Genomic DNA, 51,828 nt, shown 5'->3' with positions numbered 1-51,828 from the left:
CGCCATGGTGCAGCTGCTCGGCCCGCAGGACCGACTCCTGCGCGTGGTCGAGCGTGAACACCCCGACGTGCTCGTCCACGTGCGCGGGAACGAGATCACTCTCTCCGGTGCCGCCGGTGACGTGGCGGCCGCCCGCGCGCTGGTCGAAGAGCTCATCGCGATGGCGCGCGCAGGGCAAGGGCTCGACCCCGCCGACGTCAGTGCCTCCAGCCGCATGATGCGAGCCGACACGGGGACGCGTCCGTCCGAGGTGTTCGGCGAGCCGATCCTCAGCTCGCGAGGTCGTGTCATCCGGCCGAAGACGCTCGGGCAGAAGGCCTACGTCGACGCGATCGAGGAGAACACGATCGTCTTCGGCATCGGCCCGGCCGGTACCGGCAAGACCTACCTCGCCATGGCCAAGGCCGTGCAGGCCCTACAGCGCAAAGAGGTCAGCCGGATCATCTTGAGCCGACCGGCGATCGAAGCGGGGGAGCGGCTCGGTTTCCTCCCCGGCAGCCTCACCGACAAGATCGATCCGTACCTGCGCCCGCTCTACGACGCGCTCAACGAGATGCTCGACCCCGAACTGGTCCCCAAGCTCATGGCGTCGGGCACCATCGAGGTCGCGCCTCTCGCCTACATGCGCGGACGCACGCTCAACGATTCGTTCGTCGTGCTGGACGAGGCCCAGAACACGACGCCCGAGCAGATGAAGATGTTCCTGACCCGCCTCGGTTTCGGAACACGCATGGTCGTCACCGGTGACATCACCCAGATCGACCTTCCGCAGGGCGCATCGGGGCTCCGTCTGGTCACCCGCGTCCTGAAGGACATCGACGACATTCACTTCAGCTACCTCACGAGCGACGACGTGGTCCGCCATACGCTGGTGGGCCGGATCGTCGATGCGTACACCGAATACGACGAGCAGCGCTTGGCCTCACGCCGCGAACGCGAGGAGGCGGCAGAGTTCGCCAACCGGGCCGAGCGCCGCAAGGCCCAGGACCCCCGTGACCCGCGCCGCGCAAAGGGACCGCGCGACCATTTCCCCCCGCGAGGACGCTCATGACGATCGAGATCACCAACGAGTCCGGCGCCGCCGTCGACGAGACCGTCCTTCTCCGGCTGATGGAGAACAACCTCGCCGAGCTCCACGTCAGCCCCGACGCCGACGTCGCCATCCTCCTGGTCGACGAGGGGGCGATGGAGGCCCTCCACGTGCAGTGGATGGACGAGCCCGGGCCGACGGATGTCCTGAGCTTCCCCATGGACGAGCTGCGCCCGGGCACGGAAGAGCAGCCGACGCCCGCGGGCCTCTTGGGAGACATCGTCCTCTGCCCGCAGGTCGCGGAGACGCAGGCCGAGGCGGCGGGGCACACGACGCTCGACGAGCTGATCCTGTTGACCACCCACGGTCTCCTCCATCTGCTGGGCTTCGACCATGCAGAGCCGGAGGAGGAACGTGAGATGTTCGGACTCCAACGCGAACTGATCGCGGCGTTCCACGCTTCCGAGCGTCGACGACGCGCATGACCGAGGCCCTGCTTCTCGTCGCCGCCGTCCTGCTGGTCGGCCTCGGCGGGCTCATGGCGGCACTCGACGCCGCCCTCGGCGTCACCTCGCGGCTCGATCTCGCCGAGCTCTCCCTGACCGGTCGCAACGGTCCGGTGCTCCAGCGCATCGCGGCCGACCCCGAAGCACACGGCAATGCCGTGGTCTTCATCCGAATCCTGGCCGAGACCACCGCGGCCGTGCTCGTGACGGCGGCTTTCACCCTCCTGTTCGACAACATCTGGTGGGCGATGCTGGCCGCGGCGATCCTGATGAGCGCGGTGTCGTTCGTGCTCGTCGGGGCGAGCCCTCGAAGCTTCGGGCGCCAGCACGCCAAGGGCATGCTGCGGGGCTTCGCTCCGATCGTCCGCGCCGCACGCATCGTCCTCGGGCCGCTCGCCCACCTCCTGGTCATCGTCGGCAACCGCGTCACACCCGGTGTGGCGCGCGGCACGTCGTTCGCTTCGGAGGAGCAGTTGCTGAGCATGGTCGACGAGGCCGCCTCGCAAGACCTGATCGAGGAGGATGACCGCGACCTCATCCACTCGGTGTTCGAGTTCACCGACACGTTCGTGCGCGCCGTGATGGTGCCGCGTACCGACATGGTGACGATGGACGCCGCTGCGACCACGCAGGAGGCGATGCAGCTCTTTCTCGACAAGGGCGTCTCCCGCATTCCCGTCGCCGACGACGACGCGGACGACATCGTCGGCGTGGTGTATCTGAAGGATCTCGTTCATTTCGCCTATCGCGACGAGACCGCCTGGCGGGAGGCTCCCGTGAGCCGTATCGCCCGTCCGGCCGTCTTCGTCCCGGAGTCGATGAAGGCGGAGACCCTCCTCCAGCAGATGAAGCGTGACGCCGTGCACGTGTGCCTCGTCGTGGACGAGTACGGGGGAGTCTCCGGGCTCGTGACGCTCGAGGACCTCATCGAAGAGCTCGTCGGCGAGATCGCCGACGAGTACGATCCGCGCTCGTCCGAAGTGGTCGATCTCGGCGACGGGCGCTATCGCGTCAGCACGCGCCTCGGGCTCGACGAGGTCGGCGAGCTGTTCGGCATCGACCTGGAAGACGAGGATGTCGACTCCATCGGCGGGCTGCTCGGCAAGCTGCTGGGGCGGGTGCCGCTGCCCGGATCGACCGCAGAGCACGACGGTCTCCTCATCACCGGCGGCACCTCCCTCGGGCGAGGCCGGGGACTGGCCACCGTCTTCGTCGAGCGCAGCCCCGCCCTCGAGGCGCTTCAGAACGCCTCCGCGGCGCGCGAGGCCGGAGACCCCGAACCCGCTCAGGAGGACTCGTGAGCACGCCACCCGCCCCGCCGTTCCGTTCGGGCTTCGTCACCTTCGTCGGGCGTCCGAACGTCGGCAAGTCGACGCTGACGAACGCCCTCGTGGGCGAGAAGGTGGCCATCACCTCGGACAAGCCGCAGACGACGCGTCGGGCGATCCGGGGCATCCTCACGCGCCCGGCCGGGCAGATCGTCATCGTCGACACCCCCGGCATCCACAAACCCCGCACTCTCCTCGGGCAGCGGCTCAACGACCTCGTCGAGCAGGTCCTCGGAGACGTCGACGTGATCGGCTTCCTGGTGCCCGCCACCGAGAAAGTGGGTCCGGGCGATCGCCGCATTGCCGCCTCCCTCGACGGTTATCCGCGGGCTGCAAAGGTCGCGATCGTCACGAAGGTCGATGCGGCGGGCCGCGACGACGTGACCGAGCGTCTTATGGAGGTGGACAGCCTGCGCGAGGACTGGGCAGCCGTCATCCCCCTCTCCGCCGTCACCGACGTCCAGTTGGATGTCCTCGCCGACGAGATCCTGCGCCTCTTGCCGGAGGGACCCGCCCTCTACCCGGACGACGTCGTGACCGACGAGTCGCTCGAGGACCGCATCGCCGAGATCATCCGCGAGGCGGCGCTGGAGGGCGTGCGCGACGAGTTGCCCCACTCGATCGCGGTCACCATCGAGGAGATCTCTCGGCGTGAGGAGGGGAACCTCACCGACGTGTTCGCCAACGTCGTCGTCGAGCGCGACAGCCAGAAAGCCATCATCATCGGTCACCGAGGGTCGCGACTCCGTGACGTGGGGGCCCGCGCGCGAGCGCAGATCGAGCCCCTCGTCGGAACCAGAGTCTTCCTGAAACTCCACGTGCGGGTGGCCAAGGAGTGGCAGCGCGACCCGAAGCACCTGGGCCGGCTGGGCTTCTGACATGGCCCGCCAATGGATCGCCCATCGGCCGGGAGGCCCTGAGACGTGGGCCTTCGACACGGTGGATACGGCTCCGCCCGCCACCGGTGAGGTGACGATCCGCGTGCGCGCGGCCGGCGTCAATCCGGCCGACGTCAAGCACGTCCAGCACCCGCGTCCCGGGCTGAGCTTCCCCGTGCCGATCGGGTACGAGGTCTCCGGGGAGCTCGTCGCTGTCGGAGACGGCGCCGTCCTCGCTTCGGGGGAGCGCGCCACGGTGGGCGACGAGGTCCTCGCCTTCCGCGTGCAGGGCGGCTACGCCACGGAGATCACGGTGCCGTCGCAGAAGGTGCTGCGAAAGCCCGGGAACCTCTCGCACGCCGAGGCCGCCAATCTCCTCCTCGCCGGCACGACCGCCGCGGAGATGCTCGCCGTCGTCGAGGCGTCCCAGGGCGACACGATCCTCCTGCATGGGGCATCCGGGGCGGTGGGAGTCGCCGCCATCCAGCTGGCGCGGCAGCAGGGGCTCCGGGTCGTCGGCACGGCCTCCCCAGCCTCCTTCGACCGGGTGACACGCTTCGGCGCAGAGGCGGTGGCGTACGGGGACGGTCTCCTGCAGCGCCTCCATGAGCTCGTCGGAGAGACGCGGTTTGCCGCCGCTCTGGACGCCGTGGGCACCGACGAGGCCCTCGATGTCTCCGAGGCCCTCGTCCACGACCGTCGACGCATCGTCACCATCGCGGCACCCGACCGGGCGCGCGCCGACGGATTGCGATGGATCGCCGGTGCCCTGCCGGACAGCGCACGGTTCCGTGACGCCGAGCGCGGCCGGCTCGTCGAGCTCGCCGCCGCCGGTGAGCTCGTCGTCCCCGTCGCGCGGACCTACCCGCTCGCCGCGGCGCCCGATGCCCTCCGCGAGGTCACCGCCGGCCACCCCGGTGGCAAGATCGCGGTCCTGGCCTGAGGGTCACGCAGATCCCTGCGGGGCGTGCTCGCCCTCGTCGGAGATCCCGGCTCCTCACGGGGCGGTGAGCTCCTGGAGCGCCGAGCGGACGATGACCTTCCTCGGACCGAACTCGCCGTCAGCCGCGTCCTGCCACGTGCCGTCGTCCCAGACGACGTCGAGCCAGACCCACCCGTCCCGCTCCTCTGCGGCGAGGAACGACTCTTTCACGCGGCCGCTCACCTCGCGGGAAATCGTCTCCGCCTCGGCGGCCGTCGCCTCGCCGCGCGCGCCTCCGGTGGGGTCGACCGGAGGGAGGGGGTCGTACAACGCGAGCATCATCGGAGGCTGGGTGACGGTCAGACCGACGCCGTCATACGTGCCCTGCACCGCGTAGGCGCCCCACGTGGTGCCCGCGGTCGTCGTGCTTCCGTCGACGCCGTCCCACGTCCAGCCCGTCAGCGGGATCCCCTCGCACTGCGGGGGAGCGGACTCCCGAACCGCACCGAGGCACAACGAGACCGTCGATCCGTCGTCGAGGACCGTCCCTTGCGCACGCACCTCGTTCTGCGGGAGCCCGGGCTGCACGTCGGTCCACCCGACGTCAGGCTCCGATGCGGCCGGCGAGGCGGGGGCCGCACACGCCGCGAGCGGCAGGACGACCAGGGCGAGAGTGGCGACGACGACGGCTCCGCGACGATTCATACTCCCGAAGTGTCGCCGTCGCGCGGATCGTCTCACACGGTCGTCTCCGGCAGACCTCGCTGCGGGTGGGCCAGGCGGCGCGGAGCGATCGGGTGTAGGGTGACTCTCATGCGCGCGAGCGTTCTCCTTCTTCTTAGCCGCCGCGACGAGACCTCGTAACAGGGCCCTCCTCGTCGCGGAGATCGTCGTCGGCCCGTTTCCTCCGCGAAGAGAAGAAGCGACACCATCATGCAGAACAATCAGCAACCGTCGACCATGCCGATCTCGAAGTATCGGCCGTTCCACGAGCAGATCCGCGTAGACCTGCCTGATCGCACGTGGCCCGACAAGCGCATCGAGAAGGCCCCGCGCTGGTGCGCGGTCGACCTGCGCGACGGCAACCAAGCGTTGATCGACCCGATGAGTCCCGAGCGCAAGCGGATCATGTTCGAGCTGCTGGTGCAGATGGGATACAAGGAGATCGAAGTCGGCTTCCCGAGTGCGAGCCAGACCGACTTCGACTTCGTCCGTCAGCTGATCGAGGAAGACCTCATCCCCGCCGACGTGACCATTCAGGTGCTCACCCAGGCGCGCGAGCACCTGATCGAGCGCACGTACGAAGCGATCGCGGGAGCGCGGCAGGCGATCGTGCACCTCTACAACTCCACGAGCGTGCTGCAGCGCGAAGTGGTCTTCCGCACCGATCGTCAGGGCATCATCGACATCGCGCTGGAGGGCGCCCGCCTCTGCCGGAAGTTCGAGACCCGCATCCCCGAGACGAAGGTCTATTACGAGTACTCGCCGGAGTCCTACACCGGTACCGAGCTCGAGTTCGCGGTCGACGTGTGCAACCAGGTGCTCGAGGTCTTCGAGCCGACGCCGGATCGGAAGGTCATCATCAACCTTCCGGCCACGGTCGAGATGGCCACTCCCAATGTCTACGCCGATTCCATCGAGTGGATGAGCCGGCACCTCCATCACCGCGAGAACATCATCCTCTCCCTGCACCCGCACAACGACCGCGGGACGGCCATCGCGGCGGCAGAGCTCGGGTACCTCGCAGGTGCCGACCGGATCGAAGGATGCCTCTTCGGCAACGGGGAGCGCACCGGAAACGTCGACCTGGTGGCGCTCGGCATCAACATGTTCACGCAGGGGGTCGATCCGCAGATCGACTTCAGGGACATCGACCACGTGAAGCGGACGGCCGAGTACTGCAACCAGCTTCCCGTCCATGAGCGCAGCCCTTGGGCCGGCGACCTCGTCTTCACCGCGTTCAGCGGCTCGCACCAGGACGCGATCAAGAAGGGTTTCGAGGCGATGGCGGCGCGCGCGGCAGAGACCGGTGTCTCCGTCGACGACATCGAGTGGGCCGTTCCGTACCTGCCCGTCGATCCCAAGGACCTCGGTCGCTCGTATGAAGCGGTGATCCGGGTGAACTCGCAATCGGGCAAGGGCGGCGTCGCCTATCTGCTCAAGAGCGACCACTCACTCGACCTGCCGCGAAAGCTGCAGATCGAGTTCTCGGGCGTGGTGCAGGCCAAGACCGACGCCGAAGGCGGTGAGGTCTCCAGCCGCCAGATCTGGGACATCTTCACCGACGAATATCTCCCCGCCTCCGACGACGACGCGAAGTGGGGGCGGTTCGAGCTGCTGTCCACCCGGACCGAGAGCGACATGTCCGGCGAGGTCACGCTGGAGGTCACCCTCCGCGACGGCGATGAGGAGATCGCCACTTCGGGAGTGGGCAACGGCCCGGTCTCGGCCTTCCTCGAGGTCGTCCGCGCGCAGGGCTTCGACATCACGCTGTACGACTATGTCGAGCACACCTTGAGCGCCGGCGGCGACGCACAGGCTGCCGCGTACGTCGAGCTACAGGTCGATGGCGAGCGTCTGTGGGGCGTGGGGATCGACGGCGACATCTCGACGGCGTCGTTGAAGGCGATCGTGTCGGCGGTCAACCGCGCGATCCGCACGCGCACGCAGTCCAGCCTCCTCACCGCTGTCTGAGACCCCGTCGACGGCTGCAGGGCACGCCTGCAGCCGATCACGACCTGATGATCGGGATCGCCGAGGTCTCCAGGGCCACCTTGCGGCGGTGGAGCGCCCGCTGCTCGGGCAGTGAGATATCGAAGAGCACCGCCAAGAGGCGGATCACCGTGGTCACCGCCACGCACGTGACCGCCGCCGCCACGAGCGGCGCGCCCAGCGCGTGAGTGGCCGCCAGGACGGCACAACCGACACCGGCGGCCACCGCGTACAGCGATCCCACGTGCATGATCGCGACGGGAAGCCCCATGAACACGTCGCGGAGGATTCCGCCGCCGACGGCCGCGCACACCCCGACGAAGACCGCGGGAACCGCCGGAAGGCCGATCGCGAGCGCCTTGGCCGTGCCGAAGGCGCCGAACAGCCCGATCACGAGCGCGTCGAGCGCGACGATCACGGCGTTCAGGCGCTGGAAGACGTTGGCCAGCAGCATCCCGATCAACGACGCGGCACCGGCGGTGATGAGATACCAGTTGCTCTGCATCGTCGCCAGTTCGACATTCAGCAGCAGGTCTCGGATGAGGCCACCACCCATCCCCATGACGATGCCGATGATCGTCACCCCCAACAGGTCGAGGCGGCGCTGACCCACGAACCCGGAGGCGAAAAGGGCCCCCTGCACACCGCCGAGACCCACGGCGAGGAGGTCAGCCCACAGGGGGATCACGAAGAGCGGCTCTGTCACGCCTCTATTGTCCCCGGTCGCCCGCATAATCGTGGGGTGCGAGAGAATCGATAGATGCCGACATACCGCGACGAGGTCGTGGTCCTGCGCACCCACAAACTCGGTGAGGCGGACCGGATCCTCACCCTTCTGAGTCGCCGACACGGCAAGGTCCGCGCCGTGGCCAAGGGCGTTCGGCGCACGTCCTCGCGCTTCGGCGCCCGGCTGGAGCCGTTCATGGTCGCCGATGTACAGCTGTACCGGGGCCGCAACCTCGACGTCGTGCAACAGGCCTCGTCGATCGGCGCGTACGGCGCCGAGATCGCGGCGCATTACGACCGCTACACGGCCGCCCACGCGATGGTAGAGGCCGCGGACCGGCTCAACGAGGCCGAGGCCACGGCGCAACAGTATCTGCTTCTCGTCGGAGGCCTTCGTGCCCTGGCCCGCGGCGAGCATGCGTCCCGATCGGTGCTGGACTCATACCTTCTTCGCGTCATGGCTCTCTCCGGATGGGCACCGGCGCTCGGCGAGTGCGCCCGATGCTCCGCCGCAGGGCCGCAGGAGTGGTTCGTCGCGCAGCTGGGGGGCACCGTCTGCGGCTCGTGCGCACCGACGGGCGCCGCACGGCTCCACCCCGAGACGAGCTCCCTCCTGCGCGCGCTGATGGCAGGGGAGTGGGACCTCGTCGACGCAGCGACCGATGGTGCCACCGCCGCCGCTTCCGGCCTCATCGCCGCCTACGCGCAGTGGCACCTCGAGCGGGGGATCCGCTCCCTCTCCCATATGGAACAGCACCGATGACGCCCAAGCCCTACACCCACCGCGATGCCGTCCCGTATCGACCGCTCGACTGGACCGGCCAGTACCCGCCCGACTTCCGCGCGGGGAGCGTTCCCGGTCACGTCGCGATCGTCATGGACGGCAACGGCAGATGGGCCAATCGCCGCGGCCTCACGCGGATCGAGGGACATCGCGCGGGCGAAGAGGTGCTTCTCGACGTCGTCGCCGGTGCGGTTCAGGCGGGGGTCCGCCACTTGAGCGTCTATGCCTTCTCGACCGAGAACTGGAACCGCTCACCGGACGAGGTGCGGTTCCTCATGGGCTACAACCGCGACGTGCTCCATCGCCGCCGCGATCAGCTCAACGAATGGGGAGTGCGCGTGCGATGGGCGGGGCGCAAGCCGCGGTTGTGGGGATCGGTCATCAAGGAGCTGCAGTTCGCCGAGCAGCTGACGGCGGACAACGACGTCTTGACCCTCACGATGTGCGTCAACTACGGCGGTCGCGTCGAGATCGTCGACGCGATGCGGGCCATCGCCGCAGAAGTCGCCGCCGGGCGCCTGGCACCGCGTGCCATCACCGAGAAGTCCATCCGCCGGCACCTGTACGTCCCCGACATGCCCGATGTCGACCTGTTCATCCGGTCGTCGGGGGAGCAGCGGACGTCGAACTTCCTGCTCTGGGAGTCCGCCTACGCGGAGATGGTCTTCCTCGACCGGTTGTGGCCGGACTTCTCCCGCACCGACCTGTGGGATGCGATCGCGACCTACGCGCATCGCGACCGACGCTTCGGCGGGGCCGTCGACCGACCGACCACGGCGAACGACGCCGGAGCCTGACTTCCGCGGGTCGGGAATAGTCCGCCATCGTGGAACGGTTGTCTCCAGCGTGACGGATGCCATCAAGATCGACGTGTGGAGCGACATCGCCTGCCCCTGGTGCTACATCGGCAAGCGCAACCTCGAGAAGGGGATCGCCGCGACAGCGGGTGACCAGGACGCCCCCCGTGTCGAGGTCACCTTCCATTCCTACGAGCTCTCTCCCGACACCCCCGTCGACTTCGAGGGCGATGAGATCGACTTCCTCGCAGGCCACAAGGGCATGCCGCGCGAGCAGGTCGTCCAGATGCTCGATCGCGTCACCGGCGTCGCGGCCGACGCCGGCCTGGAGTACCGGTTCGATCTGCTGCAGCACACGAACACGGTGAAAGCCCACGAACTGCTCCACTACGCCAAGGAACAGGGCCGACAGCACGAGGTCGCCGAGCGGCTGATGTCCGCCTACTTCACCGAGGGGCGCCACGTGGGCCGGGTCGACGACCTGGTCGACCTCGCGGCCGAGGTCGGGTTGGACCGCAACGACGTGCGTGCCGCTCTGGAGTCCGGTCGGTACCTCGATGCCGTCCGTGCCGACCAGGCCCAGGCCCAGGCCTACGGCATCCAGGGCGTGCCGTTCTTCGTCATCGACGGACGATACGGCGTCAGCGGCGCCCAGCCCGCCGAGGCCTTCGCACAGATCGCGCGCCAGGTCTGGGACGAGCGGAAGGCCTCGCCGACCACCGCCGCCTGATCAGGCCGACAGGCTCGCCTCGATCGCGGCGACGACCTCTGGGGCATCGGGCTTGGTCTGCGGACGGAACCGGTGCACGTCGCCCGACGGCGTCAGCAGGAACTTCTCGAAGTTCCACATCACGGGTCCTTTTGCGCCCTCGTGGTTGCGGGCCTTCTTGAGCGCCTTGTACAGAGGCGCGGCATGCGAGCCGTTGACCCGGATCTTGTCCATGATCGGGAAGCTCACGCCCCACGTCACGGCACAGTAGTCGAGGATCTCCTCCATCGAGCCGGGCTCTTGACCCATGAACTGGTTGCAGGGGAAGCCGATCACCCGGAGTCCGCGATCGCCGTACTCACGCTGGAGCTGTTCCAGTTGTTCGTACTGGGGAGTCAGCCCGCATTTCGAGGCGACGTTGACGATGAGAACCGGACCATCGCCGAAGTCGGCGAGCGTCTTCTCGGCCCCCTCCGCGTCGTGGAACGGAATCGAACGGATCTCCACAGGTGAACTATCGGCCATATCGACCACGATATGCCCGCCGAGCTGCCGGGGGAGCCCCGCTGTCTGGGAGAATGTCAAGGATGTCCACCACTGTCACTTCGCCCGCCCCGCTGCGCATCGGGCCCATCGCCCTCGACGCGCCGGTGGTGCTGGCACCGATGGCGGGAATCACCAACACCGCGTTCCGCCGACTGTGCCGCGAGTACGGGGCCGGCCTCTACGTCAGCGAGATGATCACGACCCGCGCCTTGGTCGAGCGCAACGCCACCACGATGCGACTCATTCGGCATCACGAGTCCGAGACGCCGCGATCGATCCAGCTCTACGGCGTCGATCCGGCCACCGTGGAGGCGGCCGTCCGCATCATCGTCGACGAGGGCCACGCCGATCACATCGACCTGAACTTCGGCTGCCCGGTGCCCAAGGTCACCCGCAAGGGAGGCGGGGCGGCGCTGCCCTGGAAGCTCGGCCTCTTCCGCGACATCGTCACGCGAGCCGCACGCGCGGCAGGGGACATCCCCCTGACGGTGAAGATGCGCAAGGGCATCGACAGCGATCACCTCACCTACCTCGATGCCGGCCGGATCGCCGAAGACGCTGGGGTCGCGGCCGTCGCCCTCCACGCGCGCACCGCCGCGGAGTTCTACTCGGGCCACGCCGACTGGGACGCTATCGCGCAGCTGAAGCAGGTGGTCAGGAGCGTGCCGGTACTCGGTAACGGCGACATCTGGTCCGCCGACGATGCCGCCCGCATGATGGCCGAGACCGGATGCGACGGCGTGGTCGTGGGTCGCGGCTGCCTCGGCCGGCCCTGGTTGTTCGGCGATCTCGCTCGTGCGCTCGGCGGTCCGCACGCGGCGGCGGGAGAGCCCGTCGATGCGACGTTGGGTTTCGTGTGCCGGGCCTTCCGCCGGCACGCAGAGTTGCTCGTGGAGTTCTTCGAGAGCGAAGACCGCGGCTGTCGTGACATCCGCAAGCACGTTGCGTGGTACTTCAAGGGCTATCCGGTCGGGGGAGACATCCGCGCGCGTCTGGCGACTGTCTCGTCCCTGGCAGAGATCGACGAGATCCTCGCCGAGCTCGACGGCGACGCACCGTATCCGGGCGCGGCAGCCGAGGGGCAGCGCGGCCGGGCGGGCACGCCCAAGCGCCCGGCACTGCCCGACCGCTGGTTGGAGTCGCGAGCCCTCGACGCGGACGAGTCCAGCGCGATCGCCGACGCCGAGCTGGAGCACAGCGGTGGCTGAGGCGGTGGTGCACGCCGGCACCGGCGGGAGCGTGGGCGTCTCCTCCGGCCGCCCTGCCGGATACGACGATCACGACGCAGAGCGCTTCCACCCCGAGACCCACCGATCACAGCGGGACAGCTTCGCCCGCGACCGGGCGCGCGTGCTGCATTCGGCCGCGTTGCGTCGCCTCGCGTCGAAGACACAGGTCCTGAGCCCCGCGAGCCCCGCCGACTTCGCGCGCAATCGACTCACTCACTCCCTCGAGGTGGCCCAGGTCGGGCGCGAGCTCGCGGTCGCCCTGGAACTGTCGCCCGATGTCGTGGACACCGCCTGCCTCAGCCACGACATCGGTCACCCGCCGTTCGGGCACAATGGCGAACGAGCGCTCAACGAATGGGCACACGACATCGGCGGCTTCGAGGGGAACGCCCAGACCCTGCGCATCCTCAGCAGACTGGAGCCGAAGGTCTTGGGCGCAGACGGCGAGAGCTATGGGCTGAACCTCACCCGCGCGAGCCTCGACGCCTCCTGCAAGTACCCGTGGACGGCCGCGCACGCGGTGCCCGATCCCGGGGGACGGCAGAAGTTCGGCGTCTATCCCGAAGACGAGGGTGTCTTCCACTGGATGCGGGCCCATGCTCCGGGGCGCGTGCGCTGCATCGAAGCGGAGGTCATGGACCTCTCCGACGACATCGCGTACTCGGTGCACGATCTCGAGGACGCCATCCTCAACGGATACCTCGACCCGCGTCGACTCGCCGATCCGCGAGAGCGAGAGGCTCTCCTGACCGCCATCCAGTCCTGGGTGGGATACGGCTACACCCGCGACGAACTGGCCGACGCCCTCTACCGCCTCACCCGGCTCCCCGAGTGGCTGAGCGAGTTTGACGGCTCCCGCGGTGCCGTCGCCCGGCTGAAGAACCTCACCTCAGACCTGATCGGCCGCTTCGCCCGCGCTGCGACGGCAGCCACACGTGAGCACTTCGAGTCTCCCGTGCTCACTCGCTATCGAGGAAGAGTCGTCGTCCCTCGCGTGATCGAGGTCGAGATGGCGGTGCTCAAGGGAGTCCTCGGGGCGTTCGTCGTGTCGATCGACGGGCGAAAGGGGCTCTACAAGGAGCAGCGGCGTGTGCTCAAGCGCCTCGCGACGGCGCTCTGGGAGCACCCCGACCAACTCGACACCATCCACGCGGGTGAGTTCGCGCAGGCCGACGACGATGCGGCCAAGCGGCGAGTGGTCGTCGACCAGGTCGCCACGCTCACCGACCGCTTCGCCATCGAGTGGCACTCGCGTCTGATCGGCCCCGTCGATCTGCGGGAGCTCGGCCTCGTCTCGGGCGACGGACGCGCCACGATCTCGCACGCGTTCGCCCTTCCCGAGCCCCTCGAAGGGCTCTGATCGTGGCACGCATCCGGCAGGCCGACGTCGACGAGGTGAAAGCGCGTACCAACATCGCCGACATCATCGGTGAGCGGGTAGCCCTGAAATCGGCCGGCGTGGGCTCGCTCAAGGGTCTGTGTCCCTTTCACGACGAGAAGAGCCCGAGCTTCAATGTCCGCCCACAAGTGGGGTACTACCACTGCTTCGGTTGCGGCGAGTCCGGCGACGTCTACTCCTTCCTGCGCGCGATCGATCATCTGAGCTTCTCCGAGGCCGTCGAGAAGCTCGCCGCCCGCTTGGGGTTCACGCTCCATTACGAAGACGGCGGCCCTGCCCCCGAGACCAGCGGACGCACGCGGCTGTACGCCGTCAACACCGCTGCCGCCGAGTGGTTCCGGGCGCAGCTGGCCACGCCCGAGGCAGAGACCGCGCGGCGGTTCCTGGGGGAGCGGGGCTTCGACGCGGGCGCCGCCGCGCACTTCGGGATCGGGTACGCACCCCGGGGGTGGGACGGAGCACGGGGCGCCCTCCGCTCGCAGGGCTTCACCGACGAAGAGCTGTCCGCGGCGGGAGTCGTCTCACAGGGTCAGCGCGGCGTCTACGACCGGTTCCGGGGCCGGCTCATCTGGCCCATCCGCGACATCACGGGTCAGACCATCGGCTTCGGCGCGCGACGCTTGTACGACGACGATCAGGGGCCCAAGTACCTGAACACCCCCGAGACCTTGATCTACAAGAAGGCTCAGGTCCTCTATGGCCTCGACATCGCGAAAAAGGCGATCAGCCGGGATCACCGCGTCGTGGTCGTGGAGGGCTACACCGACGTCATGGCGTGCCACCTCGCCGGTGTGACGACGGCGATCGCGACGTGCGGCACGGCCTTCGGGTCCGACCACATGAGCGTGGTGGGCAGGGTCGTGGGAGGCGATGCGTCGGGGGAGATCATCTTCACATTCGATCCCGATGCCGCCGGCCAGAAGGCCGCCGTGCGGGCGTTCGCCGAGGCACGTGGATCGTCACTGCGCAGCTATGTGGCTGTCGGCCCCGAGGGCCTCGACCCGTGCGACCTGCGTCTGGAACGCGGCGATGCCGCGGTCCGCTCGATGGTCGACCTCAAGTCGCCGCTCTTCGAGTTCGTGATCGACCGGCGCATCGGTGAGCACGATCTCGAGTCCGTCGAGGGGCGTCTGGCGGCGCTGCGGGCCACCGCGCCGATCGTGGCCGAGATCCGGGACGGCGGCGTGCGCAGCCGATACGAACACCTCCTCTCCAAGCGGTTGGGCGAGGAACTCGCCGAAGTGCATCGTGCCGTGCTGCGGGCCGCTCAGCGCGGGGGCGAGGGCAAGCCCGGCCCCGAGGCCGGGACGGGTTCGCGCAGCCCGGCCCCGAACTCGGCTACGGGGGCGGGGCCGATGGAGGGTGCGGTAGACCCGGCAGCATCGGCCACGCGGGTGACGCTCGCGTCCTTGCCGCGGACAGCCGATGTCGCCCTGGAACGAGACGCGCTGATGGGCGTCCTCCAGTACGGGCACGCGATCGATGCCGCCGAAGTCGACGCCGCACTGAGCCTTCCCCTCCAGCATCCGGCGCTCGATGCGGTGCGTCAGGCCATCGTCACCCGGCTCGCCCAAGACGATCGCACGCGTGCGGGATGGGCCTCGGACGCCGTCGAGTCCGTGCGTGAGCCCTACCGTTCGCTCGCCGTGGAACTGCTCACCGCCGCGTTCCCCGCACTCACCGAGACCGAGGCGGCCGCCTCCGCTCTGGCCATGTGTCGACGACTGCGCATCCGCGCGATCGATGCCCGCAAGCGCGCGCTGTTGTCGGCGATCCAGCGCGTTGCTCCCGACTCCGAAGAGGGGCGCACGGTGCGCATGACCCTCCGGGAGCTCGACGGGCAGCGACGGGCCCTCGCGGAGCTCCAGTAGCCCCATCCGCCCAGACGAGGCAGGATGGGTCGCATGCCACGCAGACCCGACGACGGTGCCGCCGTCCGCGCGAGTGACCTGTCCATCGGGCGGGGAAGTGGCGAGCGCGTCGTCGATGGCGTGACCTTCACTCTCTCGGCAGGGGGCGCTCTGGCCATCATGGGGCCTACGGGCTCCGGCAAATCGACCCTCGCGGCCCTGCTCGCCGGAGCCGACGACGAGCTTCGAGTCCTCGGAGGCGACGCGTCCGTCGCGGGCCTCTCGGTGCGCAAGGCCGGCCGCACGCGCCGGATGCGGACGTACCTGACCGGATACATGGCACAGGCCGCGGGAGCAACGCTCCCTCCCCGCCTGACGGTGTCGGAGGTGATCGCCGCGCCGATCACGTCTCGCGATCGGCGCGTGAACTCCCGCGCCCTGGCGGTCCGCGTCGCGTCGCTGCTCGACGAGTTGGAGCTCCCTCTCGGAGCAGCGGGGAAGTACCCCTATGAGCTCAGCGCCGGTATGCGACAGCGCGTCGCGCTCGCTCGAGCGCTCGTCCTCGATCCTCGCGTCTTCGTCGGCGATGAGCCCTTCGGCAACCTGGACGTCGAGGTACGTGTCGCCGCGCGTGACGCCCTCCTTCGTCGACGGGCGGACTACGGGATGTCCTCGATCGTGGTGATGAACGACACCGAGTCGATCTCCGAGCTCGGCGCCGACGTGCTCGTCCTGAAGGCGGGTCACGTCGTCGGCTACGGCCCGGGCGTGGACGGCCTGCTCTGGACTCCAGACGGGACCACACCGCTCGCCTCATGACGACGCGCCTGTGCCGCACGGTGTCATCGAGAGCCCGCGAGCTTTGCTACGATAGTCGGGTTGCCCACCGCGAGGCGGGCTGATCCTCGGTAGCTCAATTGGCAGAGCAATCGGCTGTTAACCGATAGGTTCTTGGTTCGAGTCCAAGCCGGGGAGCGACGAGCGGAGCGCCATCACAACGCGCTGCTCAGCATCCGAGAGAACGAGACCTCCGCCACCCTGGCGGGGGTCTTCGTCGTTTCCGGGGAACAACACGCGCGGGTTGATGCCGAGCACCGCGGCCACGTCGTCCAGGTCCTGCACGTCGAACGGGACCTCGCCGGTCAGTCGACGAGACATCCACGGCTGGCTACGGCCCATGCGCGCTGCGAGCTGGCGTCCACTGAGGCCGACTCGGGCAGCGTGAGCGCGGATCTCGCCGGCCACGTATCCGACGGTGGTCTCGCGGTTCGGGAGTTTCGCGATGTTGGTCATGGCCTGAGCGTATTACTTATTCGCATTGCAGCGCAACTTTCCGCGTAAAACCGCACAACGACGTTTGATGTGACACGCCGAGCGGATCAGTGATGCTTGACATGGTTCGCTCAGCGGTTCAGTCTGTTGCCCATGACTCGCCCAACGAATAACCCCGACCCGAGGGTGGCTGGATCTGTCCGCGCTGAGATGGCCCGAGCGGGCAAGAACCAGCAGGCGCTGGCCGCCCACCTGCACCTCTCTCAGCCCGCGGTATCCCGGCGCCTGTCCGGCTCGGTGTCGTGGTCGATCGACGAGCTCGTGAGCACCGCCGAGTTCCTCGGCGTCGATGTGACGGTGTTCGTTCCGCAGGGCGTCGTCGAGGCGGTGGCGTGATGGTCGGTGAGGTGATGGTCGCGGCCGGCTTGTTCCTCGCGGCGTTGGATCTCGGTGACGAGCGGCTGGACTGGTGGTGGCTGTCGCTGCTGCTGGTCGTGGTGGGTCTCGTGATCTGGTGGCTGGGGCCGTGGGTGGCTTCGCCGGAGCAGGGTGCTCGGTTCTCCGCGGTCGATCAGGACATCGACGCGGGCAAGGTTCCCGGCGGGGGCGCTGTGGCATCGGGGGATGCCAAGTCGTCTGGGGGCGTTCTCGCCCCCGTCGGGCCGCTCCTGCAGGTCGAGGTCTACAACCACGGCGACCACTGGTCGTGCACGGAACGGCACCTGTGCGAGACGACGGGTTTCTGCGACCGGCTCATCTCGGCCGACGAGGTGCGGGCCTGGGGTAACGCCGAACGACTGCGCCGCTTCCGTGGGGAGGACGGGCGATGACCGTCACGCTGGATGCTGCGCGCGCCGTGCTCGCGTTCGAGGGCGACCACAACTACGGGACCGATGCCGGTCACTTCGCGAACTGCCTGATCCGTGCGATCAAGGCGGCGGACCCGGTGAACCGGGACAAGCTTCGGGCTGAGTTCCCCGAGCTCGTCGCCGCGGTCGAGGAGTTCCGTCGTGGTGGCGTGGAGTCGCTGCGTGGACTGGTGAAGTCGCAGCTGGATCGGTCTGCCGCCGGCCTCGACTTCGGCCGGTTCGCCGGGGTGTCGTCGTGAGGGCGCCGAAGGTCCGGGCCCCGCACCTGGGGGAGCCGCGGCCTGTGCGTGCTCGTCGCGTGGTGGTGGGTGCTGTGCGTCTCGTGTTCGTGCGGGATGAGGCGGAGCATGCCGCGTTCATCGCGGCGACGGTGACCGGGCTGATCGCTGTGGCAGCGCTCGTCGTGGGGCTGGTGGTGTCATGACCCGGTTCATCGGCATCGACTTCTCGACGGTCTCGACGGGCGTCGCGATCCATGACGCGAACGGGTGGACCACCGTGACCGTGAAGTCGAAGGCGCCGCGCGCGGAGACCGATGCGGCGTTCTACGAGCGGATGGTCGCGTTCACCGCCGAGGTGCTCGCGGTGATCGCCCCGCGCGTGGAGGACGTGATCGCGATGGAGTCCACGTTCCGAGGCTCGGGGCGCGCGGAGGCGCGCCTGCACTACGCGTGGCATCGGCTCCGGGAGACCCTGGCGCGCCGGTGGGGCTGCGTCGTCGCGGTCGAGCTCTCGCCGTCGACGGTGAAGAAGCTCGCGACGGGTAACGGAGGCCGCGCGTCGGGGAAGCCGGAGGTGTTGGCGGCAACGCGCGCCCTGCTCGGCCTTGACCTGGGCAAACGCGACGACGAAGCCGACGCGGTGTGGCTCGCGGTCGGCGCGTCCATCCGCCACGGCGAGCCCGTGATCGATCTTCCGGCGGGGCACTTCTCGCCGGGCTGGAAGTCCGCCGCGTAGAGGGCGCGGCGGGGAACAGGGAAGAGGAACCCAATGGCTGACATCAACCCGACGTCGTTCAAGAACGGCGTCCCGAAGGGTGAGCGCAACGCGTTCTTCGGGATCGAGGAGCAGATCATGGCCGCGCCCGGCGACACGATCGTCGCGGTCGTGACGTACGAGGTCGCGAAGATCGTGCACGAGGAGATCGAGGACGTGAAGTACCCGGTCGTCGAGATCAAGCACATCGAGATCCTCGGCGACGAGAAGGCGAAGGCGGCCGCGGTGAAGCTGCGGGACGCGGCGTACAAGGCGCGCACGGGTCAGAACGCGCTGGACCTCGGGGGTGACTTCTGATGCCCACCGGGTACACGGCCCCGCTGTACGAGGGCAAGGACATCACGTTCGAGCAGTTCGCGTTGCGTTGTTCGCGGGCGATGGGCGCCGCGATCATGCAGCGCGACGAGGACCCCGACGTCGAGATCCGGTTGCGGGAGGTCAGCGACCACGAGCAGCGGCGTGTGGATGAGGCGCGCGCGGCTCTGGATGACGCGCAGTCCCGCACCGATGAGGAGTGGGCGGCGCAACAGGCGGCGCGGATCGAGGAGGCGACGAAAGTCGACGACGAGTGGATCGAGCGGACCGACGGCATCCACGAGCGCTACCAGGCGATGCGGCGGAAGGTCGTCGCGTGGGTGCCGCCGACCGAGGAGCACGAAGGCCTGAAGAAGTTCATGCTCGATCAGCTCGACGAGTCGGAGAAGTTCGACGTCGGATCCCCGTTGGAGCGCCGGCGGATGCCGGTGCCGGAGGAGTTGCCGGTTGACGTCTACAAGGCGAACGAGCTGAGTCGCCTCGCGGACCAGTTCGCGCGCGCTGCCCGTGACCTCGCTGAGGAGCACGAGCGGGTGCGTTCGCAGAACGCGTGGGTCACTGCCCTGCGTGACTCGCTGCGCGAACACGCTGAGCGGGAATCCCTCGCGGAACAGATGGGCGTGGACAAGGCGGTCAAGGCGATGGCCGCGTTCGCCCGCGTCATGAGCGGGGAGGTGGCGGACTGATGCGCGCGCGTCACTATGCCGCGCCGCGGCCGACCGTGGTGGAGCGGGAGCGGATCGAGCGCAAGCTGCGCCCGTCGGCTCGGGACCTGTTCCCGGTGCTGCGGACTCGCCTGCTCGAGTCCCGCCCGATCATCGGTGACCAGAAGCCGCGGCGTGGTGCTGACGGCATCCGGACGACGCTGCTTCCGGTGTACGGGAAGCCGACGTTCCGGAACGTGGTCGACGAGAACGGGCGGCTGGTCTGATGTCCGGGGTGACGCTCCCGCTGCCGGAGGTGGTGTCGGGTCGGTTCGTGCAGGGCATGGACGAGGAGGAGTACCACGCGCATCCGGCGCTGTCGCAGACGGGCATGAAGGCGCTGCTGCGGTCCCCGCGGTACTTCCGGGCTCAGCGGTCGATGAACAAGGCGAAGGCGGAGTTCGACGTGGGGCACGCGGCGCATGCGCTGGTGCTGGGTGTGGGGGCTCCGATCGTGGAGATCCCGGACCGGCTGCTGTCGGGGGAGTACCGGTCGATCCAGTCGGCTGCCGCGAAGCAGTTCAAGGCGGATGCGGAGGCTGAGGGGCAGACGGTCCTGAAGCCGCTGGTGTACGCCGAGGTGCGTCGCATGGCTGACGCGGTGCTGATGAACGCGAAGGCTCGGCGTCTGCTCGAGCTGCCCGGGTTCACGGAGTGCTCGCTGTTCGCTGACGACCCGGTCACGGGTGTGCATCTGCGGGGGCGGTTGGACCGGCTCGCGTGGGACGACGAGCTCGGGTGGCTGCCGCTGGATGCGAAGACGACGACGGATGTGCAGCGGCGGAAGCTGACGACGTCGATCGTCGACTTCGGCTACGACATCCAGTTCGTCGTCTACGACATGCTGCTGCGCCTGATCTTCGGGGTTGAGCCTCAGCCGATGCATTTCATCTTCGTGGAGAAGGCGTTCCCCCACGAGGTCCGCGTGGTCCGCATGGGCGATCCCGCGTGGCGTGCGGGCGGGGAGGAGAAGATGCGCGCCGCGCTCGACCTGTTCGCGTGGTGCACCGAGCGCGGTGAGTGGCCCGGTGACGACGAGGACGGCGGCGACGTGCAGGACCTGGAAGCTCCCGGATGGTATCGGGCGCAGACGAACCTCGGGGAGGTGTTCTCATGAGCGGGGCGCTGGCAACACTGCCTACATCGACGGACCGGGCGGACTGGACGGATGAGGAGGCCGCGGTCGTCGAAGCTGCGGGCCTCGTCTTCACCCACACGTACGGAGCGCTGGCCGGGCAGAAGGTCCTGGCGCCGCGCGCGGTGATCGCGAAGTTCCGTCACACCGTGGAGCGCACCGGGCTCGACCCGCTCGTGAAGCAGATCTACTGCATCGGCCGCGCCTCGCGCGACGGTGTCGAGTGGGCGATCCAGACCGCGATCGACGGGTTCCGGCTGATCGCTGAACGGTCACGTCAGTACGCGGGCCAGGAGCCGGCGCAGTGGCTCACGCCGAAGGGTGAGTGGGTCGACGCGTTCGTGAAGGAGCTGCATGGCGATCATCCCCTCGCAGCACGTGTGACCGTCCACCGGCACGACTGGGACATCCCGTTGACTGCTGTCGCGACGTGGGACGAGTACGCCCAGACGAAGCACGACGGCAAGCTGACGTCGATGTGGGCGCAGCGCGGCCCGGGGCAGCTCGCGAAGTGTGCGGAGGCGCTCGCTCTCCGGAAGGCGTTCCCGCAAGACCTGTCGGGCCTGTACACGGACGACGAGATGGGCAACGCGACCGCGATCGAACGCGACGACGCACCATCCGGCACTCGCCGGCCAGCCCGCGGGATCTCGACTGTCGCGTCCCGTGCGCGCGCGGCAGCAGCCGAGGCTACCGAGCCTCAGGAGGCGACGGTTGACGCGTCCACGGACCCGGTGGGGTCTGACGTGGATGTGTCTGAGCTGCGGGAGTGCGAGCGGTGCCACCAGCTGGTGGAGCACATCTCGGACGGCTTGTGCGACGAGTGCATCGAGGAAGTCAAGGCGGACGAGGAGGAGCAGGCGTGAACGAGTTCAAGGCATCGAACGGGCTCCACGTGACGCCGACGGAGGATGGGCGGCTCATCATCGCGAGCGTTGAGGGGACCTATCCCTACACGATCGCGGACGGAGAAGAAGTCGAGGCACTGAGTGAGTTCTTCCGTGCTGACAACGACATCCGGCACGGTCGGTGGCGGTGGCCCGAGAACCCGGACTACGTCGTGTACCCACGGCATCGGGAAGGCGGTGGTCGCCCCGATTCCTTCCGCGTCTTCCAGGAGAGCACGGGGAACACGTGGAGCTACGACCTGAAGAACCTCGGAAACACCAGAGGCGAGCCGTGGGACGCCGCCCGCGCCTACTTCGATGCTCACCCGGAGCCGAAGCCCTGGCATGACCCGAAGCCCGGGGAAGTGTGGCTCCTCACGATCGATGGTGAGTCGATTCCTGCCCTTGTCTTGGCTGACCGCGCGGGGACGTTCGGCGGGAACGCGAAGTTCGAGACGGCGCACCGTGGAGCCTTCGGGCCGGCGGCCTCCGCTATCAGCGACGGCCGCCGGATCGAGATCGGGGCGGCAACGTGAGCGGGGAGCCGCTGGTCCGGAACCGGTACGGCGCGATCCTCGGGGTCGACTACCGCCGCACCGAGCTCGCCCCGATCGGGGTGCAGGTCCCGGGACGTATCCCGGCGCGTGCGGTGATGCCGGGCGACACGATCGAGGTCGACGGTGCCCGGTACGTGGTGCAGGCGACCCGTGACGACAACGGGGGCCGCCGGCTGATCACGGAGTCGGAGGCGGGCGCGCCGGTCGTGTTCGAGCGTCGTGGTGAGGACGTCGTGCACGTCGTCGAGGTGGGGGCGTTCGACCGATGATCGGGTCACGAATCGACGCACGGATCCTGTTCGAGATCGCGTCAGAGCGGGTCGCGCAGGACGACAAGTGGGGAGCACCGAAGGACGTCCCGAACGGAACCGGCCCGGACGTGCGCGCGCGCTTCCTCTCCCCGCTCAGCTACGCGCTCTTGCGCGACCGGGCGCAGGAGACGACCGACGGTGCTGCGGTGGACGGTGAGTCGCTCATGTCCTACGTCCTCCTCGAAGAGGTCTTTGAAGCCCTCGCCGAGGACGATGACACGAAGCTTCGGGTCGAGCTGATTCAGGTCGCCGCGGTGGCAGCGAAGTGGGTCCGCATCATCGACCAGCGCACGAAGACATCGGCGGTGACGGCATGACCGATCTCGATGTCGTGACGTGGCCGAACGGCGTGGTGGTGGATGCCGCCACCGTCCTGCGGGAGGTCGACGCGGTCCGGGCTGTCTGCGCGATCGCGTGGATCGACGACTCCACGATCCTCACCCCAGACCAGGTCGCCGCTGAGCTCGTGCAAGCGTCACAGGCCGCCGCTCGGCACCTGGTCGTCACGACCGTCGCAGCACGGTTGAAGCGTGCGACGTCGCGAGCACTGCAGGACAAACGCGACGACCTGACCGCGCGCGGGGTGAGCCCGCTCGAGGTCCGTCGTCAGACCCGCGACGAGAAGCGCGCGTACGACGAAGCCGCTGAGGCGGCGGAGGCCGCGCGCCGTGCGGGGAACCTGCTCAGCGACCACACGTCCCGGCTGCAGTCGATCGGGAACCGGGTCGACGTGACGTACCGGGTCGGGGGCGCCTGATGGATGTCATCGCATGCGACGCGCTGGTCGCTGTCGGCGGCGGCTGGGTGCCGTGCGAAGAGCAGACCACGCCAGACCGCACGGCGGGGTGGACGTTCACTCGCGAGGGGGACTTCTGCCCGCGTCACACGTCCATGGTCGCGACGTCGTCGGGGAGGGCCGCGTGATGGGTGAGACGGCGAAGTTCACCGACCGGCAGGTGCGGCACATGTTCTTCGAGCGGGAGCAGTCGCGGTGCTTCTACTGCCGCCGGCCCCTCGCGTGGACGCTCCGCGGCGCGATGCTCGACGGCGGCTGGTCCGCGCACCACCGCATCGACCGGGGCATGGGCGGCCGCGGGAAGAAGGTCCGCGTGTCGTGCGCGGACGGGCTGATCCTGTGCGGCACCGGCACGACCGGGTGCCACGGGTTCTTCACCGAGCGGAAGCGTCTCGCGATCGAGCTCGGCATCAGCATCCCCCGGAACGCGACGGGGCCAGACTTCGCGCCCACTTCGGTGCGCGCACGAGACAAGGCGGGCCGCTGGTTCCTCCTCACGGAGAACGGGCGCCTGCACGAGGTAGACGAAGGGAACGCACGATGAGCAGACAGCTCAACGAGATGAAGGTCGCGGCGCAGCTGCTGCAGGGCGAGGTGTATCGCCATCGGACCGATTCGGTCGGCGAGTCCACGGAGGTCGTGGCGCTGCTGGAGGACATGGCCCTCATCGCCGGGCGGCTCGCGGACGCTCCGTATCTGTTCCGCGATGAGCCCGTGCGGCAGATCGCGCAGATCGTCATCGCGGCGGCCGGCATGACCGACATGTACGGGGATGACGAGGACGAAGTCCACATCGTCGGACCCCGACCCACGAAGTGGACGGTCGCCAAAGCCGGCGAGGTGTGGGAGCTCACGTTCGACAACGGCGCGTCGCGCGCCTACATCTTCGACGGCGCTGCCTTCGTTGGCGAGGTGCACCCGGGCGGCGGGAAGAGCATCCGCCCTGACTCACCCGGGATCGTGGCGGGACGTCGTGTCTGGATGCCGAAATGACCGGCGGCGGGGTCCCCTTCTCTGAGGCGACCGCGAAGGACTTCATGCAGGTCCGTGCGGCGCTGGTCAAGCGCCTCGGTGGAGCGAACGAAGCTCTCGTCTGGACTCGCATTGATTGGCGAGCGGACTCAGCTCGGGTGGCGCACCAGACCGAGGACGGAACGCACTGGTGGGCGGCGAGCTACCCGCAGATCGCGGAGGAGACCGGGCTCACAGTCGACCAAGCTCGTCGAGCCGTCGAGAACCTGATCGCGGGTGGGTATCTCCGGGCCGAGCAGCAGCACGGCTTCTCGCGCAAGCGGTCGTACGCTCCGATCTACTCCCATCTGGCAGATTCGCCAGATGGCGAGAATGCCGGATCCATCGGGCGAGATTCCCAGATGGATCTGGCAGATATGCCAGATGGCTCCTCTTCTATAGAGAGACAGACAGAAGTACAAGAGACGTCGGACGTTGCAAGCAACGCCCTCCCGCCTCGGTACTCCTCAGATGTTCTTCGGCTCTCCGATCTGCTCGCGGAGATGGTGCGACAGAACGGCCACAAGGTCGGTGTCGTCGGGGAGAAGTGGTGGTCGGCGTGCGACCGACTGATGCGCCTCGACGGTTACACGGCTGAGCAGGTCGAGTGGATGATCCGGTGGGCGACGTCGGACGAGTTCTGGTCGGCGAACATCCGGTCGATGCCGACGCTGCGGGAGAAGTTCTCGACTCTCGTGGCGCAGGCGAAGCGGCAGGCGAAGCGTGCGGCGGGTCCGGCTGAGCGTGCGCACGGGGTGGTCGACCTCGGCCGGCGCATGCAGCAGCAGAGCGCAGGCAACCGTCCGGAGTTGGCGTCATGAACTTCGTGCAGACGGCGGAGCTGCTCGCCCGGATTCAGCTCGTCGACAACCGTCGCGTCGATGAGGAGGTGATCCGGGAGTGGCAGATGTACCTCGCGGACGTCGACGACTTCGAGGCGGCGATGGAGGCGGTCACCCTGCACCGCATGTCGTCTCGGCAGTGGCTGATGCCTGTCGACGTGGTCGAGGGCATCGCGCGGATCCGTAACGCGGACCCGGCTCCCGTCGACGAGTTCGACAATCCGGTCCCGCGCGACGAGCTCGCTCTCGCCGCCCGCGAACGTCTCGGCAGGGGCCGGGAGGTGACCTCGTGACGATCGAGGGGTTGTCGTCGACGGCGGCCGCTGAGCGGTACGTGGTCGGCGCGTTGATGAAGGACGCGGGGTGTCTGCGGGAGGTGCAGGCGCGGGTCACTCCGAGCGACTTCGAGGATCTGCGGCTCGCGTCGATCTACCGCGGGATTCTGCAGATGGCTGTCGAGCGGATCCCGATCGACTACATCGCGGTCGCGGACCGTCTCGCGGAGTGGGATGTGCGGGGGTGGGGGATCGGTGAGCTCGCGGAGTGGGAGGCGATGGTCACCACCACGTCGAACGTCGGGTTCTACGCCGCGAAGGTGCGGGAAGCGGCGATCGGTCGCGCGGTGCGTGGTGTCGCTGAGGAGCTGCTCCACGGTGGCGAGGTGGGGCCGGCGATGCAGAAGGCGATCACCGATCTGATCGAGATCCGTGATCGGGACGCGGCGGAGAACGCGTCGCCGGTGCGGTGGCTGCGGGACATCCTGTCGGTGCCGGAGGAGGACGACGTCTACGACTGGGTGATCCCCGACGTCGTGGAGCGTCGGGACCGGCTGATGCTGACGGCGGGTGAGGGCGTCGGGAAGTCGATGCTGCTGCGGCAGCTCGCGCTGATGCCGGCCGCGGGCCTGCACCCGTTCACGTTCTCCCGGATCGAACCGATCACCGCGCTCGTCGTCGACGTGGAGAACAGTGAGCGGCAGTGGCGGCGCGCGATCCGTCGCCTCGCGGACAACGCCGCGCAGCAGGGCGTCCGGAACCCGGAGGACCACTGCGCGGTCGAGATCCTCGGGAAGTCGGACATCACCCAGCCGCAGGTCCTCGGTGACATTCACCGGAAGATCGACGCGGTCCGCCCCGACCTGGTGGTGATCGGCCCGCTGTATCGGCTGGCGCCCGCGATCAACAAGGAGGAGGACGCGGCCGCGGTCCTGACCGCGCTCGACAGCATCCGGGAACGTGACGTCGCGATGCTCATCGAAGCGCACGCGGGTCACGAGACGAGCCGGCAGGGCGTCCGGAACCTCCGCCCCCGCGGGTCGTCGGCGCTGCTGGGGTGGCCGGAGTTCGGTCTCGGGCTCGCGCGCGACAAGAACGAAGACGTCGTCGGGGGTCGCGCGACGTACAGCCTGCTGCGGTGGCGGGGTGACCGTGATCATCGCGCGTTCCCCCCGAAGCTGCGGCGGGGTCAGGTGTGGCCGTGGGAACCCACGGTGTGGTGAGGGAAGGGAACAGGGATATGGCTGCTGGGAAGCCGAGGAGGCTCGTGGACGCGTTGGACGCGGTCGCGCGAGAGATGCGGACGGCGAACATGATCGAGACGCTCAGGGCGGGGACGTCGCTCCTCGACCACAACGACCTGTCGAAAGCGAAGACACCGGAGACGCGGGCGCGGCAGGAGCGGTTGAACGTGCTCCGCGCCGCGATCCGCCGTGACCTCGGGTTGGAGGTGGGCGGCGATGAGTGAACGCATCGACCACGCGGCCGAGGCGCGGCGACTCGCTTCGATGATCGTCGAAGGCGACGACCCGACGATCGTCACGATGCAGGCGATGGTGAACACCGTGGGCGCTCAGGTGCACGCGACGCTCGCGCTCCTCGAGCAGCAGCGGATCGCGAACCTCATCTCGCTGATGCAGATGCAGACGGAGTGTGACGAGAACACGGAAATGCTCGCGGCCGAGGCGATGCACGGACTCATCGAGTACGTGCGGACGCCGGCGACGCCGCTCGCCGACCCGGACGAAGTCGCGAAGCTCCGTCCCGACATCCGAGAGGGGCTGGGGCTGTGAGCATCACGCAGCAGCACGCGGTGGAGGTCCTGGCCGTCGAGGTGCAGGACGACTACACGATCAGCGTCACCGCGCGGGACATCTTCACCGGCGCTGAGGTGGTCGTGACCCTGTCGCATGGGGATGCGATCGCCCACGCTGATGAGGTCCTGGGGAAGGTGCGGGAAGCGAAGGACGCGATCCACGCCGACCGGCGCATGATCGCGGAAGCGGGGGTCGACAAGATGTCCGCCGCGCTGGCCGCGGTCGGCAGCTTCATGTCGGGGGAGGTCGACGACTTCGCACGGTCCGCGGAGAGCACGGTGCAGTCGACGGCGCTCGGCGGCGCGAACATCCTCTCCACGACCTGCGGACCGTGCAGGGAGGAGCGCCACGACGACTGCCTCGCAGGCGTCCATGAGGAAGGCGTCTACGCGTTCCTGTGCCAGTGCACCGCTGACGGGCATCGGGGGCGGTCATGAGCGACTGGCCCGACAACCTGACGGTTGCGCCGATCCGAGAATGGCCCGGCGAGTTCACGCGCACCCGCACGCGGTCCCTGTTCAAGGCCGGATTGTCGGACACGCTGCAGCTGCTCGATCGTGAGCTCTGGCACCTCACCGAGACACGCGCGCAGCGGGACTCGCTCGAGATGCTGATCGCGATCCCCGCCGGCGCCGACGCGTGGCGCCTCGACGGTCGCCCTCGCGCGTCCGCGGTGCCCGAGCACCCCGGGGTGATCGTCTCGCTTGACTCGAAGTTCGGTCACCTGTCGTACCCGTGCGACACGTTCACCACCTGGCAGGACAACCTTCGGGCCGTGGCGCTCGCCCTCGAAGCCCTCCGCAAGGTCGACCGGTACGGGGTGACGAAGCGCGGCGAGCAGTACCGCGGGTTCCTCGCCCTCGAGGCGACCGCGGCTCCGGCAGGGTTCCCGACAGCGGACGATGCACTCGACTTCCTCTGGCAGGTCGTGGCTCCTGGGGCATTCGTGGACCGTGACGCTCTGCAGCCGAAGACACTTCTGCGCCGCGCACAACAGTCAGCGCACCCCGACCGCGGCGGCAGCGCGTCGGTCTTCCAGCGGGTATCGCTTGCTGAGGCGAAGCTCCGTCAGGAGGGCCTGCTGTGAATGCCGTGATCGTCTGGACGAAACCGTCCTGCCAGCAGTGCCGCATGGTGAAGTTCCGCCTCGAAGCCGCCGGCGTCCCGTTCGAGGAGCGCGACCTCACCGACCCCCGCAACGAGAGGGACCTCGCGCACTTCGTGGGTATCGGGTACCGGTCGGCGCCGATCACCGAGTTCGGTGACCTCGCGGTGCCGGGGTTCGTGCCGTCGGAGATTGACCAGGTCATCGAGGCGTGGCGGGCGGCTCAGGTGCGGGCGGAGGCGGGACGGTGACCGCCGTGTTGTCTCCTGCTGAGCAGGGGGAGGTGACCCGGTTCGGTGTCCACGACGAGGACGTGATCGCGGGCATGGAGGCACGGTTCGACGACGAGCTCACGTGCATCGACTGTGACTCGGCCGCAGATTGGCGCAGGTCGATCCGATGCTGCGGCGACACCGCCTACGCCTGCGCCCGCCACGAGTTCCAGTGGAAGCTCGACCTGACCATTGCCCTGAGGCTGAACGTGGAGCCGATCTGCGCCCACTGCGGCCACCACTTCCCGCGTGGCGTGAAGGTCGTCGACATCGTCCGTGAGGTGCGGCTGTGAACGCGCTTCCTCCGCTGCCGAAGCGCATGTACTGGGACGTCTCCGGCGATGGTGTCCGACTCATGGTGACGTACGAGAGCAGGTGGGACGAATGGCCAGGTTCCACGCCGCCACCGCCCCCGTGCGAGTTCCGTGAGGTCCCGGCGACCCGAACGGTCCACACATGGTGGGGGGGTAGGCGCACGGAGAAGTCGACCCGCATCGAGTTCCGATACGCGCAGTCTGTCGAGGTCGGGTTCGAGCCGGCCGACTCGCTGACGCCGGCACTCATCTCCGAGCTCGCCTATCGGATCTTCGCGAAGTGGGAGGAACGGCAGGAGCAGCAGAAATTGTGGGGCCAGTACCCGCCGAGAGTCCTGGAGGTGCCGGAATGAGCGCGTCGGAGCGGATCTGCTTCCTGAAGGATCAGCGCGCGTACTGCGGCCGGCGGGGGAAGGGCGCGACCCCGTTCCGGGCTCGGGTCACGTGCGAGGACTGCAAGGCCGCGCTCCGAGCAGACGAGGCGGACGAGTCATGAAGCCCCCGATCCAGTACTTCGGCGCGAAGGGCGCGATCGCGGACCGCATCGTCGCTCTCATGCCCGACCACGCCGGCTACATCGAGCCGTTCGCGGGCTCGCTCGCCGTGCTCCTCGCGAAAGCGCCGGCACCGACCGAGATCGTCAACGACTTGGACCACCGCCTAGTGACGTTCTGGCGCGTCCTCCGCGACAGACCAGAAGAACTGATCAGAGCGGCCGCGCTGACCCCACACTCACGTGTCGAGCTCGCACAGGCTCAATCGCTCGACGCGAGCGACGAGCTCGAGCTCGCTCGTCAGGTGTGGGTGCTGTTGACGCAGGGCCGTTCACGGACGCTGCAGCGGACCGGGTGGAGGTTCTTCGCGAAGCCGGATCGTGGCGGCTCCTCGTTCGGCCGGTACATGGCCGCCTACCGCGACCGTCTGCCGGCGGCGGCATCTCGCATCGCTGAGGTGTCTCTCGAATGTCGGCCGGCGCTCGAAGTCATCGCGCAATACGGACAGCACAGCGGAAACCTGCTCTACGTCGACCCGCCCTACATCACCGAAACGCGGTCCGGTGGCCGGTACTCGGTGGAGATGAGCAGGCAGGACCACATCGACCTCGCTCACGAACTGAGGAAGTGCAGCGCCGTGGTGATGCTCTCCGGATATCCGTCAGCCACCTATCAGGAGCTCTACGGCGAATGGCACCAGGTCTTGATCCCGACGACGTCAGCCAACTCGACGCGGCCCGATCGAGTCGAAGTCATCTGGTCGAACCGTCCGCTGGAGTCCACCCTCTTCGAGGTGACGGCGTGAGCGGCGCGGACCGGCTCGAGGACGGCTACCCGCACGGGACCGTCGAGGGGTTCGACCGGGGATGCCGGAGCGGGTACTGCCCGGCCGGCAACGAGCACGGCCTGTCCTGCAGGCGCGCGAAGCGGCTCGCTGCGGGGGACTACCGGTACTCGCGCCTGGTGAAGCGGGGCATGACGCCGGGGGAGATCGCGGACGAGCTGGGGCTCGTCCCGGAGACGCACGAAGCGCCGAAGCAGAAGGTGAGTCTCCCCGCGGGCGGGGAGGACGACGTCGTTGAGGGCGACGAGAACGGGGAGAGCGACGTGAGTACCAGCAAGGGGTTCGAAGTCTTCGAGCCGATATCGACCAGCCGGTGGACTGAGGGACTGTCGCAGGCGGCCGCACGTGACCGTCTGCGTGGCATTCGTGAGTGGTGCCGGGTGAATGGGTTCCCGGGGCTCTCTTCGAAAGCACGCATCCCGCAGGCGGCTCTCCGCGCCTACGCGGAAGCACACCCCGACGGTCAGCCCGAGACATACCCGGGCAACGACGGCACCCGCGTCGAGTACGACCCGACGCACGGCCGCATCGACAAGGACATTCAGGAGCGCGTCGACGAGATGAAGCCGACGAGCCTCGGCCAGCGAGTCGCGATGGAAGCCACGCTGCAGGAGCGGCGCGACCGGGAAGTCGCCTCACCCGAAGTGGCAGTTCTTTCACCGGCCGAGAAGGAAGCGGTCCTCACAGCGATCGTGCACGCCCCGGTCGTCCCCGACATGGAGACCCGCGCCGAACTGTTCAACGAGGGCTTCGACGAAGCCGCCGCTCAGTATGGCCCCGTGATCGACGACCTCGCCCGCACGGAGGGAGCGCTCGAACTCGTGCTCACGAAGTGGAACGCAGAGCGTCAACGGCGCCTCGACGCGGAGAGGCTCGTGTTCGCACTCTCCGCCGAGGTGCGGTCGCTGACCGAGCAGCTCCGTCGCGATCCCGCCTCGTTCGAGACCGTGGCCGCCGTCCTGTGGAAGAAGCCCGAGCCCGATGAGCGCGGCGGGGGCGACGTCATCAGCACCGGCACCGCGTATCGCATCGAGGCGCGTGTCACGCCGGCGCTGCGTGGAGCACACGCGGCTGCCCGCAAGCCCTGGTGGAAGCGGTGGGTGTCATGACGCTACGGGTGCTCTTCTTCGACCAGCACTTGCAGGTCGCCGGGCTGACTCGGGATCTCGTGAACCCCCAGGGCGTCCATCAGCTTGCCGAGACGCAACTCCAGCATCGCGATGGAGACCAGGGCCCCCTGAGTAACTGCGGCCAAGACCTCTTCGAACGAACTGTCGCCGACTTCGCGGTTCACGGTGTCGATGAAGCTCTGGGCGATCGGGAGAGGGCGGTCCTGCGGGATGGATCTCAGGATGTCGGGGTTGATGTAGTCAGCCATGCCCGCACTGTATCGGCGGTGACGTCATGACGCCACGGATCGGGACGAGCGACGTCACGATGTTCGACGGCTACTGCGGCGCCGGCGGCTCGTCGACGGGAGCTGTCGCCGTCGGCGTGCGGGTGACGATGGCCGTGAACCACTGGGATCTCGCGATCGCGACCCACAACACGAACCACCCCGACACGGACCACGACAAGGCCGACATCAACAAGGCCGACCCGCACCGCTACCCGCGGACCACGATCGGCTGGTTCTCCCCGGAGTGCACCTACTGGTCGCAAGCGCGGGGCGAGAAACTGCCCGACGGTCAGCAAGCATGGGACTTCTTCGGCGACAGCGTCCCGAACGAAGCCGCCGACCGGTCCCGGATGGGCATGTGGGACGTGCCCCGGTTCGCGGAGCTCCACGTCTACGACATCGTGATCGTCGAGAACGTGCCCCGCGTGGTCAAGGGCATCTACTGGACCCGCTGGCTGACGTCGATGCACAACCTCGGCTACCGGCACGAAGTGGTGTGGCTGAACAGCATGCACGCGCAGGGCCTCGGCGCCGGCGCACCACAGTCCCGCGACCGCGTGTACATCGTGTTCTGGCGTGCCGGTAACCCCCGCCCCGACTTCGAGAAGTGGCTCCGGCCCGAGGCGATCTGCCCCGAGCATGGCCTGATCCAGTCGGCGCAGGTGTTCAAGCCGAAGGGTTCGCCGATGAAGACGTACGGCGCGCAGTACACGCTCCGCTGCCCTCACGTCGAGTGCAACACCGAAGTGTTCCCCGCCGTCGCCGGCGCCGACACGATCATCGACTGGTCGCACCGGGGGATCCGCATCGGGGACCGGAAGGCGCTCGGGATGCGGGAGCTGGAGGAGAAGACCCTGCTCCGCACGTTCCATGGGGTGCGGCGTCACTGGGCGCCGATGGTGATCGAAGCGGCCGGGAACACGTACGACGCGACGTCGCCGCGTCACCCTCAGCACGGTGACCCCGACGCCTACTACCGGGTGTGGCCCACGGAAGAGCCACTGCGGACCCTGCACACGTCCGCGTCGAAGGGCCTCATCGTCCGGGGTGAGGGGAACACGGTCCCCGCGAAGCCGGTCGAGGCGCCGATCGGGTCGATCACGGCCGCCGGGTCGCAGTTCCTCGCGACACCGCCGCTGATCGTGAACAACGTCTCAGGGGCGGACGAGTCCCGCACTCGGCGCGCGTCGGATCCGCTGCCCGCGCTCGTCGCAGGCGGGAACCACGCCGCGCTGCTGGTGCCGGTGGAGGGCCGCGACGGGAAGACCGCGCGCCGGGCGGCTGACCCGCTGCGGACGCAGTCGACGCGGAACGAGACGGGCCTGCTGGTGCCGTACTACTCGAAGGGCGCCGCCCGTCCGACGGACCGGCCGATGGGAACCGTCACGACGGTCGACAGTGCGGCTCTCGTGGTGCCGCTCCGCAACCACGGCACTGCGAAGCCCACGGCCGAACCGATCGACACGGTCGCCGCGTCCGGCAATCACCACGCGCTCGTGATGCGGAACAACGGCGGCCCCGACGAGTCCGGATGGCAGACCACGCCGGCGGAGCTCCCGCTGCGGACGCTCACGACCGGGGGGCACCAGTCGCTCATCGACACTGACGCGCTGCCCGACCTGGCGCCGACGCTGACCGATGACGAGATCTGGCAGATGGTCTACGACGCGGAGTTCCGGATGCTCGAGCCCGACGAGATCAAGCGGGGCATGTCGTTCCCCGACGAGTACGTGCTCCTCGGGAACAAGCGGGAGCAGGTGCGGATGGCGGGGAACGCGGTCACCCCGAACGCTGCGCGCGACATCATCGCGGCGTGCGTTGAGTCCCTCGGCTACAACGTGCGGGAGATGGCGGCATGAACGGATCAGATGATCAGGTACTCGTCACCCGCCCGGTCGACATGGAAGGTGGCGAGCTTCTTCGGACGGAGGTCACCGCGCGCCCAGTCGAGTACTCTCGCCGCGGCGTATTCCGCGATGGCGACGCGAGGACCATGTGCCGTGTACTTGGCGATCTCTCCGATGGAGAACTCGACGAAGCGATCGACTTGCCCGGAGCCGCGGGGAAGGTGTCTTGCGAGCGCGAATCGGCTGGCCACAGCGTCCTGGTGGCTTGCGCGGACCAAGTAGCCCTCGTAGCGATCTGGGTTGATGTTCGCAAAGTTGATCATCTGAATGCCGAGCTCCGCTGCGGCGCTCAGGCGGTCGGACTTCGCGTCTGCACGGGAAGTCAGGATGTCGCGCAGAGCGTTCGCGACGGGGGAGATCGCGGCGCCGAGAACGGTGCCCACCACCGCCAGGAGCGCGAGCCAAGCAGTCTCAGACATGCCCGCACTCTACCGATGGGAGTGGCGGCGTGACGATTCCTCTGGATGCGATTGATCCGGCGGCGGCGTCGGATCGTTGGGCGCGGTCGTTCGCGTATCACCTGGATCTGGTGCCGCCGATCATGGACGCGATCGTGACGTCGACGATCCCGCACGTCCCCGCGTCACAGTTGCGGGAGAAGCTGACCGGTGGGGGACAGGTCGACAACATGAGCCTGTTCCTCCGCGGTGTCGACGTCGCGGTGGATGGTCCCGCCCGGCTGGTGGATGCGGGCGCGGCGGCGGACGCGCAGGGCCTGTGGTGGTGGGTGGTCCGGTTCGTGCGGGCTGTGGAAGCGAACATCACCCCCACCCGCCCCGTCGGTGCCCTGACGGAGAAGCCGGACGCGGATCCGCTGGCGGCGCGGTCGACGGCGCTGCTGACGGTGGGGTGGCTGATCGACCACGCCCCCCAGATCGAACACCTGTCCGTGTATGAGCAGGACATCGACGAGATGTTCGGGCTGATCCGGCATCTGCGGGGGAAGTACGGGGTGCACCCGAATCCCCGCCGGGCACGGTCCCGCTGCTCGGTGTGCGGGATGGTCGCGGTGGTCGTGCAGTGGGTGGACGCGCCGAACGGTTCCCCGAAGCCCCTCCGCGCAGGGAAATGCCGCTCCTGCGGCCAGGTCTATGCCGAGCCGGTCACGCCTGTCAGCGAGCCCGACAGGACCGGGCGTGAGGTGTTGTCGCTGGAGTGCGCGGACCTGATCCACGAAGCGTGCCGGTCTGTTCATTGTGAGTGCCCGTGTGGGCACGGGATGAGAGGAGAAACAGCATGACCGAGTACATCTACCAGTTGAAGTCGAACGTGCCGCTGATGGCGGTGAACGGGATCGGCAACCAGCCGATCGTGTGCGCCGGCCAGTACGGGCAGGGTCTGGTTCGCCGGGATGTGGAGCAGATCGCGGTATCTAACGGTGCCGCCTCCGCAGACGGCCACCGTCTCGTGCTTGAGCTTCTCGAGCGACGAGAGGGGGTGTCGTCGTGACTGATCGTGAACAAGAAGCCGCTTCGCTGACGAAGATGCTCGATGGGCTGGATGCTCGTTCCGTCGTCATGGATGGCACGGGGGAGGTGTGGCGGAAGGCATCCACGGGCCGCTGGGATTGCCTCGACGCGAACGGCGATCAGCCCACCGAGGACGCCTCGACGGTGGTGTGGCAGTCCTTACCGCCTCGCGTGACCGTCCTCTGGACGCCTGCTCACCGTTCTCCCGCACCGGCTCTCCCGCCGATGTCTCCCGTGTTCGAGGACAAGCTGACCGATGAGGAGTGGGTGGATCGCCGGCTCGCTCAGACCCCCGCAGACGAGCGAGGCGAAGCGAGCGATCGTGAAGTGTTGCGCCGCATCTTGTCCCGGTTCGATCCGAGTGACGTTGAGCGCACGATCACTGCGATCCGCGGGAACGGGTTTGCCCGCCCGGATCATGATGCCGAACCAGACGAAGACACCTGGGAGTACGGGCTGACGTGGGAACCGTCCGTGACGGGGAGCGACGAGCCCCAGAGCTACGCAGGGTGTGAGACCGAGGAGAGCGCATGGGAGGCCGGGCGGCGTCTCGCGGGCGGTCAGACGCCTCGCGTGTGGAAACGGCCTATGCGGCCCGCAGTGCAAGCCGTTCCTGCTGGCCCGTGGGAGCCCGTCACCCCGAGAGGAGAGGAACAGTGAGCGAGACGAAGCCCGCGAGGGTGATGCTGTACGCCGTGGTCACGGCCGCGTGGGGCAGCGGTGATGTGGCCGGGACGCTCTACGACCACGAGGGTGAGCCGATCCACGGTCACATGTCATCCAACGAGTGGTTCCTGTGGCGGGATCTCACGACGAACTTCCCCGACCGTGCCCGACTGCTCGATGAGCGTTACCCGGACGGCTATGACGTGACGTGCATCGGGAAGAACGCGGGCGAGGAAGAGTTCGCGGCCCTGCACGCACTATGGGACGCCCATCATCCCGGCTGGCGCGACGCCCCGAGGGAGGGATCATGACCACCAACGAGAGCCGGCGCAACGTTGAGCGCAGTCGCACGGATCAGCGGTACGTCGCCGAGGCCGTCACTGAGACGGGCGTGACTCTGCGCGGCGAGAGCAAGTGGGAGCCGTCCCATTGGGACCGTGATCCGCTGCGTCGGGAAGCGGTCGGCGACTGTCGCCGCAAGTTCAAGCAGGCCGACCTGCTGAAGGTGAAGGTCGGGCCGATCCGGGTTCATCGTGAGACGCGGTGGTCCGAGACGGTGACCACCACGTATGTCGAGACGAAGTTCGATTCGGAGTTGCGATCATGACCACCAACGAAGACATGGAGTTCGTCCGCGAGTTGCGCGTTGAGGCTGAACGCCTGATGGGCGAGCCCGCGGCGTATCGCCTGATGCGTGACGCGGCGGACTGGATCGAGGCCGCTCTCGCCGCCGCCCCTGACCACCAGGCGGAAGCCGAGACTCACGGAATGCTACCGGGGTCGCACGAGCGCGGAGGTGGCGCGGAATGCCGATGCGGGATGCCGTGGGACTACTGGAACTCGCGGTGCCTGTCGTTCCCCGCCGGCATCCAGGCGGAAGCCGCATGCCCGCATGAGGAAATGTGAGGTTCGGATCATGCCGATTGATCGTGCGATGACAGACGAGCTCGTAGCCGACTGGTTCCCACCATTCCTCGCCGCCGCGAACATGCGCCCCTCCCACCCGCTCAGGGACGTGCTGTACGCCGAGGCCGAGCGGGACGTGCGCGAGTCCTACCGAGAGACTGCCGAAGCGACCGCTGAGAGTGGGTCGTTGAATGAGGCGTATGACGACATCGCGGACGACGTGATAGAGATTCTGCGTGGTGTTGCGTGGTGGGTTACTGACCACTTCCAGGAATCGGGCGGTATGGGGTCAGCCTCGCTTGCGGCGAGCCGTGACGTACGTGAATGCGCCGAAGCCGAGCACGAGGATGAGCGCCCACCACACGAGATCCATGCGGCGAGCCTATCGGCTGTACAGGACCAGACCAACGAACAGGAGCAGAGCGATGGCTAAGCGCGAGCGCATCTACACCGTGGGCCCGCGGGCCACTACGGCTTATCAGCGAGGCGTGGGAGCCCTCCGCACCGTGTGCTCTTCCTTCCAGACGGAGTGCGCTTTGAGCGCGCTGAGAACAGCCACTCGGATGACGACTCCGAGGGCGACGAGCACGAGCCCGATCATGAACGCCCAGAGGACCAAGGACAGGAAGTTCGACATGGAGGGAGCCTATCCGTACAGCCACCGCCCGGTCAGGCTATCGTGCTCGCCCGGCCTCGGCGCTACTTTGACAGTGACTAACCCGCCCTCGAGCGCAGTTGCAGGTCAGTCGAACCAACCCTTCCGACCCCAGCTCAGGTCGTGGATGGCGATGACGATCCCATGCCCAAGCAGTGCTGGCACGAACGCGGCGATCGCGGTGCCTACCATCGTCCCCACGAAGCCTGCCGCCGCGGGGAACCCGATGGGCACAGCGACGAGCACAGAGGCGATAGCAGCGCAGATGAGGACGAGTACCGCGATGACGTACAGCCAGGCAATCGGCTGGGGGAGTGGGGGCCGGCTGCGTCGTGCGGGCGTGGTCATGAATCTCACCATAGCGAGACACATCTGACGATGAGCATGCTCACCTATCGGGAAGCCGCGCGCCGCGTCGGCCGGAAGCCTCGCGCTATCCGGTACTGGCGGGCGCGCGGCATGCCGATGCAGTGGGAGGTCCGTGAGGGGCAGAAGGTCCGCGTCGTCGAGGAGGACGTGCTCCTCGCCTGGTGGCGCGAACGCCTGAAGAACGACCCCGCGCACCAGTACCGCCTCCGCGCCATCCGACGCGCGGAGGAAGCCGCACAGGACGCGACACGCCGTACCTGAACCCAATACTTGCAACCGAGTGGTTGCATACCCCAGAGTCATGGTTGTACCGGTGTCGGCAGGGACGACAGGCCCAGCCCCGACACCACCCCCACTAGGCCGGTCGGCCAGTCACCACCCTCTTCCCGGTGACAGTCGCAGACCGGCCTTTGTTGTTCCCGGCCGGGAGCGTGTGGCCCGTCATGCACGGCGCTCAATTCGGGTAGGCGCGTGCTGGCCCGCTCCTGGTCGGGAACCCCCTCCGAACGGATAGGGGACACGATGACCGCACCAGTCGACGTCGTCGACCGTCACCGCCCCACCGTCATCGAGGTCTCCGGCGACACGTGCGACCGGTGCGGCCCCGCCGTTGCCGCGTTCGTGTACGTCGTGACCCGCACGGGCCCGCTCTCGTACTGCGGTCACTGCGGCACCCGGTTCTGGGTCGCGCTCAACGAGCAGGCGGTGGCCGTCATCGACTGCCGCCACCTGATCACCGCATGAGGACCACGGTCGCCGTGCTCGTCGGCGTCACCGCGGGCGTCGCGGGCACGGTCTTCACCCGCCGCTACGCCGGCGCTTTCCTGCAGTGGCTGTTCAGTCGAGGGGACACACCATGAGCACCAGGGCACGCAAGGCACGCAAGCGCGCCGGCATCAAGCACACGAAGCCCGCGAAGACCCCCACCTACACCAGGTGGGACACCACCGAACGCCGCGGACTCGGCCTCACCACCGGGGCGGAGATCATCGCGAGCATCGTGACCCGCGGCATCGGCCTTCCCCGATGAAGGTGTGCGCCGAACCCGGATGCCCGACCCTGACCCGCGGTTCCCGCTGCACCACCCACACGCGCGAGAAGGACCGCGCCCGAGGCACACGCCAGCAGCGCGGCTACGACGCTGAGCACGACAGGCTCCGTGCCGAGTGGGAACCGATCGTCGTCACCGGCACCGTCCACTGCGCGAACCCCACGTGCGGGCGCCTGATCCGCCCCGGCCAGGCATGGGATCTGGGTCATACGGAGGACCGCACCGCGTACCGCGGCCCCGAACACGCCAGGTGCAACCGCTCCGAAGGTGGACGCTTCGCCCACCACTGACCCAATCCGATAGCCCGAGAGGTGAGACTCATGGCCCGCATTCAGATCGTCCCGCTCCCGCCCGTCACGGTCGGCGAGTACACGCACACCCCGTTCATCATCGTGCTCGACCAGCTCGACCTCGACACCGAACACTGGCACGACGCCACGCTCGAGCACCTCAAGGAAGCCACAGGCGCCGCCCTCGTCCTCGCCCACGAAGCCACCCTCGACGCGCCCGGTGGCCTCACACTCACCGACGAGCAGCGCACCGAGCTCCTGGACCGCCTCACCCTCACCCTGGACGGTGCAGCATGACCCCCCTCGAAGCCCTCGCCGTCATCCTCACCGCCCAGGCCGCAGGAGCCATTAGCCTCACCCTCGGGTACGCCGTAGGCACATGGTGGACCAACCGAGCCCCACAAGCCCCACAAGACCTCCTGCCACCGGTCCACATCACCCTCCACGCCGACGTCCGCCAATACGCCGACGCCATGACCCACGCAGCCCGCACCATCACCCCCTGAGGGGTGGGGGGACACCCCCAGAGCAACAACCGCACCGGACCGCCGGGGAGGTGGCTGCCGAGCTTTCCGAAACCAAAGAGTTTTTTGAGGGGGTGGCAGGCATGGCTCGAGGAGGTGCTCGTGCGGGCTCTGGCCGGACGCCGGACACGTCTTCGTTGGCTGAGGCGGTTCGGATTGAGTCGGGCGCGATCAGGACTCTCCCGAAAGAACGCGTCGGCGATCTTCCCCCTTGGCCGCTTTCGGAGGCGTCGGAGCGTGAGCTCGTGGTGTGGGCTGAGATGTGGCGGTTGCCTCAGGCGGTGATCTGGGAGGAGCAGTCTTCGTTCCGTCAGGTCGCGATGCACGTGCGCACATCGGTCGATGCCGAGACTCCCGGCGCGAAGTCGGCGATTCGTGGGCTGTTGCTGCGCCAGGAGAACGAGCTTCTGCTGAACCATCGTGTGCTGTTGAGTGCGGGGTTCCGGATCTCGACGAATCAGGCGCAGGCGCCGACGGTCGCCTCGAAGAAGCCGGCCGCGGCGAAGCGGAGTGTGCCGTCGGCGCGGGGAAGGCTGAGGGCTGTGGAGAATGTCGGACCCGACTCCTGACTTCGTCGTCGACTTCCCGACGCTCGGCTACCTGCAGGCCGACTGGATGGCGTGGCATCTGCCGATCCCGGACGGGTTCAAGAAGGGGCAGCCGTTCGTGCTGTCGGACTGGCAGCTCTGGTGCACCGCGAACCACGGCCGGGTGCGTCCGGAGACGCCGTGGCGGCCGGATGACCCGATCAAGAATCAGGCGTTCACGTACCGGCGTTCGCTGGTCGTGGGGCCGCAGAAGTACGGGAAGTCGCCGTGGGCTGCGGGCATGACGACGCTCATGGCGCTCGGGCCGGACCTGTTCGCGGGGTGGGCTGAGGCGGGCGAGACGTACGACTGCGCCGAGTGGGGCTGCATGTGCGGGTTCGTGTACGAGTACGAGCCGGGCGAGCCGAAGGGCATGCCGTGGCCGACGCCGCTGATCCAGCTCATGGCGACGTCGGAAGATCAGGTGAACAACACGTGGCGTCCGCTGCAGGCGATGATCCTCCGTGGCCCGCTGTCGGAGCGTGTCCGCGTCGGCGAGAAGTTCATGCGGATCGGTGACGACGGTGTGATCGAGAAGGTGACGTCGGCGGAGTCGTCTCGTCTCGGTAACCCGACGACGGGGTTCGTGCAGGACGAGACAGGCATCTATACGAAGACGAACGGGCTCATCCCGACCGCGCAGACGATGCGTCGTGGCACGTCGGGCATGGGTGGTCGGGGCATCGAGCTCACGAACGCGTGGGATCCGGCGGAGGAGTCCACGGCGCGTGCGACGTTCGAGTCGCGTGCGAAGGACATCTTCCGGTTCTACCGGCAGCCGCCGGCGAACCTCTCCTACAAGAACAAGCGTGATCGTCGGAAGATCCACGCGTTCGTGTACGCCGGCGCGAGCCACGTCGACCTCGACGGGATCGAGGCGGAGGCGTTCGAGCTGCTCGAGCAGGACCCGGCGCAGGCGGAGCGGTTCTACGGCAACAAGCTGGTGCGCGGTATGGGCTCGTGGCTGCCGGATGGGCTGTGGGAGGGCGCATATGCACGACCGAAAGCCCTGGTTGCCTAACCCTCCAGCGGGGACCCCGATCGGGCTCGCGTTCGACGGCAGCGTGAACAACGACTGGACCGTGATCAGCGCGCAGACGATGGACGGCTTCTCGTTCACGCCCCGATGGGGGCCGACGCCGGACACGCCGACGATCTGGAACCCGCGTGAGCACGGCGACCGCATCCCGCACAGCGAGGTCGATACCGCGCTGGACGAGATCTTCGACCGGTTCATCGTCGCCCGGTTCTACTTCGACCCGGAGGACTGGACGACCGACGGTGAGCGGTGGGCGGAGAAGCACGGTGAGGAGCGGGTCATCGAGTGGCCCACGAATCAGGTCTCCCGCATGTACCCGGAGATCCGCCGGTTCGAGGCCGACCTCCGCGAGGGCCTGATTACGCAGGACGGGTGCCCGTACACGGCGGCGCACATGGCGAACGCGAAGAAGGTCGCGAAACCCGGCCAGAAGTACATCCTCGGGAAGCCGAACGAGACGCAGAAGATCGACCTCGCGATGACCCGGATCCTCGCGAACGCCGCGGTTCGCGACTCGCTCGCCGCCGGCTGGTCGCCCCCGAAACCACGAGCGAAGGTGCGCGTCTGGCGCAGCAGTTAGGAGGCGGGCGTGACCGAGCTCGACGAGGCGATGCGGCTGTCCCGACTCCTGGCGAAGGAGAAGAAGCCGCTCGAGAAGAACGACGCCTACTTCGAGGGTGAGCAGCCGCTCCGGTTCATCGCCCCGATCCTGGAACGTGAGCTCGGGTATCGCCTGTCGCCGATCGTGCTGAACCTCGCGTTGTTCGCCGTCGACGTCTACGACAACCGTCTCGACATCGAGGGGTTCCGGATCGGCAGCAACCGGAGCAACCGTGAGGCGGACAACGACGTCGAGGACGTCTGGCAGGAGAACCTCGGCCCGTTCATCCACCAGCAGGCGCACCGTGAAGGGCTCGCCCTGTCCCGGGCGTACGCGATGGTGGGGCCGGCGGAGAACGAGGACGACGCGCCGGTGATCACGGTCGAGTCGCCGTTCGACGCGATCCACGAGGACGACCCCCGTACGAAGCGGGTGAAGCACGGCGTGAAGCGGTGGACGGACCTCGACAAGGTCCAGTGGATGACGTACCTCCACGAGAACGGGTCACGGACGTGGCGGAGGAAGGGCCGCGACTGGGTCGAGGACGAGTACGACACGCACGACTTCGGCGTGTGCTCGCTGGTGCCGCTCATCAACGACGCTCGGGTCCTCGGCCGTTCCCGGCCCGGGAAGTTCGATCAGCGTCTCGGGCGGAGCGTGTTCCACCCGATCATCAGCCCGCTGGACGCGCTCAACAAGATCGCCAGCGACATGATGGTGTCCGCCGAGTTCCACGCGCTCCCGCGCCGCTGGGGGACCGGGCTCACCGAGACGGACTTCGTCGACGAGAAGACCGGCGAAGCCCTCAACACGTACTCGATGATCGCCGGCCGCATGTGGGGCTCGTCGAGCGAGAAAGCGAAGTTCGGGCAGTTCCCCGAGGCGGCGCTGACGAACTTCCACGACACGATCAAGCTGCTGATGCAGATCATCGCGATGCAGCTCGGTCTCCCGTCGCATTACCTCCTGTTCCAGGGCGACAACCCGCCGTCGGCTGACGCGATCCGCTCGTCGGAGGCGCAGCTGGTGAAGCGGGCCGAGCGGAAGCAGCGTGCCCTGTCGGCCGGGTGGGAGACGGTGCAGCGGCTCGTGCTCCTCGAGCTCGGCCGCGACCAGGAGGCGAAGCCGAGCATGATCGAGACGCTGTGGCGCGACCCGTCGACCCCGACGATCTCGCAGAAGGCCGACGCGATCGTGAAGCTCGTGCAGGTGAAGGACAACACGGGCCGTTCGATCCTCCCGATCGAGCAGGCGCGCGAGGACCTCGGCTACACGGAGCAGCAGCAGGGCCGCATGGCGGACTGGGATGAGGAAGCCCAGCGGAGCCCGCAGGTCACCGACGCGATGAGGACGCTGCAGCGTGCTTCGGGCGGTCAGTAGTCAGTACGAGCAGCAGCAGGCGATCGCCGCGACGACGGGGGCCGCGGTGAATCTCGCGTGGTCGCGGATGGGTGACGACTTCGACGCGTCGTGGCGGCGCGTCGGCCCGGACGTCCTCGGCCTCGTCGACGCGGGCCGGGGCGCGGCTGTGCGTGAAGCGTTCGGCTACACGGCGGCGGTCCTCGAGGAGACGAACCAGACGGCGCCGCCGGTCGGTGACCTGTCGCCGAACGCGTTCCTGTCGTCGACGCCGGACGGGCGGTCGGTCGCTGGACTGTACGAGCAGGCCGTGATCGGTGCGAAGGAGTCGATCGCTGACGGGGCGTCCGTCGACGACGCGCTCGCACAGTCGGGCCGCTGGATGCAGATGGCGACGCTCACGCTCCTCGCCGACACGCGCCGGATGGTCTACGAAGCCGACATCGCGTCCCGGCCGGCGCTCACCGGGTACGTGCGGATGCTGAACATGCCGTCGTGCGGACGGTGCATCCCCTTGGCGGGGAAGTGGTACCGGTGGAACGACGGCTTCAAGCGGCACGAGCGGTGCGACTGCACCCACATTCCCGCGTCGGAGAACATCGCCGGCAGCCTCGTCACGGATCCGTACGCCGCGTTCGACTCGATGACGGAGGCGGAGCAGGATCGCGCTTTCGGACGGTCGGAGGCTCGCGCGCTGCGTGAGGGCGCCGACATGTACGCGGTGATGAACCAGAAGATCCGGAAGCTGTCGACCGCGCGGAGCCAGATCGACACGATCTACCGCACGGCCGGGACACGGACGAACGCGGTGCGGATGCTCCGCGAGCGGGGGTTCATCAAGGACCGTGGCCGTGTCGTCGTTCCCCGGTCACCTGGGGTCCGTACGGACGCTCAGATCCTCGCGGCGGGTCGCGGCAAGGGAACGGTGCGGATCGGCGGTCAGACGGTCACCACGGCTCGCGCGTCACGGTACGACGCGGTCGCGTCGGGGCGGCGTGATCCGCTGAACCGGTCGACGATGACGGCGGGGGAGCGGCGCCTGTACGACGCGCACTATCGCCTCGCTTACGCGCAGCGGAACGGGCGGGTGCCGCGGTCGATCGGGCCGAGCTCGGCGGACGTGTACGCGAACGCGATCGAGGCGACGCCGGCGAAGCTCGCGGAGTTGCGGCGGGCGTACGAGGCGCAGCTCGCCGCGATGAAGGATGGCGCGGCCGATGGTGTGCGTCGGGTCGCTGACGCGCTCGGGATCAAGGTCACGGCCGCGGGCGTGCGGTCTCCGCTCACGGGCGGGGCGGGTGCGGGCGGTATCGAGCCTCCGCGTCGGGGTGGGCCGCCGTTGCCGCCCCCGGATCCGTCGGATCGGGACGCGTGGCGGAGGTACTGGCAGAACCGGCAGGACGCGCTCGCGCTAGACACCGGCGGCGACCGGCTAGAGCCGCAAGAGATCCAGTTCCTCGAACGGTTCCTCGTCTCGAATCAGGTGCGGTGGATCCCGCGTGACCCGAACCTTCGGCCGACGAACGACTTCGTCTGGATCAACGAGGGCGACCTCACGATGGAGCTGAAGTCGACGGGCGCGAAGTACCAGTCGATCCGGAACCACATTCACACGGCTGTGGCGAAGGCGACTCGGGGGGGCGTCGTCAAGGAGAACTTCATCGTCGACCTCGGCGACGGCGTGCTGACCGACAAACTCCGCCGACAGCTCGCGGAGTTCAATCAGCGCACGAGCACTACGCCGATACGGCGGCTGTTTGTGATGAGCCGTGACGGGCTCGAAGAGATCCGCCTCCTGTGAGGCAAAGAGGTAGGGCACCCAGCGCCCGCGTGTTCTGACGGTCCGTTATTTCAGGACTGACGCAGGAAGGTGCCCTACCTCGCCGAGAGTACCACCGGCCGCGCGCCGGCGGGAGCTCTCCCATCGACTTCCCACCGATTCGGGTGGAGGCGCTACGCGAGCGTGTCGCGGTGGCCGACGGGCCCTAAACGGTGATGGCCGACGGGCCTAAAGCGGAAGGAACACGACCCCATGAAGCGCAACGCATTCGGACAGCTCATCTCCACGAACCCGTACGTGCGGTTCTTCGCCCCCAAGGAGGGCGAAGGCGGCGGTGGTGGAGGCGGCGAGTTCAAGGCTCCTGCCTCGCAGGAGGAGCTCGATCGCATCGTCACCGATCGTGTCAGCCGCGCTGAGCGGAAGGCGCGGGAGGACGAGCGGGCGAAGCTCGCCGACTACGACGACCTGAAGAAGGACGCGGAGGCTTTCCGTGCCGCCAAGGCCGCCGAGGATGCGAAGAACAAGCCGAAGGACGGCGACAAGCCCGCGGGCGTGACCGAGACCGACGTCGACAAGCGCATCAACGACGCGCTCGCGGCGGAGCGTCTTGAGCTCGCGAAGGAACGCGCTGGCGATGCTCTCGACAAGGCGCTCGAGGGCCGCTCGTTCACGGCGTCCAAGGTGCTCAACCTCGATCTGACGCAGTTTGTCGCGGAAGACGGGAAGTCCGTCGACAAGGCGAAGCTCGACGCCTGGGTGAAGGAGAACACGGCTGAGGCCTTGGTCACCGAGACGAAGCGTCGGCGTCTGCCCGGTCAGGGTGAGCGCGATGGGAACGCCAAGGGCGGCAGCGTCTCGGCGGGTCGTGACCTCTACGACGAAAACCACCCCAAGAAGTCGTCTGGAAAGGACTGACACCATGCCCAAGCTCCAGCAGGAGACCTTCGGTTCCGGTGACATGTCGTGGCTCGGGTCGACGCACGGGATCCGCAACGCGCGGACCGGCGTCATCGACGTCTCGGCGTTCACCGCAGGAACGCACTACCCGGATGGGTACATCCCGTCCGGCACCCCGGTCGCGCTCGTGGGGGGCCTGTACGTGCCCTACGACAAGACCGAGGGCACCACCACGGGTGCCGGCATCCTCGCCGGGTTCATCCTCACCGACCAGAAGGTCGTCGGAACCGCGGACTTCGCGGCCCCGATCCTCGACCACGGTCGCATCAACGTCGCGAAGGTGCCCTACTCGGGTGGTTTCGCGGCGCCCGCCGCCGCAGCGAAGCGCGCTGCCACGACCTTCGTCTTCGTCTGAGCGAGAGAGGAGAGCTGACAAATGGCACTCTGGACTGACGTCATCGACCCGGCAACACTGACCGGGTACGCCCGCCGCTCCCTCGAGGAGTACGAGCAGGCGAAGGGCACTCTGGCCCGCTTCCTGCCGAACCGTGAGGTCGCCGACATCGTCGTGCGCTTCGTGTCCGGTCAGGCGGGTCTCGTGGAGGAGGCGCGCTACCGCGCGTACGACGCCGAGATCGAGATCGCGAAGGGTCAGCCGAAGAAGCGGACCGTTCTCGAGCTCCCCTCGGTCGGCCAGGAGATCCCGCTCAGCGAGTACGAGCAGCTGCGCAACCGGAACGCGCCGGACGAGGCGGTCGAGAAGTCGATCCTCGCCACGACGCGGATCGTGGTGCGGGCTGTCGCGGATCGTGTCGAGAAGCTGCGCGGCATCGTGCTCGGCACGGGCGTCGCGACCATCCCGGAGATCGGTGCTGCCGACTCGTTCGGGCGCTCCTCGGCGCACGACGTCACGGCGGGCACGCTGTGGACGGCGTCGAACGTCGACCGTCTCGCGTACCTCGAGACGCTGCGGCAGCAGTACATCACCACGAACGGCGATGAGCCGGGCTGCATGGTGATGTCGTCGCGCGTGTTCACCGCGCTCGCGGCCGGCGACCAGTTCCGCACCCAGCTCGTGAACGGGGGCTCGCGGCCCGCGAGCGAGGCTGACGTGCGGGGAGTGGTCACCGGCGCCGGCCTGCCGCAGATCATCAAGTACGACCGGCGCACGAAGTCGGGCAAGGTGCTCGACGACTCGAAGCTGTTCCTGCTGCCCGCCCCCGTCGACACCAACGATTGGGAGGGCACGGACCTCGGCGCGACGTTCTGGGGTCAGACCCTCACGTCCACCGACGAGCGCTACGGCATCGAGGACTCCGAGATGCCGGGCATCGTCGCGGGCGCGTACCGCGGTGAGAAGCCCCCGCTCATCGCGGAGATCATCGCCGACGCGATCGCCATGCCGGTGCTCGCGAACGCTGACCTGAGCCTCGCGGCGAAGGTCCTGTCCTGATCCAGCGCGTGGCGGCCTGCGCATTCGTGCCGGGCCGCCACGCCTGACAGAAAGGAATGACGTCATGGCGAAGATCCGTGATGACCTGGTCGGCTCCGTGCTGATCGACAACCCCGAGGGCGGCGACCCGATCGTCCTCCTCGCCGGCGACAAGGTGCCCGAGGGCGTCGAGCTCGGCGACCATGTCCTCGCTCCGAAGGGCGGCGGGAACGGCTCGAAGGGCAAGAGCAAGGGCAAGGACACCGGCGCGGCCGGAAAGTCCGCCAGCGAGCCCGGTGCGGCCTCCGGCGATGCTCTGACGGTTCCCCCGATGGTGGGGAAGGGCTCGTCGGCGGCTGACTGGCGCGTGTACGCGCTCGCGGCGGCTGAGAAGGCCGGTCTCAGCATCGAGATCCCCGAGGACGCGAAGCGGGCCGACATCATCAGCGCGCTCGAGGGCGCCGAGATCCCGGTGAAGTGACGATGTCGTGGCCGGGGGTGGATGTCGACGACGTCGTGGAGCAGTGGCGGGCGTTGTCGGCTGAGGAGACCACCGTCGCCACGAAGCGTCTGCCGTCTGCGGAGGCGGTGCTGCGTATGCGGCTCCGTCTCCGTGGGGTCGAGGGGACTCCGTCGTTCGCTGACGCGGAGAACCCGCAGGAGCTCGTCAACGAGTGGTCGACGCTGTACGTGACGACGGTTGTGGATGTGCTCCGCGGCTACCTCGTGAACACCGAGGGGTGGCTGGAGGAGACGGAGCGGATCGACGACTACTCCACGACGAAGCGTCGTGACGCGGCGATGTCGTCGGGGCGGATGGACGTCACCGACGCGCAGGTCGACGCGCTGATCCCGTTCCGTCGTCGCCGGCGGGGCGCGTTCACGATCGCTCTGGGGCAGTCATGAGCGTCGAGTCGATCCTGGCGCAGGCTCGTGCTCGCACGGAGGAGACGCGGTTCACGGAGACGGTGCAGATCGGGACGTTCGCGGACGGGATGGACGACGAGACGGGCGACGCGACGCGTGTGCTCGTGTCGGGGTCGTACTCCGGGCCGGCGCAGATCAAGTACCCGACGCTGGCGGTTTCGGACACGAACGGGAAGACGATCCCGCTCGCGGAGCAGTCGCCGCTCGTGAAGCTGCCGTCGGGGACGGTGGTGCACGTCAACGACGAGGTGAAGGTGACGGCGTCGACGGTGGATCCGTCGCTCGTCGGCCGGATGTACCGCGTCGAGGGACGGTCGCAGGCGGGGCAGACTAGCGCCGCCCGCTACCCGCTCGAAGAGCAGTCGTAAGGGGGTGGGGTATGGCTGACGATCTGTTCAGTCTGGAACGGGACCTGCGGGAGGTCGGCGCGGAAGCGAACAAGCGGATCGCGCAGGCCACGGAGGTCACCGCCCGGAACATCAAGGACGACTGGCGGCAGGGCGCCGAGCACACCGGCCTCGAGGGGTACGCGGCGAGCATCGACTACGAGATGGACTACAGCGGCGACTCGATCGGCGCGAAGATCGGACCGACGGTCGGCGGCCAGGGCTCGCTCGGCATCGTCGAGGACGCGCCCGGTGACGTGCGCAGCGCGCCGCAGCACGCTGGTCGTGACGCGGCGCGCGCGAACGAGGACGACTACGTGCGTGGCATCGAGATCGCGGTGACCGGTGCTGTCGAGGACAAGATCGGCCGCTGACGATGCGCGCGGAGTATCAGGCGTTCAAGGAGCGTCTGCAGGCGCATCCGCGCCTGTCGAACAAGGTGTACGACGTGGTCCGCACGATCGAGGCGACGGGGGCGCTGGTGCGGGAGAACTACGTGATCGCGTTCCCGTCGCTCCCCACCGACCTGAACGACCACCGGTACCGCAGCGCGCAGCGGGTGTCGTCGCGTCGGGTGCTGTCGTTCGACGTGCGGGTGGTCGCGACGACCGCTGACGCGTTCCTCCGCCTCGCTGAGGACGTGATGGGGCAACTCATCGACCATGTGCTCGACGTCGAGGGACGCGAGTGCGACCGAATCACGATGGCGACCGACCACGTCGAGGAGGGCACAGGTCAGTACGACCGCACGTCGCGCCTGTTCTTCGTCGACATGACGTTCGAGTTCGTCTCCCGACCCAAGGAGTAGTCATGGCATTCATCCGAGTCCAGCACGCCGACGCCGGCGGGCTCCGGCACGAGTTCGACATCTCGACCGTGATGTTTGAGCGGCACCCCGACCGGTACGTCGTCGTCGACGACAAGCCGGTGCCGCACGCGCGGCCCGCGACGTATCCCGAGCCGGGGGATCCTTCGCCGGTCGGTGGTGGCGACGAGCCGCCGAAGAAGGCCGTCAAGCGGTCGAAGTAGCGTCCGCATTCCAGTTCTCAGGGTCGTCCACGTGGGCGGCCCTTTTGCATGCCCGCCGGCAACCGTCGACGGGCTCAACCGCCCCTGCATGGGGCATATCTCCTAGGAGGAACACATGCCCATCGAAGAAGTGCAGAAGGGCTTCGGTTACGACGGTAAGGGCACCGTCCTGTGGGTCCCGGCGATCGCGGACACGCAGAACCCCAAGAAGACGGAGCTCGAGGCATCGGGCGTCGTCGCACTCACGTACGGCCTGTACGGGCCGAACGGGTACGCGCTCGAGACGACCATCAATGAGCGCGTGTCGACGCGGTACACGCTCGAGCAGGAGCTCACCGCCGAGGGAACGAAGCGCTACAAGCTGACGCTGCTCTACGTCTACAACCGCGAGAACCCGACCGACGCGGAGACGGTGCTCGGCGTGAAGGGAACCGAGGGCTTCATCGTCCACATCCTCGGCTACGACAACGGAACCCCGATCGCCGTCGGCACGAAGATCAACGACATCGTCCCGGTCCGGACCGCCACGTCGGTCGACGTGCCCGCGACGGCGAACACCGACGCGCACAAGCAGACCGTCCCCGAGATCATCGGCAAGGTCGTGCAGGAAGTCACGGTCGTCGCCTGATCCAACTCCCCGGGGTGGGGACCGCTCACCGCCCCACCCCGGGCCTCTCTGGTGAGCACTGGTGAGAGGACAAGACCATGAATCTGGACGAGCGCATCGCGAAGGCCGAGCAGGACTACGACGCGACCGAGCCGACGCCGCTGAACGTGGAGGTCGGCGGCGAGCTGACCGAGCTCACGTTCCTCCCCTTGTGGGGTGAGGACTGGGAGGACATCGTCGCGACGAACCCGCCCCGCCCCGGCGCCGAGACCGACGGGCTCGTCGGATACAACACGGACGCCGTCGCGAAGGACTACCCGACGTCGAAGGTCACCGTCGACGGCGAGCACGTCGATGAGGAGCAGTGGCGGCGGCTGATGAGCGTGCTCACGGCCCCAAACCGGAAGAACATCGCGTCCGTGCTGTACGGACTGAACGTGCTGCAGCCCTCGCAGAAGCTCAAGGAAGCGGCGGGAAAAGCCGTCAAGGGCTGACGGGCGAGATCGTCCGGGCAGCCCGGGAGATGGGTGTCTCCCCGCGTCGTCTGCGCGGGTGGGAGCCCCGCACCACTCAGATCATTCACCGCGACCGGTGGGGGCGTGTCGAACGGATCGTGACGGTCCGTGAGCCGGAGTACTCCGAGAACGACATGCTCCTCATCCTCGCGAGCCGTCGGGAGGACCAGCGGCCCATGAGCCGCACCGGCCTCCCGCTCGACGTCGCCACCGATCCCCGAAACGACGGGCAGTTCGAGCACATCCCGACGACCGACCTCGCGCTGAAGGACTCGAACAAGGTCCAGAAGGACTTCCGCGACCGGTACGGCGACGTGGTCGACGTTGACGCGTTGATCTGGGAGACCCGTCTGCGCGACGACGCTCCACCGGCCACGTAGTTCCCGCCCCGTCTCTCCGGGGCACCTCCGAAGGGTGGTGATCCGGATGGGCGAACGCGTCATCGCGGTGTCGCTCCGCGCTCAGGTGGCGGAGTTCGAGCGGAACATGCTGCGGGCGGCCGACTCGGTCCGGAAGGTCGGGTCGGAGACGGAGAAGCTGCAGCAGCAGCGTCAGGCGTTCGAGCAGCTCGGCCGCGCGACCCTCACCGCCGGCGGGATCATGGCGGCCGGTATCGGCATGGCCGTGAAGAAGTTCGCCGACTTCGACCAGGCAATGTCGAACGTCGCCGCGACCGGCCAGGACGCCCGCGACAACATGCAGGCGCTCACGGCCGCCGCGATCGAGGCCGGCGCGAAGACCGTGTTCTCCGCGACGGAGTCCGCGAACGCGATCGAGGAAATGGCGAAGGCCGGTGTCGACGCGGTCGACGTCCTCGGTGGCGGACTGGCCGGCGCGCTCGACCTCGCCGCGGCCGGCGGGCTGGGCGTCGCGGACGCCGCGGGTATCGCCGCGGTCGCGCTGAAGACGTTCAAGCTCGAAGGCTCCGACATGGCGCACGTCGCCGACCTGCTCGCGGCCGGTGCGGGCAAGGCGATGGGTGACGTGTCGGACCTGTCGCAGGCGCTCGCGCAGGGCGGGCAGGCCGCGTCGCTGACGGGCCTGTCGATCGAGGAGACCACGGCCGCTCTGTCGGCGTTCGCGTCGCAGGGTCTCCTCGGGTCGGACGCTGGCACGTCGCTGAAGACGATGCTGCTGAACCTGAACCCGACGACGAAGAAGGCCGCGGATCTCGTCGAGCAGTACAACCTGCAGGCGTTCG

Annotated in this window: 80 protein-coding genes and 1 tRNA gene; 73 read left to right on the top strand and 8 right to left on the bottom strand. The window is 68.2% G+C overall.

Annotated features, from left to right (window positions below):
• Positions 1-4: 4 nt before the first annotated feature.
• Genes QM591_RS08305 through QM591_RS08285 form a run of 5 tightly spaced genes read left to right on the top strand, consistent with a single transcriptional unit; the run spans position 5 to position 4,685 of the window.
• On the top strand, positions 5-1,051 hold the full coding sequence (locus QM591_RS08305; RefSeq protein ID WP_415131757.1) for a PhoH family protein: 1,047 nt from the start codon (positions 5-7) through the stop codon (positions 1,049-1,051).
• On the top strand, positions 1,048-1,515 hold the full coding sequence (gene ybeY / locus QM591_RS08300; RefSeq protein ID WP_067160242.1) for an rRNA maturation RNase YbeY: 468 nt from the start codon (positions 1,048-1,050) through the stop codon (positions 1,513-1,515). Before QM591_RS08305 ends, ybeY begins: the two co-directional genes overlap by 4 nt.
• Entirely contained in the window at positions 1,512-2,837 is a 1,326-nt protein-coding gene (locus QM591_RS08295; RefSeq protein ID WP_415131475.1) for a hemolysin family protein, read from the top strand. The genes ybeY and QM591_RS08295 overlap by 4 nt, the downstream gene beginning before the upstream one ends.
• A complete protein-coding gene (gene era / locus QM591_RS08290; protein ID WP_415131473.1) occupies positions 2,834-3,742 on the top strand; it encodes a GTPase Era in 909 nt (302 codons plus the stop codon). Before QM591_RS08295 ends, era begins: the two co-directional genes overlap by 4 nt.
• Position 3,743: 1 nt before the next feature.
• Positions 3,744-4,685 (top strand): NADP-dependent oxidoreductase, encoded by a 942-nt coding sequence (locus tag QM591_RS08285; protein ID WP_415131471.1) that lies wholly within the window; start codon positions 3,744-3,746, stop codon positions 4,683-4,685.
• Between the two features lie 54 nt (positions 4,686-4,739).
• Here QM591_RS08285 and QM591_RS08280 read toward each other — a convergent pair whose 3' ends face one another.
• Positions 4,740-5,369, bottom strand: coding sequence for a hypothetical protein (locus QM591_RS08280; RefSeq protein WP_415131469.1), 630 nt, complete (start codon positions 5,367-5,369; stop codon positions 4,740-4,742).
• A gap of 228 nt (positions 5,370-5,597) precedes the next feature.
• On the opposite strand from QM591_RS08280, the gene leuA reads away from it, so the two are divergent.
• A complete protein-coding gene (gene leuA, locus QM591_RS08275) occupies positions 5,598-7,358 on the top strand; it encodes a 2-isopropylmalate synthase (RefSeq protein WP_415131467.1) in 1,761 nt (586 codons plus the stop codon).
• 37 nt (positions 7,359-7,395) lie between these two features.
• Here leuA and QM591_RS08270 read toward each other — a convergent pair whose 3' ends face one another.
• Positions 7,396-8,082 (bottom strand): trimeric intracellular cation channel family protein, encoded by a 687-nt coding sequence (locus tag QM591_RS08270; protein ID WP_415131465.1) that lies wholly within the window; start codon positions 8,080-8,082, stop codon positions 7,396-7,398.
• Between the two features lie 54 nt (positions 8,083-8,136).
• Between QM591_RS08270 and recO the strand changes: the two genes are divergently transcribed.
• From recO to QM591_RS08255, 3 genes are read left to right on the top strand one after another with little or no spacing between them, the layout of a single operon-like run.
• Complete coding sequence (gene recO / locus QM591_RS08265; protein ID WP_415131463.1) at positions 8,137-8,865, top strand: DNA repair protein RecO; 729 nt, start codon at positions 8,137-8,139, stop codon at positions 8,863-8,865.
• Positions 8,862-9,683, top strand: coding sequence for an isoprenyl transferase (locus QM591_RS08260; protein ID WP_415131461.1), 822 nt, complete (start codon positions 8,862-8,864; stop codon positions 9,681-9,683). Before recO ends, QM591_RS08260 begins: the two co-directional genes overlap by 4 nt.
• A gap of 49 nt (positions 9,684-9,732) precedes the next feature.
• The gene (locus tag QM591_RS08255; protein ID WP_415131459.1) at positions 9,733-10,413 is read left to right on the top strand and encodes a DsbA family oxidoreductase; all 681 of its coding nucleotides are present in this window, start codon (positions 9,733-9,735) and stop codon (positions 10,411-10,413) included.
• Here the strand turns inward: QM591_RS08255 and QM591_RS08250 are convergent, their stop codons facing one another.
• Positions 10,414-10,917, bottom strand: a complete 504-nt coding sequence (locus tag QM591_RS08250; RefSeq protein WP_415131456.1) for a glutathione peroxidase — start codon at positions 10,915-10,917, stop codon at positions 10,414-10,416.
• 62 nt (positions 10,918-10,979) lie between these two features.
• On the opposite strand from QM591_RS08250, the gene dusB reads away from it, so the two are divergent.
• The 5 genes from dusB to QM591_RS08225 all read left to right on the top strand — a co-directional run bounded on the left by dusB (position 10,980) and on the right by QM591_RS08225 (position 16,391).
• Positions 10,980-12,146: a tRNA dihydrouridine synthase DusB gene (gene dusB, locus QM591_RS08245; RefSeq protein WP_415131454.1), complete on the top strand. Its 1,167-nt coding sequence runs from the start codon at positions 10,980-10,982 to the stop codon at positions 12,144-12,146.
• The gene (locus QM591_RS08240) at positions 12,139-13,527 is read left to right on the top strand and encodes a deoxyguanosinetriphosphate triphosphohydrolase (protein ID WP_415131452.1); all 1,389 of its coding nucleotides are present in this window, start codon (positions 12,139-12,141) and stop codon (positions 13,525-13,527) included. The genes dusB and QM591_RS08240 overlap by 8 nt, the downstream gene beginning before the upstream one ends.
• 2 nt (positions 13,528-13,529) lie before the next feature.
• The gene (gene dnaG, locus QM591_RS08235) at positions 13,530-15,437 is read left to right on the top strand and encodes a DNA primase (protein WP_415131450.1); all 1,908 of its coding nucleotides are present in this window, start codon (positions 13,530-13,532) and stop codon (positions 15,435-15,437) included.
• A 33-nt stretch (positions 15,438-15,470) separates the two neighbouring features.
• Positions 15,471-16,235, top strand: a complete 765-nt coding sequence (locus QM591_RS08230; protein WP_415131448.1) for an ATP-binding cassette domain-containing protein — start codon at positions 15,471-15,473, stop codon at positions 16,233-16,235.
• 83 nt (positions 16,236-16,318) lie between these two features.
• Positions 16,319-16,391, top strand: a tRNA-Asn gene (locus QM591_RS08225).
• On the opposite strand, the gene QM591_RS08220 is transcribed toward QM591_RS08225, so the two are convergent.
• On the bottom strand, positions 16,353-16,709 hold the full coding sequence (locus QM591_RS08220) for a helix-turn-helix domain-containing protein (RefSeq protein ID WP_415131755.1): 357 nt from the start codon (positions 16,707-16,709) through the stop codon (positions 16,353-16,355). The genes QM591_RS08225 and QM591_RS08220 overlap by 39 nt on opposite strands.
• 132 nt (positions 16,710-16,841) lie before the next feature.
• Between QM591_RS08220 and QM591_RS08215 the strand changes: the two genes are divergently transcribed.
• The 28 genes from QM591_RS08215 to QM591_RS08080 all read left to right on the top strand — a co-directional run bounded on the left by QM591_RS08215 (position 16,842) and on the right by QM591_RS08080 (position 31,341).
• On the top strand, positions 16,842-17,084 hold the full coding sequence (locus QM591_RS08215; protein ID WP_415131446.1) for a helix-turn-helix domain-containing protein: 243 nt from the start codon (positions 16,842-16,844) through the stop codon (positions 17,082-17,084).
• Complete coding sequence (locus QM591_RS08210; protein ID WP_415131444.1) at positions 17,081-17,518, top strand: hypothetical protein; 438 nt, start codon at positions 17,081-17,083, stop codon at positions 17,516-17,518. The genes QM591_RS08215 and QM591_RS08210 overlap by 4 nt, the downstream gene beginning before the upstream one ends.
• Positions 17,515-17,796, top strand: coding sequence for a hypothetical protein (locus QM591_RS08205; RefSeq protein WP_415131442.1), 282 nt, complete (start codon positions 17,515-17,517; stop codon positions 17,794-17,796). Before QM591_RS08210 ends, QM591_RS08205 begins: the two co-directional genes overlap by 4 nt.
• Positions 17,797-17,840: 44 nt before the next feature.
• Complete coding sequence (locus QM591_RS08200; protein WP_415131440.1) at positions 17,841-17,981, top strand: hypothetical protein; 141 nt, start codon at positions 17,841-17,843, stop codon at positions 17,979-17,981.
• The gene (locus QM591_RS08195; protein WP_415131438.1) at positions 17,978-18,514 is read left to right on the top strand and encodes a crossover junction endodeoxyribonuclease RuvC; all 537 of its coding nucleotides are present in this window, start codon (positions 17,978-17,980) and stop codon (positions 18,512-18,514) included. Before QM591_RS08200 ends, QM591_RS08195 begins: the two co-directional genes overlap by 4 nt.
• Before the next feature lie 33 nt (positions 18,515-18,547).
• On the top strand, positions 18,548-18,850 hold the full coding sequence (locus tag QM591_RS08190) for a hypothetical protein (protein WP_415131436.1): 303 nt from the start codon (positions 18,548-18,550) through the stop codon (positions 18,848-18,850).
• Positions 18,850-19,554 (top strand): hypothetical protein, encoded by a 705-nt coding sequence (locus QM591_RS08185; RefSeq protein WP_415131434.1) that lies wholly within the window; start codon positions 18,850-18,852, stop codon positions 19,552-19,554. The genes QM591_RS08190 and QM591_RS08185 overlap by 1 nt, the downstream gene beginning before the upstream one ends.
• Entirely contained in the window at positions 19,554-19,799 is a 246-nt protein-coding gene (locus QM591_RS08180) for a hypothetical protein (RefSeq protein WP_415131432.1), read from the top strand. Before QM591_RS08185 ends, QM591_RS08180 begins: the two co-directional genes overlap by 1 nt.
• An 8-nt stretch (positions 19,800-19,807) precedes the next feature.
• Entirely contained in the window at positions 19,808-20,689 is an 882-nt protein-coding gene (locus QM591_RS08175; protein ID WP_415131430.1) for a PD-(D/E)XK nuclease-like domain-containing protein, read from the top strand.
• Positions 20,686-21,573, top strand: coding sequence for a RecT family recombinase (locus tag QM591_RS08170; protein WP_415131428.1), 888 nt, complete (start codon positions 20,686-20,688; stop codon positions 21,571-21,573). Before QM591_RS08175 ends, QM591_RS08170 begins: the two co-directional genes overlap by 4 nt.
• Positions 21,570-22,130, top strand: a complete 561-nt coding sequence (locus tag QM591_RS08165) for a hypothetical protein (RefSeq protein WP_415131426.1) — start codon at positions 21,570-21,572, stop codon at positions 22,128-22,130. Before QM591_RS08170 ends, QM591_RS08165 begins: the two co-directional genes overlap by 4 nt.
• Complete coding sequence (locus QM591_RS08160) at positions 22,127-22,420, top strand: hypothetical protein (RefSeq protein ID WP_415131424.1); 294 nt, start codon at positions 22,127-22,129, stop codon at positions 22,418-22,420. Before QM591_RS08165 ends, QM591_RS08160 begins: the two co-directional genes overlap by 4 nt.
• A complete protein-coding gene (locus QM591_RS08155) occupies positions 22,417-22,779 on the top strand; it encodes a hypothetical protein (RefSeq protein ID WP_415131422.1) in 363 nt (120 codons plus the stop codon). Before QM591_RS08160 ends, QM591_RS08155 begins: the two co-directional genes overlap by 4 nt.
• A complete protein-coding gene (locus tag QM591_RS08150) occupies positions 22,776-23,219 on the top strand; it encodes a hypothetical protein (protein ID WP_415131420.1) in 444 nt (147 codons plus the stop codon). The genes QM591_RS08155 and QM591_RS08150 overlap by 4 nt, the downstream gene beginning before the upstream one ends.
• Before the next feature lie 163 nt (positions 23,220-23,382).
• Positions 23,383-23,802, top strand: a complete 420-nt coding sequence (locus tag QM591_RS08145) for a hypothetical protein (RefSeq protein WP_415131418.1) — start codon at positions 23,383-23,385, stop codon at positions 23,800-23,802.
• The gene (locus QM591_RS08140) at positions 23,799-24,251 is read left to right on the top strand and encodes a hypothetical protein (RefSeq protein WP_415131416.1); all 453 of its coding nucleotides are present in this window, start codon (positions 23,799-23,801) and stop codon (positions 24,249-24,251) included. The genes QM591_RS08145 and QM591_RS08140 overlap by 4 nt, the downstream gene beginning before the upstream one ends.
• On the top strand, positions 24,248-25,090 hold the full coding sequence (locus tag QM591_RS08135) for a hypothetical protein (protein ID WP_415131414.1): 843 nt from the start codon (positions 24,248-24,250) through the stop codon (positions 25,088-25,090). Before QM591_RS08140 ends, QM591_RS08135 begins: the two co-directional genes overlap by 4 nt.
• Positions 25,087-25,404 carry a hypothetical protein gene (locus QM591_RS08130; protein WP_415131412.1) on the top strand — a complete coding sequence of 106 codons (318 nt, stop codon included), beginning with the start codon at positions 25,087-25,089 and terminating at the stop codon, positions 25,402-25,404. The genes QM591_RS08135 and QM591_RS08130 overlap by 4 nt, the downstream gene beginning before the upstream one ends.
• Complete coding sequence (locus tag QM591_RS08125) at positions 25,401-26,609, top strand: AAA family ATPase (RefSeq protein ID WP_415131410.1); 1,209 nt, start codon at positions 25,401-25,403, stop codon at positions 26,607-26,609. Before QM591_RS08130 ends, QM591_RS08125 begins: the two co-directional genes overlap by 4 nt.
• Positions 26,610-26,653: 44 nt before the next feature.
• Positions 26,654-26,854: a hypothetical protein gene (locus QM591_RS08120; protein ID WP_415131408.1), complete on the top strand. Its 201-nt coding sequence runs from the start codon at positions 26,654-26,656 to the stop codon at positions 26,852-26,854.
• Positions 26,847-27,179, top strand: coding sequence for a hypothetical protein (locus tag QM591_RS08115; protein WP_415131406.1), 333 nt, complete (start codon positions 26,847-26,849; stop codon positions 27,177-27,179). Before QM591_RS08120 ends, QM591_RS08115 begins: the two co-directional genes overlap by 8 nt.
• Positions 27,176-27,640 (top strand): hypothetical protein, encoded by a 465-nt coding sequence (locus QM591_RS08110; RefSeq protein ID WP_415131404.1) that lies wholly within the window; start codon positions 27,176-27,178, stop codon positions 27,638-27,640. The genes QM591_RS08115 and QM591_RS08110 overlap by 4 nt, the downstream gene beginning before the upstream one ends.
• Positions 27,637-28,290 carry a hypothetical protein gene (locus QM591_RS08105; protein WP_415131402.1) on the top strand — a complete coding sequence of 218 codons (654 nt, stop codon included), beginning with the start codon at positions 27,637-27,639 and terminating at the stop codon, positions 28,288-28,290. The genes QM591_RS08110 and QM591_RS08105 overlap by 4 nt, the downstream gene beginning before the upstream one ends.
• The gene (locus QM591_RS08100; RefSeq protein WP_415131400.1) at positions 28,287-28,559 is read left to right on the top strand and encodes a glutaredoxin family protein; all 273 of its coding nucleotides are present in this window, start codon (positions 28,287-28,289) and stop codon (positions 28,557-28,559) included. Before QM591_RS08105 ends, QM591_RS08100 begins: the two co-directional genes overlap by 4 nt.
• Positions 28,556-28,873 (top strand): hypothetical protein, encoded by a 318-nt coding sequence (locus QM591_RS08095; protein WP_415131398.1) that lies wholly within the window; start codon positions 28,556-28,558, stop codon positions 28,871-28,873. Before QM591_RS08100 ends, QM591_RS08095 begins: the two co-directional genes overlap by 4 nt.
• Entirely contained in the window at positions 28,870-29,247 is a 378-nt protein-coding gene (locus QM591_RS08090) for a hypothetical protein (RefSeq protein ID WP_415131396.1), read from the top strand. Before QM591_RS08095 ends, QM591_RS08090 begins: the two co-directional genes overlap by 4 nt.
• 139 nt (positions 29,248-29,386) lie before the next feature.
• Positions 29,387-30,193 (top strand): DNA adenine methylase, encoded by an 807-nt coding sequence (locus QM591_RS08085; protein WP_415131394.1) that lies wholly within the window; start codon positions 29,387-29,389, stop codon positions 30,191-30,193.
• Positions 30,190-31,341, top strand: a complete 1,152-nt coding sequence (locus QM591_RS08080) for a hypothetical protein (RefSeq protein WP_415131392.1) — start codon at positions 30,190-30,192, stop codon at positions 31,339-31,341. Before QM591_RS08085 ends, QM591_RS08080 begins: the two co-directional genes overlap by 4 nt.
• 2 nt (positions 31,342-31,343) lie before the next feature.
• Here QM591_RS08080 and QM591_RS08075 read toward each other — a convergent pair whose 3' ends face one another.
• Positions 31,344-31,610 carry a hypothetical protein gene (locus QM591_RS08075; RefSeq protein ID WP_415131390.1) on the bottom strand — a complete coding sequence of 89 codons (267 nt, stop codon included), beginning with the start codon at positions 31,608-31,610 and terminating at the stop codon, positions 31,344-31,346.
• 26 nt (positions 31,611-31,636) lie between these two features.
• Here QM591_RS08075 and QM591_RS08070 point away from each other — a divergent pair, with 26 nt between their 5' ends.
• Positions 31,637-33,490, top strand: a complete 1,854-nt coding sequence (locus QM591_RS08070; RefSeq protein ID WP_415131388.1) for a DNA cytosine methyltransferase — start codon at positions 31,637-31,639, stop codon at positions 33,488-33,490.
• A 5-nt stretch (positions 33,491-33,495) separates the two neighbouring features.
• Here the strand turns inward: QM591_RS08070 and QM591_RS08065 are convergent, their stop codons facing one another.
• Positions 33,496-33,957, bottom strand: coding sequence for a hypothetical protein (locus tag QM591_RS08065; RefSeq protein ID WP_415131386.1), 462 nt, complete (start codon positions 33,955-33,957; stop codon positions 33,496-33,498).
• A 29-nt stretch (positions 33,958-33,986) separates the two neighbouring features.
• On the opposite strand from QM591_RS08065, the gene QM591_RS08060 reads away from it, so the two are divergent.
• From QM591_RS08060 to QM591_RS08030, 7 genes are read left to right on the top strand one after another with little or no spacing between them, the layout of a single operon-like run.
• Positions 33,987-34,778, top strand: a complete 792-nt coding sequence (locus QM591_RS08060; protein ID WP_415131384.1) for a hypothetical protein — start codon at positions 33,987-33,989, stop codon at positions 34,776-34,778.
• Positions 34,775-34,987, top strand: coding sequence for a hypothetical protein (locus QM591_RS08055; protein ID WP_415131382.1), 213 nt, complete (start codon positions 34,775-34,777; stop codon positions 34,985-34,987). The genes QM591_RS08060 and QM591_RS08055 overlap by 4 nt, the downstream gene beginning before the upstream one ends.
• Positions 34,984-35,667 carry a hypothetical protein gene (locus QM591_RS08050; RefSeq protein ID WP_415131380.1) on the top strand — a complete coding sequence of 228 codons (684 nt, stop codon included), beginning with the start codon at positions 34,984-34,986 and terminating at the stop codon, positions 35,665-35,667. Before QM591_RS08055 ends, QM591_RS08050 begins: the two co-directional genes overlap by 4 nt.
• On the top strand, positions 35,664-35,984 hold the full coding sequence (locus QM591_RS08045; RefSeq protein ID WP_415131378.1) for a hypothetical protein: 321 nt from the start codon (positions 35,664-35,666) through the stop codon (positions 35,982-35,984). The genes QM591_RS08050 and QM591_RS08045 overlap by 4 nt, the downstream gene beginning before the upstream one ends.
• Complete coding sequence (locus QM591_RS08040; protein WP_415131376.1) at positions 35,981-36,280, top strand: hypothetical protein; 300 nt, start codon at positions 35,981-35,983, stop codon at positions 36,278-36,280. The genes QM591_RS08045 and QM591_RS08040 overlap by 4 nt, the downstream gene beginning before the upstream one ends.
• Positions 36,277-36,579 (top strand): hypothetical protein, encoded by a 303-nt coding sequence (locus tag QM591_RS08035; RefSeq protein ID WP_415131374.1) that lies wholly within the window; start codon positions 36,277-36,279, stop codon positions 36,577-36,579. Before QM591_RS08040 ends, QM591_RS08035 begins: the two co-directional genes overlap by 4 nt.
• A 28-nt stretch (positions 36,580-36,607) precedes the next feature.
• Complete coding sequence (locus tag QM591_RS08030) at positions 36,608-37,012, top strand: hypothetical protein (RefSeq protein ID WP_415131372.1); 405 nt, start codon at positions 36,608-36,610, stop codon at positions 37,010-37,012.
• Between the two features lie 45 nt (positions 37,013-37,057).
• Here the strand turns inward: QM591_RS08030 and QM591_RS08025 are convergent, their stop codons facing one another.
• Positions 37,058-37,216: a hypothetical protein gene (locus QM591_RS08025; protein WP_415131370.1), complete on the bottom strand. Its 159-nt coding sequence runs from the start codon at positions 37,214-37,216 to the stop codon at positions 37,058-37,060.
• Between the two features lie 105 nt (positions 37,217-37,321).
• Positions 37,322-37,582 (bottom strand): hypothetical protein, encoded by a 261-nt coding sequence (locus tag QM591_RS08020; protein WP_415131368.1) that lies wholly within the window; start codon positions 37,580-37,582, stop codon positions 37,322-37,324.
• A 30-nt stretch (positions 37,583-37,612) separates the two neighbouring features.
• Between QM591_RS08020 and QM591_RS08015 the strand changes: the two genes are divergently transcribed.
• The 23 genes from QM591_RS08015 to QM591_RS07905 form a co-directional block, all read left to right on the top strand.
• Positions 37,613-37,864 carry a hypothetical protein gene (locus tag QM591_RS08015; protein WP_415131366.1) on the top strand — a complete coding sequence of 84 codons (252 nt, stop codon included), beginning with the start codon at positions 37,613-37,615 and terminating at the stop codon, positions 37,862-37,864.
• Positions 37,865-38,125: 261 nt separating this feature from the next.
• Positions 38,126-38,347: a hypothetical protein gene (locus QM591_RS08010; protein WP_415131364.1), complete on the top strand. Its 222-nt coding sequence runs from the start codon at positions 38,126-38,128 to the stop codon at positions 38,345-38,347.
• Positions 38,348-38,459: 112 nt separating this feature from the next.
• Positions 38,460-38,633 carry a hypothetical protein gene (locus tag QM591_RS08005; RefSeq protein WP_415131362.1) on the top strand — a complete coding sequence of 58 codons (174 nt, stop codon included), beginning with the start codon at positions 38,460-38,462 and terminating at the stop codon, positions 38,631-38,633.
• Between the two features lie 341 nt (positions 38,634-38,974).
• Positions 38,975-39,241, top strand: coding sequence for a hypothetical protein (locus tag QM591_RS08000; protein ID WP_415131360.1), 267 nt, complete (start codon positions 38,975-38,977; stop codon positions 39,239-39,241).
• Entirely contained in the window at positions 39,238-39,450 is a 213-nt protein-coding gene (locus QM591_RS07995; protein WP_415131358.1) for a hypothetical protein, read from the top strand. The genes QM591_RS08000 and QM591_RS07995 overlap by 4 nt, the downstream gene beginning before the upstream one ends.
• Before the next feature lie 50 nt (positions 39,451-39,500).
• On the top strand, positions 39,501-40,037 hold the full coding sequence (locus QM591_RS07990) for a hypothetical protein (protein WP_415131356.1): 537 nt from the start codon (positions 39,501-39,503) through the stop codon (positions 40,035-40,037).
• Complete coding sequence (locus tag QM591_RS07985) at positions 40,018-41,076, top strand: terminase (RefSeq protein WP_415131354.1); 1,059 nt, start codon at positions 40,018-40,020, stop codon at positions 41,074-41,076. The genes QM591_RS07990 and QM591_RS07985 overlap by 20 nt, the downstream gene beginning before the upstream one ends.
• A gap of 43 nt (positions 41,077-41,119) precedes the next feature.
• Positions 41,120-41,674, top strand: a complete 555-nt coding sequence (locus QM591_RS07980) for a terminase (protein WP_415131352.1) — start codon at positions 41,120-41,122, stop codon at positions 41,672-41,674.
• A 9-nt stretch (positions 41,675-41,683) separates the two neighbouring features.
• Positions 41,684-43,075: a phage portal protein gene (locus QM591_RS07975; protein WP_415131350.1), complete on the top strand. Its 1,392-nt coding sequence runs from the start codon at positions 41,684-41,686 to the stop codon at positions 43,073-43,075.
• Positions 43,056-44,855, top strand: a complete 1,800-nt coding sequence (locus tag QM591_RS07970) for a hypothetical protein (protein ID WP_415131348.1) — start codon at positions 43,056-43,058, stop codon at positions 44,853-44,855. Before QM591_RS07975 ends, QM591_RS07970 begins: the two co-directional genes overlap by 20 nt.
• Before the next feature lie 231 nt (positions 44,856-45,086).
• Positions 45,087-45,749: a hypothetical protein gene (locus tag QM591_RS07965; protein WP_415131346.1), complete on the top strand. Its 663-nt coding sequence runs from the start codon at positions 45,087-45,089 to the stop codon at positions 45,747-45,749.
• A gap of 4 nt (positions 45,750-45,753) precedes the next feature.
• Positions 45,754-46,146 carry a head decoration protein gene (locus tag QM591_RS07960; RefSeq protein ID WP_415131344.1) on the top strand — a complete coding sequence of 131 codons (393 nt, stop codon included), beginning with the start codon at positions 45,754-45,756 and terminating at the stop codon, positions 46,144-46,146.
• A gap of 21 nt (positions 46,147-46,167) precedes the next feature.
• Positions 46,168-47,184 carry a major capsid protein gene (locus tag QM591_RS07955; protein ID WP_415131342.1) on the top strand — a complete coding sequence of 339 codons (1,017 nt, stop codon included), beginning with the start codon at positions 46,168-46,170 and terminating at the stop codon, positions 47,182-47,184.
• 64 nt (positions 47,185-47,248) lie between these two features.
• A complete protein-coding gene (locus QM591_RS07950; RefSeq protein ID WP_415131340.1) occupies positions 47,249-47,644 on the top strand; it encodes a hypothetical protein in 396 nt (131 codons plus the stop codon).
• Between the two features lie 2 nt (positions 47,645-47,646).
• Positions 47,647-48,069, top strand: coding sequence for a hypothetical protein (locus QM591_RS07945; RefSeq protein WP_415131338.1), 423 nt, complete (start codon positions 47,647-47,649; stop codon positions 48,067-48,069).
• The gene (locus QM591_RS07940; RefSeq protein ID WP_415131336.1) at positions 48,066-48,458 is read left to right on the top strand and encodes a DUF6093 family protein; all 393 of its coding nucleotides are present in this window, start codon (positions 48,066-48,068) and stop codon (positions 48,456-48,458) included. The genes QM591_RS07945 and QM591_RS07940 overlap by 4 nt, the downstream gene beginning before the upstream one ends.
• Before the next feature lie 11 nt (positions 48,459-48,469).
• Positions 48,470-48,850 carry a hypothetical protein gene (locus tag QM591_RS07935; protein ID WP_415131334.1) on the top strand — a complete coding sequence of 127 codons (381 nt, stop codon included), beginning with the start codon at positions 48,470-48,472 and terminating at the stop codon, positions 48,848-48,850.
• 2 nt (positions 48,851-48,852) lie between these two features.
• Positions 48,853-49,284: a hypothetical protein gene (locus tag QM591_RS07930; protein ID WP_415131332.1), complete on the top strand. Its 432-nt coding sequence runs from the start codon at positions 48,853-48,855 to the stop codon at positions 49,282-49,284.
• Positions 49,285-49,286: 2 nt separating this feature from the next.
• Positions 49,287-49,505: a hypothetical protein gene (locus QM591_RS07925; protein WP_415131330.1), complete on the top strand. Its 219-nt coding sequence runs from the start codon at positions 49,287-49,289 to the stop codon at positions 49,503-49,505.
• 115 nt (positions 49,506-49,620) lie between these two features.
• Positions 49,621-50,133, top strand: coding sequence for a hypothetical protein (locus tag QM591_RS07920; RefSeq protein ID WP_415131328.1), 513 nt, complete (start codon positions 49,621-49,623; stop codon positions 50,131-50,133).
• Between the two features lie 77 nt (positions 50,134-50,210).
• On the top strand, positions 50,211-50,606 hold the full coding sequence (locus tag QM591_RS07915; RefSeq protein WP_415131326.1) for a hypothetical protein: 396 nt from the start codon (positions 50,211-50,213) through the stop codon (positions 50,604-50,606).
• Positions 50,607-50,635: 29 nt separating this feature from the next.
• Complete coding sequence (locus QM591_RS07910; RefSeq protein ID WP_415131324.1) at positions 50,636-51,007, top strand: hypothetical protein; 372 nt, start codon at positions 50,636-50,638, stop codon at positions 51,005-51,007.
• Between the two features lie 46 nt (positions 51,008-51,053).
• Positions 51,054-51,828 (top strand): phage tail tape measure protein (locus tag QM591_RS07905; protein ID WP_415131322.1); only part of this gene is annotated, 775 nt, incomplete at its 3' end.

It is taken from the genome of Microbacterium sp., from assembly GCF_047607225.1.
In the GTDB taxonomy this organism is placed as follows: domain Bacteria; phylum Actinomycetota; class Actinomycetes; order Actinomycetales; family Microbacteriaceae; genus Microbacterium.
This window is presented reverse-complemented; position numbering and strand designations above follow the sequence as displayed.

What these genes read in the sequence shown, in the direction of transcription:
- QM591_RS08305 (WP_415131757.1), top strand. Translation starts at nt 5, where the DNA reads ATGGTGCAGCTGCTCGGCCCGCAGGACCGACTCCTGCGCGTGGTCGAG.
- ybeY (WP_067160242.1), top strand. Translation starts at nt 1,048, where the DNA reads ATGACGATCGAGATCACCAACGAGTCCGGCGCCGCCGTCGACGAGACC.
- QM591_RS08295 (WP_415131475.1), top strand. Translation starts at nt 1,512, where the DNA reads ATGACCGAGGCCCTGCTTCTCGTCGCCGCCGTCCTGCTGGTCGGCCTC.
- QM591_RS08285 (WP_415131471.1), top strand. Translation starts at nt 3,744, where the DNA reads ATGGCCCGCCAATGGATCGCCCATCGGCCGGGAGGCCCTGAGACGTGG.
- QM591_RS08280 (WP_415131469.1), bottom strand. Translation starts at nt 5,369, where the DNA reads ATGAATCGTCGCGGAGCCGTCGTCGTCGCCACTCTCGCCCTGGTCGTC.
- leuA (WP_415131467.1), top strand. Translation starts at nt 5,598, where the DNA reads ATGCAGAACAATCAGCAACCGTCGACCATGCCGATCTCGAAGTATCGG.
- recO (WP_415131463.1), top strand. Translation starts at nt 8,137, where the DNA reads ATGCCGACATACCGCGACGAGGTCGTGGTCCTGCGCACCCACAAACTC.
- QM591_RS08260 (WP_415131461.1), top strand. Translation starts at nt 8,862, where the DNA reads ATGACGCCCAAGCCCTACACCCACCGCGATGCCGTCCCGTATCGACCG.
- QM591_RS08250 (WP_415131456.1), bottom strand. Translation starts at nt 10,917, where the DNA reads ATGGCCGATAGTTCACCTGTGGAGATCCGTTCGATTCCGTTCCACGAC.
- dusB (WP_415131454.1), top strand. Translation starts at nt 10,980, where the DNA reads ATGTCCACCACTGTCACTTCGCCCGCCCCGCTGCGCATCGGGCCCATC.
- QM591_RS08230 (WP_415131448.1), top strand. Translation starts at nt 15,471, where the DNA reads ATGCCACGCAGACCCGACGACGGTGCCGCCGTCCGCGCGAGTGACCTG.
- QM591_RS08220 (WP_415131755.1), bottom strand. Translation starts at nt 16,709, where the DNA reads ATGACCAACATCGCGAAACTCCCGAACCGCGAGACCACCGTCGGATAC.
- QM591_RS08215 (WP_415131446.1), top strand. Translation starts at nt 16,842, where the DNA reads ATGACTCGCCCAACGAATAACCCCGACCCGAGGGTGGCTGGATCTGTC.
- QM591_RS08205 (WP_415131442.1), top strand. Translation starts at nt 17,515, where the DNA reads ATGACCGTCACGCTGGATGCTGCGCGCGCCGTGCTCGCGTTCGAGGGC.
- QM591_RS08195 (WP_415131438.1), top strand. Translation starts at nt 17,978, where the DNA reads ATGACCCGGTTCATCGGCATCGACTTCTCGACGGTCTCGACGGGCGTC.
- QM591_RS08190 (WP_415131436.1), top strand. Translation starts at nt 18,548, where the DNA reads ATGGCTGACATCAACCCGACGTCGTTCAAGAACGGCGTCCCGAAGGGT.
- QM591_RS08185 (WP_415131434.1), top strand. Translation starts at nt 18,850, where the DNA reads ATGCCCACCGGGTACACGGCCCCGCTGTACGAGGGCAAGGACATCACG.
- QM591_RS08180 (WP_415131432.1), top strand. Translation starts at nt 19,554, where the DNA reads ATGCGCGCGCGTCACTATGCCGCGCCGCGGCCGACCGTGGTGGAGCGG.
- QM591_RS08170 (WP_415131428.1), top strand. Translation starts at nt 20,686, where the DNA reads ATGAGCGGGGCGCTGGCAACACTGCCTACATCGACGGACCGGGCGGAC.
- QM591_RS08155 (WP_415131422.1), top strand. Translation starts at nt 22,417, where the DNA reads ATGATCGGGTCACGAATCGACGCACGGATCCTGTTCGAGATCGCGTCA.
- QM591_RS08150 (WP_415131420.1), top strand. Translation starts at nt 22,776, where the DNA reads ATGACCGATCTCGATGTCGTGACGTGGCCGAACGGCGTGGTGGTGGAT.
- QM591_RS08140 (WP_415131416.1), top strand. Translation starts at nt 23,799, where the DNA reads ATGAGCAGACAGCTCAACGAGATGAAGGTCGCGGCGCAGCTGCTGCAG.
- QM591_RS08135 (WP_415131414.1), top strand. Translation starts at nt 24,248, where the DNA reads ATGACCGGCGGCGGGGTCCCCTTCTCTGAGGCGACCGCGAAGGACTTC.
- QM591_RS08130 (WP_415131412.1), top strand. Translation starts at nt 25,087, where the DNA reads ATGAACTTCGTGCAGACGGCGGAGCTGCTCGCCCGGATTCAGCTCGTC.
- QM591_RS08115 (WP_415131406.1), top strand. Translation starts at nt 26,847, where the DNA reads ATGAGTGAACGCATCGACCACGCGGCCGAGGCGCGGCGACTCGCTTCG.
- QM591_RS08105 (WP_415131402.1), top strand. Translation starts at nt 27,637, where the DNA reads ATGAGCGACTGGCCCGACAACCTGACGGTTGCGCCGATCCGAGAATGG.
- QM591_RS08085 (WP_415131394.1), top strand. Translation starts at nt 29,387, where the DNA reads ATGAAGCCCCCGATCCAGTACTTCGGCGCGAAGGGCGCGATCGCGGAC.
- QM591_RS08075 (WP_415131390.1), bottom strand. Translation starts at nt 31,610, where the DNA reads ATGGCTGACTACATCAACCCCGACATCCTGAGATCCATCCCGCAGGAC.
- QM591_RS08070 (WP_415131388.1), top strand. Translation starts at nt 31,637, where the DNA reads ATGACGCCACGGATCGGGACGAGCGACGTCACGATGTTCGACGGCTAC.
- QM591_RS08065 (WP_415131386.1), bottom strand. Translation starts at nt 33,957, where the DNA reads ATGTCTGAGACTGCTTGGCTCGCGCTCCTGGCGGTGGTGGGCACCGTT.
- QM591_RS08055 (WP_415131382.1), top strand. Translation starts at nt 34,775, where the DNA reads ATGACCGAGTACATCTACCAGTTGAAGTCGAACGTGCCGCTGATGGCG.
- QM591_RS08040 (WP_415131376.1), top strand. Translation starts at nt 35,981, where the DNA reads ATGACCACCAACGAGAGCCGGCGCAACGTTGAGCGCAGTCGCACGGAT.
- QM591_RS08035 (WP_415131374.1), top strand. Translation starts at nt 36,277, where the DNA reads ATGACCACCAACGAAGACATGGAGTTCGTCCGCGAGTTGCGCGTTGAG.
- QM591_RS08030 (WP_415131372.1), top strand. Translation starts at nt 36,608, where the DNA reads ATGACAGACGAGCTCGTAGCCGACTGGTTCCCACCATTCCTCGCCGCC.
- QM591_RS08025 (WP_415131370.1), bottom strand. Translation starts at nt 37,216, where the DNA reads ATGTCGAACTTCCTGTCCTTGGTCCTCTGGGCGTTCATGATCGGGCTC.
- QM591_RS08020 (WP_415131368.1), bottom strand. Translation starts at nt 37,582, where the DNA reads ATGACCACGCCCGCACGACGCAGCCGGCCCCCACTCCCCCAGCCGATT.
- QM591_RS08015 (WP_415131366.1), top strand. Translation starts at nt 37,613, where the DNA reads ATGAGCATGCTCACCTATCGGGAAGCCGCGCGCCGCGTCGGCCGGAAG.
- QM591_RS08010 (WP_415131364.1), top strand. Translation starts at nt 38,126, where the DNA reads ATGACCGCACCAGTCGACGTCGTCGACCGTCACCGCCCCACCGTCATC.
- QM591_RS08005 (WP_415131362.1), top strand. Translation starts at nt 38,460, where the DNA reads ATGAGCACCAGGGCACGCAAGGCACGCAAGCGCGCCGGCATCAAGCAC.
- QM591_RS08000 (WP_415131360.1), top strand. Translation starts at nt 38,975, where the DNA reads ATGGCCCGCATTCAGATCGTCCCGCTCCCGCCCGTCACGGTCGGCGAG.
- QM591_RS07995 (WP_415131358.1), top strand. Translation starts at nt 39,238, where the DNA reads ATGACCCCCCTCGAAGCCCTCGCCGTCATCCTCACCGCCCAGGCCGCA.
- QM591_RS07985 (WP_415131354.1), top strand. Translation starts at nt 40,018, where the DNA reads ATGTCGGACCCGACTCCTGACTTCGTCGTCGACTTCCCGACGCTCGGC.
- QM591_RS07965 (WP_415131346.1), top strand. Translation starts at nt 45,087, where the DNA reads ATGAAGCGCAACGCATTCGGACAGCTCATCTCCACGAACCCGTACGTG.
- QM591_RS07960 (WP_415131344.1), top strand. Translation starts at nt 45,754, where the DNA reads ATGCCCAAGCTCCAGCAGGAGACCTTCGGTTCCGGTGACATGTCGTGG.
- QM591_RS07955 (WP_415131342.1), top strand. Translation starts at nt 46,168, where the DNA reads ATGGCACTCTGGACTGACGTCATCGACCCGGCAACACTGACCGGGTAC.
- QM591_RS07950 (WP_415131340.1), top strand. Translation starts at nt 47,249, where the DNA reads ATGGCGAAGATCCGTGATGACCTGGTCGGCTCCGTGCTGATCGACAAC.
- QM591_RS07945 (WP_415131338.1), top strand. Translation starts at nt 47,647, where the DNA reads ATGTCGTGGCCGGGGGTGGATGTCGACGACGTCGTGGAGCAGTGGCGG.
- QM591_RS07940 (WP_415131336.1), top strand. Translation starts at nt 48,066, where the DNA reads ATGAGCGTCGAGTCGATCCTGGCGCAGGCTCGTGCTCGCACGGAGGAG.
- QM591_RS07935 (WP_415131334.1), top strand. Translation starts at nt 48,470, where the DNA reads ATGGCTGACGATCTGTTCAGTCTGGAACGGGACCTGCGGGAGGTCGGC.
- QM591_RS07930 (WP_415131332.1), top strand. Translation starts at nt 48,853, where the DNA reads ATGCGCGCGGAGTATCAGGCGTTCAAGGAGCGTCTGCAGGCGCATCCG.
- QM591_RS07925 (WP_415131330.1), top strand. Translation starts at nt 49,287, where the DNA reads ATGGCATTCATCCGAGTCCAGCACGCCGACGCCGGCGGGCTCCGGCAC.
- QM591_RS07920 (WP_415131328.1), top strand. Translation starts at nt 49,621, where the DNA reads ATGCCCATCGAAGAAGTGCAGAAGGGCTTCGGTTACGACGGTAAGGGC.
- QM591_RS07915 (WP_415131326.1), top strand. Translation starts at nt 50,211, where the DNA reads ATGAATCTGGACGAGCGCATCGCGAAGGCCGAGCAGGACTACGACGCG.
- QM591_RS07910 (WP_415131324.1), top strand. Translation starts at nt 50,636, where the DNA reads ATGGGTGTCTCCCCGCGTCGTCTGCGCGGGTGGGAGCCCCGCACCACT.